Annotated in this window: 50 protein-coding genes (2 of these 50 cut by a window edge); 19 read left to right on the forward strand and 31 right to left on the reverse strand. The window is 70.2% G+C overall.

The window, feature by feature from the left end:
- The 6 genes in view from ABIC29_RS15455 to ABIC29_RS15480 are tightly spaced (at most 2 nt apart) and all read left to right on the forward strand, a layout consistent with a single transcriptional unit that may run on beyond the window.
- On the forward strand, nt 1-277 hold the end of the coding sequence (locus ABIC29_RS15455) for an ECF transporter S component (protein ID WP_354246767.1). It extends 368 nt beyond the left edge of the window; only the last 277 of its 645 coding nucleotides appear in the window; the start codon falls outside the window, past its left edge; the stop codon is at nt 275-277.
- A gap of 2 nt (nt 278-279) precedes the next feature.
- Nucleotides 280-1,770, forward strand: a complete 1,491-nt coding sequence (locus ABIC29_RS15460; protein ID WP_354246770.1) for an ABC transporter ATP-binding protein — start codon at nt 280-282, stop codon at nt 1,768-1,770.
- Nucleotides 1,767-2,537 (forward strand): energy-coupling factor transporter transmembrane component T family protein, encoded by a 771-nt coding sequence (locus ABIC29_RS15465; protein WP_354246773.1) that lies wholly within the window; start codon nt 1,767-1,769, stop codon nt 2,535-2,537. The genes ABIC29_RS15460 and ABIC29_RS15465 overlap by 4 nt, the downstream gene beginning before the upstream one ends.
- On the forward strand, nt 2,524-3,087 hold the full coding sequence (locus tag ABIC29_RS15470) for a nucleoside/nucleotide kinase family protein (RefSeq protein ID WP_354246776.1): 564 nt from the start codon (nt 2,524-2,526) through the stop codon (nt 3,085-3,087). The genes ABIC29_RS15465 and ABIC29_RS15470 overlap by 14 nt, the downstream gene beginning before the upstream one ends.
- Nucleotides 3,084-4,013: an ABC transporter substrate-binding protein gene (locus tag ABIC29_RS15475; protein WP_354246779.1), complete on the forward strand. Its 930-nt coding sequence runs from the start codon at nt 3,084-3,086 to the stop codon at nt 4,011-4,013. The genes ABIC29_RS15470 and ABIC29_RS15475 overlap by 4 nt, the downstream gene beginning before the upstream one ends.
- Nucleotides 4,010-4,900 carry a sulfurtransferase gene (locus ABIC29_RS15480; RefSeq protein ID WP_354246782.1) on the forward strand — a complete coding sequence of 297 codons (891 nt, stop codon included), beginning with the start codon at nt 4,010-4,012 and terminating at the stop codon, nt 4,898-4,900. Before ABIC29_RS15475 ends, ABIC29_RS15480 begins: the two co-directional genes overlap by 4 nt.
- A 22-nt stretch (nt 4,901-4,922) precedes the next feature.
- Here ABIC29_RS15480 and ABIC29_RS15485 read toward each other — a convergent pair whose 3' ends face one another.
- Nucleotides 4,923-5,165, reverse strand: a complete 243-nt coding sequence (locus tag ABIC29_RS15485; protein WP_354246785.1) for a hypothetical protein — start codon at nt 5,163-5,165, stop codon at nt 4,923-4,925.
- A 107-nt stretch (nt 5,166-5,272) separates the two neighbouring features.
- Here ABIC29_RS15485 and ABIC29_RS15490 point away from each other — a divergent pair, with 107 nt between their 5' ends.
- Nucleotides 5,273-5,905 (forward strand): TetR/AcrR family transcriptional regulator C-terminal domain-containing protein, encoded by a 633-nt coding sequence (locus ABIC29_RS15490; RefSeq protein WP_116085298.1) that lies wholly within the window; start codon nt 5,273-5,275, stop codon nt 5,903-5,905.
- Between the two features lie 21 nt (nt 5,906-5,926).
- Here the strand turns inward: ABIC29_RS15490 and ABIC29_RS15495 are convergent, their stop codons facing one another.
- The 4 genes from ABIC29_RS15495 to ABIC29_RS15510 are packed head-to-tail and all read right to left on the reverse strand — an operon-like array spanning nt 5,927 to nt 12,789.
- Nucleotides 5,927-8,659 carry a TIM barrel protein gene (locus ABIC29_RS15495; protein ID WP_354246789.1) on the reverse strand — a complete coding sequence of 911 codons (2,733 nt, stop codon included), beginning with the start codon at nt 8,657-8,659 and terminating at the stop codon, nt 5,927-5,929.
- Nucleotides 8,660-8,690: 31 nt separating this feature from the next.
- Nucleotides 8,691-10,454 carry a thiamine pyrophosphate-binding protein gene (locus tag ABIC29_RS15500; protein ID WP_354246792.1) on the reverse strand — a complete coding sequence of 588 codons (1,764 nt, stop codon included), beginning with the start codon at nt 10,452-10,454 and terminating at the stop codon, nt 8,691-8,693.
- 11 nt (nt 10,455-10,465) lie between these two features.
- The gene (locus ABIC29_RS15505) at nt 10,466-11,341 is read right to left on the reverse strand and encodes a citryl-CoA lyase (RefSeq protein WP_354246795.1); all 876 of its coding nucleotides are present in this window, start codon (nt 11,339-11,341) and stop codon (nt 10,466-10,468) included.
- Nucleotides 11,338-12,789, reverse strand: a complete 1,452-nt coding sequence (locus ABIC29_RS15510; RefSeq protein ID WP_354246798.1) for an aldehyde dehydrogenase family protein — start codon at nt 12,787-12,789, stop codon at nt 11,338-11,340. Before ABIC29_RS15510 ends, ABIC29_RS15505 begins: the two co-directional genes overlap by 4 nt.
- A gap of 307 nt (nt 12,790-13,096) precedes the next feature.
- Between ABIC29_RS15510 and ABIC29_RS15515 the strand changes: the two genes are divergently transcribed.
- The 4 genes from ABIC29_RS15515 (at nt 13,097) to ABIC29_RS15530 (ending at nt 18,499) form a co-directional block, all read left to right on the forward strand.
- Nucleotides 13,097-15,814 carry an outer membrane protein assembly factor BamB family protein gene (locus tag ABIC29_RS15515; RefSeq protein WP_354246801.1) on the forward strand — a complete coding sequence of 906 codons (2,718 nt, stop codon included), beginning with the start codon at nt 13,097-13,099 and terminating at the stop codon, nt 15,812-15,814.
- A 208-nt stretch (nt 15,815-16,022) separates the two neighbouring features.
- Nucleotides 16,023-16,679 (forward strand): TRAP transporter small permease, encoded by a 657-nt coding sequence (locus tag ABIC29_RS15520; protein ID WP_354246804.1) that lies wholly within the window; start codon nt 16,023-16,025, stop codon nt 16,677-16,679.
- 3 nt (nt 16,680-16,682) lie between these two features.
- Nucleotides 16,683-17,963 carry a TRAP transporter large permease gene (locus ABIC29_RS15525; protein WP_354246807.1) on the forward strand — a complete coding sequence of 427 codons (1,281 nt, stop codon included), beginning with the start codon at nt 16,683-16,685 and terminating at the stop codon, nt 17,961-17,963.
- 92 nt (nt 17,964-18,055) lie between these two features.
- The gene (locus tag ABIC29_RS15530) at nt 18,056-18,499 is read left to right on the forward strand and encodes a type II 3-dehydroquinate dehydratase (protein ID WP_354246810.1); all 444 of its coding nucleotides are present in this window, start codon (nt 18,056-18,058) and stop codon (nt 18,497-18,499) included.
- Nucleotides 18,500-18,510: 11 nt separating this feature from the next.
- Here the strand turns inward: ABIC29_RS15530 and ABIC29_RS15535 are convergent, their stop codons facing one another.
- Together ABIC29_RS15535 and ABIC29_RS15540 are read right to left on the reverse strand one after the other, a co-directional pair.
- Complete coding sequence (locus ABIC29_RS15535) at nt 18,511-19,872, reverse strand: FAD-dependent oxidoreductase (protein ID WP_354246813.1); 1,362 nt, start codon at nt 19,870-19,872, stop codon at nt 18,511-18,513.
- On the reverse strand, nt 19,869-20,957 hold the full coding sequence (locus tag ABIC29_RS15540) for a Gfo/Idh/MocA family protein (protein ID WP_354246816.1): 1,089 nt from the start codon (nt 20,955-20,957) through the stop codon (nt 19,869-19,871). Before ABIC29_RS15540 ends, ABIC29_RS15535 begins: the two co-directional genes overlap by 4 nt.
- 321 nt (nt 20,958-21,278) lie before the next feature.
- Between ABIC29_RS15540 and dctP the strand changes: the two genes are divergently transcribed.
- Nucleotides 21,279-22,337, forward strand: a complete 1,059-nt coding sequence (dctP, locus tag ABIC29_RS15545) for a TRAP transporter substrate-binding protein DctP (protein ID WP_354246819.1) — start codon at nt 21,279-21,281, stop codon at nt 22,335-22,337.
- A gap of 81 nt (nt 22,338-22,418) precedes the next feature.
- Here dctP and ABIC29_RS15550 read toward each other — a convergent pair whose 3' ends face one another.
- Together ABIC29_RS15550 and ABIC29_RS15555 are read right to left on the reverse strand one after the other, a co-directional pair.
- Nucleotides 22,419-23,183 carry an IclR family transcriptional regulator gene (locus ABIC29_RS15550; protein ID WP_354246822.1) on the reverse strand — a complete coding sequence of 255 codons (765 nt, stop codon included), beginning with the start codon at nt 23,181-23,183 and terminating at the stop codon, nt 22,419-22,421.
- Nucleotides 23,184-23,186: 3 nt separating this feature from the next.
- Complete coding sequence (locus ABIC29_RS15555) at nt 23,187-23,945, reverse strand: IclR family transcriptional regulator (RefSeq protein ID WP_354246825.1); 759 nt, start codon at nt 23,943-23,945, stop codon at nt 23,187-23,189.
- Nucleotides 23,946-24,076: 131 nt separating this feature from the next.
- Between ABIC29_RS15555 and ABIC29_RS15560 the strand changes: the two genes are divergently transcribed.
- Genes ABIC29_RS15560 through ABIC29_RS15575 form a run of 4 tightly spaced genes read left to right on the forward strand, consistent with a single transcriptional unit; the run spans nt 24,077 to nt 27,820 of the window.
- Nucleotides 24,077-25,924: a bifunctional sugar phosphate isomerase/epimerase/4-hydroxyphenylpyruvate dioxygenase family protein gene (locus ABIC29_RS15560; RefSeq protein ID WP_354246828.1), complete on the forward strand. Its 1,848-nt coding sequence runs from the start codon at nt 24,077-24,079 to the stop codon at nt 25,922-25,924.
- Nucleotides 25,921-26,223, forward strand: a complete 303-nt coding sequence (locus ABIC29_RS15565) for a Dabb family protein (RefSeq protein ID WP_354246831.1) — start codon at nt 25,921-25,923, stop codon at nt 26,221-26,223. Before ABIC29_RS15560 ends, ABIC29_RS15565 begins: the two co-directional genes overlap by 4 nt.
- A complete protein-coding gene (locus ABIC29_RS15570) occupies nt 26,220-27,149 on the forward strand; it encodes a shikimate dehydrogenase (protein ID WP_354246834.1) in 930 nt (309 codons plus the stop codon). Before ABIC29_RS15565 ends, ABIC29_RS15570 begins: the two co-directional genes overlap by 4 nt.
- Nucleotides 27,146-27,820, forward strand: a complete 675-nt coding sequence (locus ABIC29_RS15575) for a TetR family transcriptional regulator (protein WP_354246837.1) — start codon at nt 27,146-27,148, stop codon at nt 27,818-27,820. Before ABIC29_RS15570 ends, ABIC29_RS15575 begins: the two co-directional genes overlap by 4 nt.
- Before the next feature lie 4 nt (nt 27,821-27,824).
- On the opposite strand, the gene ABIC29_RS15580 is transcribed toward ABIC29_RS15575, so the two are convergent.
- The 3 genes from ABIC29_RS15580 to ABIC29_RS15590 all read right to left on the reverse strand — a co-directional run bounded on the left by ABIC29_RS15580 (nt 27,825) and on the right by ABIC29_RS15590 (nt 30,484).
- Nucleotides 27,825-28,583, reverse strand: coding sequence for an IclR family transcriptional regulator (locus tag ABIC29_RS15580; protein WP_354246840.1), 759 nt, complete (start codon nt 28,581-28,583; stop codon nt 27,825-27,827).
- A 2-nt stretch (nt 28,584-28,585) separates the two neighbouring features.
- The gene (locus ABIC29_RS15585; RefSeq protein WP_354246843.1) at nt 28,586-29,326 is read right to left on the reverse strand and encodes an IclR family transcriptional regulator; all 741 of its coding nucleotides are present in this window, start codon (nt 29,324-29,326) and stop codon (nt 28,586-28,588) included.
- A gap of 177 nt (nt 29,327-29,503) precedes the next feature.
- Nucleotides 29,504-30,484 carry a ThuA domain-containing protein gene (locus ABIC29_RS15590; RefSeq protein WP_354246846.1) on the reverse strand — a complete coding sequence of 327 codons (981 nt, stop codon included), beginning with the start codon at nt 30,482-30,484 and terminating at the stop codon, nt 29,504-29,506.
- Nucleotides 30,485-30,664: 180 nt separating this feature from the next.
- On the opposite strand from ABIC29_RS15590, the gene ABIC29_RS15595 reads away from it, so the two are divergent.
- The gene (locus ABIC29_RS15595; RefSeq protein ID WP_354246849.1) at nt 30,665-31,615 is read left to right on the forward strand and encodes a YncE family protein; all 951 of its coding nucleotides are present in this window, start codon (nt 30,665-30,667) and stop codon (nt 31,613-31,615) included.
- Here ABIC29_RS15595 and ABIC29_RS15600 read toward each other — a convergent pair.
- The 5 genes from ABIC29_RS15600 to ABIC29_RS15620 form a co-directional block, all read right to left on the reverse strand.
- A complete protein-coding gene (locus ABIC29_RS15600; RefSeq protein WP_354246852.1) occupies nt 31,523-32,752 on the reverse strand; it encodes a family 43 glycosylhydrolase in 1,230 nt (409 codons plus the stop codon). The genes ABIC29_RS15595 and ABIC29_RS15600 overlap by 93 nt on opposite strands.
- Entirely contained in the window at nt 32,749-34,005 is a 1,257-nt protein-coding gene (locus tag ABIC29_RS15605) for a glycoside hydrolase family 1 protein (RefSeq protein ID WP_354246855.1), read from the reverse strand. The genes ABIC29_RS15600 and ABIC29_RS15605 overlap by 4 nt, the downstream gene beginning before the upstream one ends.
- Complete coding sequence (locus tag ABIC29_RS15610; protein WP_354246858.1) at nt 33,996-36,077, reverse strand: hypothetical protein; 2,082 nt, start codon at nt 36,075-36,077, stop codon at nt 33,996-33,998. The genes ABIC29_RS15605 and ABIC29_RS15610 overlap by 10 nt, the downstream gene beginning before the upstream one ends.
- Nucleotides 36,078-36,153: 76 nt before the next feature.
- Nucleotides 36,154-37,497 carry an MFS transporter gene (locus ABIC29_RS15615; RefSeq protein ID WP_354246861.1) on the reverse strand — a complete coding sequence of 448 codons (1,344 nt, stop codon included), beginning with the start codon at nt 37,495-37,497 and terminating at the stop codon, nt 36,154-36,156.
- A gap of 55 nt (nt 37,498-37,552) precedes the next feature.
- Entirely contained in the window at nt 37,553-39,988 is a 2,436-nt protein-coding gene (locus tag ABIC29_RS15620) for a glycoside hydrolase family 2 TIM barrel-domain containing protein (protein ID WP_354246864.1), read from the reverse strand.
- Between the two features lie 136 nt (nt 39,989-40,124).
- On the opposite strand from ABIC29_RS15620, the gene ABIC29_RS15625 reads away from it, so the two are divergent.
- Together ABIC29_RS15625 and ABIC29_RS15630 are read left to right on the forward strand one after the other, a co-directional pair.
- On the forward strand, nt 40,125-41,066 hold the full coding sequence (locus ABIC29_RS15625; RefSeq protein WP_158551863.1) for a LacI family DNA-binding transcriptional regulator: 942 nt from the start codon (nt 40,125-40,127) through the stop codon (nt 41,064-41,066).
- Between the two features lie 124 nt (nt 41,067-41,190).
- A complete protein-coding gene (locus tag ABIC29_RS15630; protein ID WP_354246867.1) occupies nt 41,191-42,213 on the forward strand; it encodes a diacylglycerol/lipid kinase family protein in 1,023 nt (340 codons plus the stop codon).
- 65 nt (nt 42,214-42,278) lie between these two features.
- Here ABIC29_RS15630 and ABIC29_RS15635 read toward each other — a convergent pair whose 3' ends face one another.
- The 14 genes from ABIC29_RS15635 to ABIC29_RS15700 form a co-directional block, all read right to left on the reverse strand.
- Nucleotides 42,279-42,650 carry an AtzH-like domain-containing protein gene (locus ABIC29_RS15635; RefSeq protein WP_354246870.1) on the reverse strand — a complete coding sequence of 124 codons (372 nt, stop codon included), beginning with the start codon at nt 42,648-42,650 and terminating at the stop codon, nt 42,279-42,281.
- Between the two features lie 50 nt (nt 42,651-42,700).
- Nucleotides 42,701-43,819, reverse strand: coding sequence for an acetamidase/formamidase family protein (locus tag ABIC29_RS15640; RefSeq protein ID WP_116085312.1), 1,119 nt, complete (start codon nt 43,817-43,819; stop codon nt 42,701-42,703).
- Nucleotides 43,812-44,516, reverse strand: coding sequence for a YoaK family protein (locus ABIC29_RS15645; protein ID WP_354246873.1), 705 nt, complete (start codon nt 44,514-44,516; stop codon nt 43,812-43,814). The genes ABIC29_RS15640 and ABIC29_RS15645 overlap by 8 nt, the downstream gene beginning before the upstream one ends.
- Before the next feature lie 16 nt (nt 44,517-44,532).
- A complete protein-coding gene (locus ABIC29_RS15650) occupies nt 44,533-45,951 on the reverse strand; it encodes an amidohydrolase family protein (protein WP_354246876.1) in 1,419 nt (472 codons plus the stop codon).
- Complete coding sequence (locus ABIC29_RS15655; protein ID WP_354246879.1) at nt 45,948-47,237, reverse strand: amidase; 1,290 nt, start codon at nt 47,235-47,237, stop codon at nt 45,948-45,950. The genes ABIC29_RS15650 and ABIC29_RS15655 overlap by 4 nt, the downstream gene beginning before the upstream one ends.
- A complete protein-coding gene (locus tag ABIC29_RS15660) occupies nt 47,234-48,502 on the reverse strand; it encodes a M24 family metallopeptidase (RefSeq protein WP_116085316.1) in 1,269 nt (422 codons plus the stop codon). Before ABIC29_RS15660 ends, ABIC29_RS15655 begins: the two co-directional genes overlap by 4 nt.
- Nucleotides 48,499-49,593, reverse strand: coding sequence for a sugar phosphate isomerase/epimerase family protein (locus tag ABIC29_RS15665; RefSeq protein ID WP_354246881.1), 1,095 nt, complete (start codon nt 49,591-49,593; stop codon nt 48,499-48,501). Before ABIC29_RS15665 ends, ABIC29_RS15660 begins: the two co-directional genes overlap by 4 nt.
- Nucleotides 49,590-51,047: an FAD-binding oxidoreductase gene (locus ABIC29_RS15670; RefSeq protein WP_354246884.1), complete on the reverse strand. Its 1,458-nt coding sequence runs from the start codon at nt 51,045-51,047 to the stop codon at nt 49,590-49,592. The genes ABIC29_RS15665 and ABIC29_RS15670 overlap by 4 nt, the downstream gene beginning before the upstream one ends.
- On the reverse strand, nt 51,044-52,126 hold the full coding sequence (locus ABIC29_RS15675) for a sugar phosphate isomerase/epimerase family protein (RefSeq protein ID WP_354246887.1): 1,083 nt from the start codon (nt 52,124-52,126) through the stop codon (nt 51,044-51,046). The genes ABIC29_RS15670 and ABIC29_RS15675 overlap by 4 nt, the downstream gene beginning before the upstream one ends.
- The gene (locus ABIC29_RS15680; protein ID WP_354246890.1) at nt 52,123-52,956 is read right to left on the reverse strand and encodes an ATP-binding cassette domain-containing protein; all 834 of its coding nucleotides are present in this window, start codon (nt 52,954-52,956) and stop codon (nt 52,123-52,125) included. The genes ABIC29_RS15675 and ABIC29_RS15680 overlap by 4 nt, the downstream gene beginning before the upstream one ends.
- Nucleotides 52,953-53,843, reverse strand: coding sequence for an ABC transporter ATP-binding protein (locus ABIC29_RS15685; protein ID WP_354246893.1), 891 nt, complete (start codon nt 53,841-53,843; stop codon nt 52,953-52,955). The genes ABIC29_RS15680 and ABIC29_RS15685 overlap by 4 nt, the downstream gene beginning before the upstream one ends.
- Nucleotides 53,843-54,808: an ABC transporter permease gene (locus ABIC29_RS15690; RefSeq protein ID WP_354246896.1), complete on the reverse strand. Its 966-nt coding sequence runs from the start codon at nt 54,806-54,808 to the stop codon at nt 53,843-53,845. The genes ABIC29_RS15685 and ABIC29_RS15690 overlap by 1 nt, the downstream gene beginning before the upstream one ends.
- Nucleotides 54,805-55,827, reverse strand: a complete 1,023-nt coding sequence (locus ABIC29_RS15695) for an ABC transporter permease (protein ID WP_116085326.1) — start codon at nt 55,825-55,827, stop codon at nt 54,805-54,807. Before ABIC29_RS15695 ends, ABIC29_RS15690 begins: the two co-directional genes overlap by 4 nt.
- A 67-nt stretch (nt 55,828-55,894) precedes the next feature.
- Nucleotides 55,895-56,717: the 3' portion of an ABC transporter substrate-binding protein gene (locus tag ABIC29_RS15700; RefSeq protein ID WP_147309221.1), read on the reverse strand. It continues 743 nt past the right edge of the window; the window shows 823 of its 1,566 coding nt (coding positions 744-1,566); its start codon lies off the right edge, out of view — the gene reads right to left on this strand; its stop codon occupies nt 55,895-55,897.

Genomic DNA, 56,717 nt, shown 5'->3' on the forward strand with positions numbered 1-56,717 from the left:
CGAGCTCGTGTTCGCGGCATTCCTCTACCGCCGCTGGAACCTCCCGGTCGCCCTGCTCGCGGGTGCCGTGAGCGGGCTCGCACTGGCGATCAACGACCTCATCCTCTGGTACCCCGGCTCCGGATCCGCCTTCTCGACCATCTACGTCGTGGCCGCGATCGTGTCCGGTGCCGTGCTGGCCGGCCTCCTCTCCTGGCTCGCGGTGCGCGGTCTCGCCCGCACGGGCGCGCTCAGTCGCTTCGCCTCCGGTCGCGAGGCTCGCACCCGCGAGGCGTGACCATGACGGAATCCGCTCCACAGCTCGGCGGCGCCGCGGTGCGCGCCGAGGGATGGTCCTGGCGCCACGCCGGACGCCGCGACTGGGCGCTCAGCGGCCTCGACCTCGCCATCGAGCCGGGCGAGCGCGTGCTGCTGCTCGGCCCGTCGGGCGCGGGCAAGTCGACCCTGCTGCACGGACTCGGCGGCGTGCTCGGCGGGGCCGACGACGGCGACGAGCGCGGCCGGCTCCTGGTCGACGGCGCCCGGCCCGCCCGGCGTCGCGACCGCATCGGCATGGTCCTGCAGGATCCGGATTCCCAGGTGATCCTGTCGCGAGTGGGCGACGACGTCGCCTTCGGCATGGAGAACCTCCGCGTGCCGCGCGCGGACATCTGGGGCCGCGTGTCCCGGGCGCTCGACCTCGTCGGCCTCCGCACGCCGCTCGGTCACGACACGTCGGCACTCTCGGGGGGCCAGAAGCAGCGCCTCGCGCTCGCCGGCGTCATCGCCATGAACCCGGGCCTCATCCTCCTCGACGAGCCGACCGCGAACCTCGACCCCGTCGGCGTGCGCGAGGTGCGCGACGCGATCGCCGAGGTCGCGGCCCGCACGGGCGCCACGCTCATCGTGATCGAGCATCGCACCGAGGTGTGGCTGCCCGTGGTCGATCGGGTGATCGTCATGGACGCCGCTGGACGGATCATCGGCGACGGCGACCCCGATCGCGTGATCGAACGACAGCGCCCCGAACTGCTCGCCGCGGGCGTCTGGGTGCCCGGCGCGCCGACACCCGTCCTCGAGCGCACCCGGAGCGGCGACCCGTCGCTCCTGCTCACGGCGCGCGACCTGAGCGTCGGGCGGGCCGCGACGCGCCTCACCTCCAGCATCGACGTCGAGATCCGGAGCGGCCGCACCACCGCCGTCGTCGGCCCGAACGGCGCCGGCAAGTCCACGCTCGCCCTCACGCTCGGCGGGCTGTTGGCCCCCGGCAGCGGACGGCTCGAGGCGGCATCCGGATTCGCACCGGCCCGCCGCCCGGTCGAGCCCATCGCCTGGCGATCGAGGGAGCTCCTGTCGCGCATCGGCAGCGTGTTCCAGGATCCGGAGCACCAGTTCCTCGCCGCGACGGTGCGCGACGAACTCGCCGTCGGCCCGCGCGCCTTGAAGCAGGATGCCGCGACGATCGCCCGCACCACCGACGACCTGCTCGCGCGACTCTGCCTCGAGCACCTCGCCGACGCCAACCCGTACACGCTGTCGGGCGGCGAGAAGCGGCGCCTCTCGGTCGCGACGGCACTCGCGGCGAAGCCCGCGCTGATCATCCTCGACGAGCCGACGTTCGGCCAGGACCGACGCACCTGGGAGGAGCTCGTGAAGCTCATCGCCGAGATCGTCGACGCCGGCACGGCCGTCGTCGCGGTGACGCATGACGAGCCCTTCGTCTCGCTGCTCGCCGACGACGTGCTCGAGCTGCCGGCCTGGGACTCGCAGTTGGCCGAGGTGGCATCGTGAGCGCCGCGCGCCTCGACGTGAACCGGGCCAATCCGGTCACCCGCCTGCTCACCGCCCTGCTCATCGCGGTCGCCCTCGTGTTCAGCGTCGACTGGGTCTCGGGCCTCACCGCGCTCACCCTCGAGGTGCTCGTGCTCGCGACCACCGGCATCCCGTTCCGGCGGTTCCTCAAGCGCAGCATGCCGATCGTGATCGCGGCCGTGTTCACGGCGCTGACGATCCTGCTGTACGGCGCCCCGAGCGGGCGGATCCACGCCGAGTTCCTGCTCGTCGTCGTCAGCGACGGGTCGATCGAGCTCGCGATCGCGACGTTCCTCCGGGTGCTCGCGATCGCGCTGCCGTCGATCATGCTCTTCACGGATGTCGACCCGACCGAGCTCGCCGACGGCCTCTCGCAGGTGCTTCGACTGCCGGCGAGGTTCGTGCTCGGCGCCCTCGCCGGGTTCCGCCTCATCGGCCTGCTGCACCAGGACTGGACCTACCTCGGCTACGCGCGACGAGCTCGTGGCGTGGCCGACCACGGCCGCCTTCGCCGGTGGGCCGGCCAGGCGTTCGCGCTCCTCGTCTTCGCCGTGCGCCGGGGCGCCAAGCTCGCCACGGCGATGGAGGCCCGCGGCTTCGGCGCCCACCCCGTGCGCACCTGGGCCCGCGAGTCGACCGTCGGGGCACCGGATGCCGCGCTCCTCGCGATCGGGGTCATCATCAGTGCCGCGGCGATCACCGTGGCCGTCGCGACCGGAAGCTGGAACTTCATTGGAGCTCGCTGACCTCGCCGCGGGCCTGCGCGCGACGGGCGCGCGCTGCCTGCTCATCGACGGCCGGTCGGGCTCCGGCAAGTCCACGATCGCCTCCGCGCTCGCAGCGGTGTGGCCCGAGGCCGCCGTCATCCGCCTGGACTCGATCTATCCCGGCTGGGGCGGACTCGCCTGGGCGTCCGAGCACCTCCGCACGAGCGTGCTCGAGCCCAGGGCGCTCGGCCGCGAGGCGTCCTGGCGCGAATGGGACTGGACGTCGGGGAGCGCCGGCGCGTGGCATCCAGTGGACCCCGACCGCCCGCTCATCGTCGAGGGCGTCGGCAGCCTCACCGTCGCCAACCGCGCGCTGGCCGACGTCGCCCTCTGGGTCGAGCACGCCACCGCCGAGCGCAAGGCCCGCGCCCTCGCCCGCGACGGCGAGACGTACGTGCCGCACTGGGATGCCTGGGCCGCCCAGGAGGACGTCTTCATCGCGCAGAACCACCCCGAAGCCCTCGCCGACCTCATCGCCGTCCCGACCGACGGCGGCTTCGACCTCATGCAGACTGGAAGGACCCCATGACCACCCCCATCACGCTCGTGCTCGAGTACTTCCACCCCTGGCCGAACTCGGCCGGGTTCTACGTCGCCCGCGAGGCCGGGTGGTACGCGGATCAGGGCATCGACCTCGAGATCCGCACCGTCGACCCCGGCATCGGCGACGGCCTCGAGCACGTGAACCGCGGCCTCGCCGACCTCGCGGTCTTCCCCACGAACCGCCTGCTCGTGCGGGCCGAGCGGGGCGAGCAGCTGCACGCGCTCAGCGCGATCAACCAACGCGGACTCGAGACCGTGCGCACGCTCGAGCAGAGCGGCATCCGCACCCTCGCCGACCTCGAGGGCCGGCGCCTCGCCCTGAACCCCACCCCGCGCGGGCTCGCGATCGTTCGCGACCTCGTCGAGCGTGCCGGCGGCGACTTCGACCGCGTCGAGCTCGTGGACGCCGGCGTCCGCGAGCTCAGCGCCGCCGACCTCCTCAACGGCGAAGCGGATGCCACGTTCGGCTCGTACTGGGCGTGGGACATCCTGTTGACCGAGCAGCCCGACCTGCCGGAACGGCACTGGCGCGTCGACGACGAGCTCGGCATCCGGTACCACAGCTACCTGCTCGGCGGCGGACCGGTGGCCGCGCAGCTGCCGGCGCACGTCATCGACGGCTTCCTGGCCGCGACGGCCCGCGGGTTCGCGCACGCGGCCGCGAATCCGGCATCGACCGTCGACCTGTTCTCGACCGTCACGCCCTACTTCACCGAGGATGTCATCGCCCGGTCGCTCGAGGCGATCGCCCCCACGTGGTTCCACGACGGCCGCTGGGGCGGCATCCGCTCGGAGGCCATGGACCGGTATGCGGAGTGGATGGCCGCGAGCGGACTGATCGCGGATGCCGCGGGCTGGCGTCGCACGCTCGCCCCCGGCGCCATCACCGACCTCGAGGCGTCGGCCGCATGAGCGCGCCCGCCTTCCTCGACGCGCTCGACCTGCACGCGCAGCTGCGCTCCGCCGATGCACCGGTCGTCCTCGACGCGACCCTCGTCCTCCACCGCCCGCGGTTCGACGGGGACTTCCGCGCGGAGAGCGGCCGCGACCGCTGGCGCGAGGCGCACCTCCCCGGATCGCGGCATGTCGCCATCGACACGGAGTTCTCGGTGCCGCACGCCACGCACGACCACCACGCGCAACCGCAGGGCATCGCCGATCGGCTGGCGGCCCTCGGCGTCGGCGAGGGCACCCGCGTCGTGGTCTACGACAGCGTCGGGACGATCTGGGCCGCGCGCCTCTGGTACCTGCTCGACTGGATCGGCGTGCCGGTCAGCGTGCTCGACGGCGGTCTCGCCGCCTGGCGATCCGCCGGTCTCCCGATCGAGTCGGGCGACGACGCGACGGACTCGCCCGGTTCGGCGCGCCCGGCCCACGGCTGGGAGGCACACGCCGTCCGAGAGGCCTGGGTCGAACGCGACGAGATCGCGCTCGCCCGGAGCGGCGCGCTCGTCTGCGGGCTTCCCGCGTCGGCGTTCGCGGGTGCCGAGCCGACCCGCTACTCGAGGCGCGGCCACATCCCGGGCAGCATCAACGTGCCCGCACGCGCGCTCTTCGACCGTGACGGCCGCATCCTGCCGGTCGACGACATCCGCACTCGGTATCGGGATGCCGGGGCCGACCTCGACGGCGAACTGCTGCTGTACTGCGGCGGCGGCATCTCGGCCACGGCGAACGCGCTCGCACTGGCCCACGCGGGGCTCCGCAAGGTGCGGGTCTACGACGGTTCGCTCGAGGAGTGGAGCGCCGATCCGAGCCTCCCGCTCGAGACGGAGGAGGCGTTCGCCGCGAGTCGGTGATGCTGCCCGGCGCGGGGCCTCCTCAGCCCTGCTGTCCGAAGAACGCGGCGATCCGCCGCTGCCAGGACACCAGCACCCGAGGAGGTCGCGCCGGAGTGTGGTTCCGCGTGCGACCGGACCCGCGGAGCGCGGTGTTCGCCGTGTGCGCCGTGCGGTTGCGGGCGTCGCCATGGTGCCCTGCCGGGCGGCTCACGTGTGCCGGAACGCCGGGAACGCGGTGGGTCGCTTCGTGCAGGGCGTCGAGGAGCGGGCGCGTGTCGGTCATCGTGGTCTCTTCCGTCTCAGGCTTCTCTCGCAGTGATAGACCGGGACTCTATCACCGATAGAGCGACTCCTCAATCGCTGATAGATTTGCCTCCGGAGGTGGGGCCGGTGGCGCTGGACAGGCGGCAGATCGTCACCGAGGCCGTCGCGCTGCTCGACGCGGACGGCCTCGACGGGGTCACGTTGCGCAAGCTCGCGGCCAGGCTCGGCGTGCAGCAGCCCACGCTCTACTGGCACCTGCCGAACAAGGCGGCCCTGATCACGGCGATCGCCGACGCCATCCTCGAGCAGCAGTTCCCCGAGCTGGTGCCGCCGAATCCAGACGAGCCCTGGCAGGAGTGGCTGGTCGGCCTGGCCGAGCGGCTGCGCCGAGCCCTGCTGGCCCATCCCGACGGCGCTCGGATCATCTCGACCTCGCAGACCTCCCTGCGGATGGCCGGGATCTCCGAACTCGCGATCAGCACCCTCGTGGCCCGCGAGGTTCCCCTTCGCCGGGCCCGGCTCATCGTGCTGACCGTCGAGCACTTCACGGTCGGCCATGTCCTCGAGGAGCAGACGGGGCCTCCCGCCACGGGTTCCGCCCCGGACTTCGACCTGGAGGCGTTCACCACGGCCCACCCGACGGTCGTCGCCGGCATCGCCGAGTACTTCCAGGACGGGCGCACTCCCGACGACCTGTTCCGCGATTGCCTGGGCGTGATCATCCGGGGCGCAGCCGCGACGGCCGGACCGACGCGCTGACGAACCCGCACGCCGACGCCGTCACACGCCGACGCGCGCATCCTTCGCGCCGGCCGCGTCGAGATGTCGGCGGGCGGCACCGATCGCGAGGCGAGCGTGCTCCTTCGCCCCCACCTGCGCGACGAGCATCGCCCGCGGGATCTCGAGCGCGTAGGGAATTCCTGCCGGCAGGGCGGCGAGGATGCCGAGCATGTCGAGCTCGCCCTCGCCAGGGAAGAGGCGCTCGAAGCGGGCCGTGTGGATGAGCCCCGCCGTCGTCGTCGGAATCTCCGCGGGGGCGTCGCAGACGTGGGCGTAGTGGAACCAATCGCGCGGAAGCATCCGCAACTCGTCGACGCTGGATCCCGACCTCGCGAAGTGGAGGAGGTCGATGAGCAGCCCGGCGTTGGGCTGGTCGGCTGCCCGCAGGACGCGGGTCGCCTCCGCCAGGTTCGGCGTCTCCGTCCATGACGGGAACTCGAGGTCGATGGTCAGGCCCAACGGCGCGGCGAGCTGGCACAGCTCGGCGAAGCGATCCGTCTTGCGCGCGAAGTCGGCATCCGGCAGTTGCGTGATGACGTGTCGCGCTCCGAGCTCGGCGCCGGCCTCCAGGAAGCGCAGGTAATCACGCGGACTGTCGCCGGACGTGAAGCGCGCGAGCTCGACATCGAGGACCTCGATGCCGGTGGCCGCGAGGTGCGTCTTGGTGGCCCGCATCAATGCCGGGTCGTACGTCAGCGGGTAGTGGGGCTCCTGCGCGGTGACCTTCGTCATGCGGAGGCCGACGTAGCGGTATCCGGAGGCGGCTGCGGCATCGACGAGTTCGGGCGGCGACAGGCTCAAGGCGGTCAGGTGGGCGAGCGAGTAGTCGTGCCGGTGATCGATCGACGGCTCCGTCGGTGCGGTCGCCAGCATCCGCAACCGCTGGCGGCGATGCGCGGCCATGCGCAACGGGACGCTGTGGGGGTCGCCGAAGCCGTCGTAGCCGTCGATGCGCTGGACCACCTCGAAGAAGACGCGCGACCCCAGCATCTCCGTGAAGAAGTGCAGGAACTCGCCCCGCCCGTCGCGGTCGTAGAGGACGGAGTTCTCGCGCAGGCCGTCGAGCATGCCGTCCGGCAGGGGAATGCGCGCGTCGAGGTCGTCGTAGTAGTTACCGGGAATCTCGAGGATCGGGGCCCCGCGCTCGCGCAGCGCCTTCGCGCACGCGATCGCGTCGTCGGTGGCGAAGGCGAGGAGCTGGGGACTCGACACGCCCGGCGCCCAGTCGCCGCGCCGGAGCGGTGTCGTGCTCAACCCGATGCGCACACGCCCGCCCGGGTCTCGCGCCGACCAGTTCCGGATGACGCCGAACGGGGCCGTGATCTCGGTCGACTCCCCCGGCACGAGGCCGAGGACGGTGCGGAAGAACAACGCCGTCTGATCGAAGTCGTCGATCGACTCCGTGATCGAGACGTGGTCGATCTCCCGGAGGATCGGAGGCTGCACGGCCTGCGACCCGGTCGGCGTGAAGTCCTCGAGCCATCGACTGCGGCCGGCCGAGTCGCAGAAGAAGAGGGCCGTGCCGTCGGGCGCGGCCACCGAGCCCAGGTCGGTCTCGTCCGGGCCGCGACGTCGTGCGAGCTTCGGTGCCAACAGGCGCTCCGCCCGCCGCATCGACCCCGGCGGGTCGGCGCTCTCCACGGCGAGCGCGCTGATCGATGCGGTGGCGGGATCGATGGATCGCTCCGGGGCGAGGTTGAGCAGGACCCGGGCGCTCCCCTGCTCCCACAACTGCACCGGCTTCGATCGGTGCTGCCCGGAATGGGTGAACCCGAGGGCGCCGAGAGCGCGAGAGACGAGCGGGGCCGAGACCTCGTCGACGGCGAGCTCGGCGAACGCGAACCCGCCGAGTCGTGGCGCCGGGGGCAGGACGTCGGTACGTCGTTCGGCGAGGCTCCCCCGCCCGCGGGCCGCCACCGCCTCGGCGAGCGCACGCATCGCGCGCATCGCGTCGGTGGCGGCGTGCCGGGGATCCTCCTGTTGGTAGACGTCGTTGAACACCTCGAGGGCGATGGGACCCGTGTAGCCCTTGGACAGGACCCGGCCGAGGAAGCCGGCGACGTCGAGCGAGCCCTGCCCCGGGAAGAGGCGGGAGTGCAGGCTCCACTCCCGGACGTCCATGTTCAGGCGCGGCGCATCGGCCAGCTGGACGTGGAACACCTTGTCGCCGTCGATGCCGTCGATCGCAGCGGGATCGTTCCGCATCGAGAGCACGTGGAAGCTGTCGAGGCAGAGTCCCAGTGCGGGATGGTCGACGTCTCGGACGAGGCGCCACGCATCCTCGTGGCTGCGGACCCGACCCCAGGGCACGGCCTCGTACGCGAGCCGCACTCCACGCAGCGCGGCACGTTCGGCCAGGTCGTGGAGCTGTTCGGCGGCGAGCCCGTCGTCGTCGACTCCCCTCGCGGTGCGCGCCGAGCAGCACACGAGGATGCGCGCGCCCAACTCGGCCAGCAGGTCGAACTTGCGCTCGGCGTGACGCAGGCTCGCGCCGAACAGCTCGCGTGGGAGCGTCTCGACGTGGAGCGGCTGGTAGACGTCCAGCGACAGGCCGAGGCCCGCCGCCTCCTCGGCCACCCGGCCAGGCGACCAGGACGACATGACGAGGTCGTACTCGAGCAGTTCCACCCCGGCGAAGCCCGCGGCGGCGGCGGCGCGCAGCTTGTCCTCGAGCGTGCCGGCCAGGCAGACGGTCGAGATGGAGACATCCTCCGCGCTCGGCACGACGGTCATGTGCGGACCTCCTGAACGATCGATGGCCTGATCAGTCCGTCGCGACGTGTTCGACCGTCTCGCCGGGCGAGTAGATGTCGAGGATGTTCCAGTGCCCTGTGGTCGGCGTCGGCACGTTGACCATCGCGACGTCGATCACGACGGGACCGCCGGTGCCGATCGCACGCTCGAGGGCCGGCTTGAACCCGGCGGCGGACTCGACGCGGATGCCGACGACGCCATAGGCCTGCGCGATGGCGGCGAAGTCCGTGTACATGGGATCCTCGGCGGTGCCGAAGACGGTCCCGTAGGTCGTGTCGAACGCCGCCTTCTCGAGCCCCGCGATGGTGCCGAACGCGTTGTTGTTCATCACGACCCAGACGACGGACACGTTCTCCTCGCGCGCCGTGGCGAGGACCGCGGGGTTCTGCCCGAAGCCCCCGTCGCCGACGAGCGAGACGACGACGCGATCCGGACGGGCGATCTTGGCCCCCACGGCGGCCGGAGCGCCGAACCCCATGGTCGCGAACCCTCCGGGCGTGAGGAACGTGCCCGGCGTGAGGATGTCGAACTGCTGACCGACGCCGTTCTTGTTCCACCCGACATCCGTGGTGATGATCGCGTCGGGCGGGAGCACCTCCCGGGTCTCGGCGAGGATCCGTTCGGGCCGCATCGGCCACGCGTCCGAGACCTGCGCGTCCGCGTTCCGGAGCTTCACGTCGGCGCGGGTCTCGGCGATCCGCGCGAGGAGGTCGTCGCGCCGGACACCGGTCGGGGCGAGTCGACGCGCGACGCGGACGAGCACGCTCAGCGCGGCCTTGAGGTCTGCGAGCGCACCGATCTCGAGCGGGTAGTTGCGCCCCAGCTCGGCGGGATCGATGTCGATCTGCATGAGATTCGTGGCCGGGATGTCGAAGGTGTAGTCGGGATACCACGAGCTCGAGTCCGCCTCCGCGAACCGGGTGCCGAGCGCCAGGATCCAGTCGGCGGTCCGCGTCGTCTCGTTGGTGAAGGCCGTCCCCCAGAAGCCCGTCATGCCGAGGACCAGGGCGCTGTCGTCCGGCATCGCGCCCTTGCCCATGAGGCTGTGCGCGACCGGCAGCGACAGCAGCCCCGCGAACTCGGCGAGCTCGGATGCCGCGTCCGCCGCGACGATGCCGCCGCCGACGTACAGGACAGGCCGCTCGGCGTCGAGCAGGTTCTGCACGATCAGCTCCGCGGTCGCCTCGTCGAGACTCGGCTTCACGAGCGATCGGGTGTTGCCGACCACCTTGTCGAACAGCGCGACCTCGACCTCCGCCGAGAAGACGTCCATGGGCACGTCGACGAGGACGGGGCCGGGGCGACCGCTCTCCGCGAGGGTGAACGCCCTGTCGAGCACCTCGGCGATGAGGTGGGGCTGGTCGACGCGCCACGCGCGCTTGACGAAGGGTCGATAGATCTCGTACTGAGCGGCGTCGGCGTGGAGGTTGATCTCCTGATGCGGGTGCTTGCCGAAGTAGTGCGTCGGCACGTCGCCGGCGATGACCACCATCGGAATCGAGTCGAGTGCGGCGTTCGCGACCCCGGTCGTGGCGTTCGTCAGGCCCGGCCCGAGGTGGGTCAGCACGACGCCCGCCCGCTTGGTCACCCGTGCATAGCCGTCTGCCGCGTGGGCGGCGATCTGCTCGTGACGCACGTTCACGAACGAGATGCGCTCGCTCTGCTCGAGCGCGGCCAGCAGCGCGATGTTCGTGTGCCCGCAGAGCCCGAAGACGTGCTCGACCTCACGCGCTTCGAGGTATCGGACGATCTGGTTGGACACCAGGTCCTTCATCGGGTTCTCCTTCATTGTTCGCGTTCGAGCGGGACGGGTCGGTGAGCCGGACCCGTGTACGTGTAGCCGATGGACTTCGGCACCGGGCCCTTGATGCGGCCGCCCTGCCTCATCTGCTCGATGGTGTGGGCGAGGATGCCGACCGAGCGCGCGAGGATGAAGACCCCGCGCCCGAGCTCGGGGGTGAACCCGAGCTCGCAGTAGATGACGGCCGTCACGCCGTCGACGTTCATGGGGATGGGCTTGGCCTTCCCCTCGTTGATGGCGTCTTCGACGGCCTGCCCGATCGCGGCGAAGCGGCCGTCGACCACCCCGTTCGCCGCGGCCTCGTCCACGAGCGAGAGCAGGGGTTCCTTGCGCGGATCGAGCGGATGGAATCGATGGCCGAATCCCGGGAAGTATCGGACGCCGGCGTCACGATGGCGCTGCAGCACGGTCCGGGCCGCCTCGTCGAGGTCGCCGCCGCGCGCCAGTTCGGCCTCCACCTCGAGGTACAGCTCCATGCACTGCTGGCCGGGGCCGCCGTGGATGTCGTCGAGCACGTTGATCCCCGACGCCATCGCGCTGTTGACCGGCGACCCGCACGTCGTCGCCATCCGTGCGATCGCGATCGACGGGGCCTGGGGTCCGTGGTCGACGGACGCCACGAGCGCGGCTTCGAACAGCGCCGCCTGGGCGCGCGTCGGCAGTTCGCCCCGCACCATGAGCCAGATCGTGTCGACGAAGCCCACGTTGCCGATGAGCTCCTGGATCGGATAGCCGCGCAGCGCGATCTCACCCGGGCTGATGTCGATGATGTCCGTCTGCCACCATTGCCGGGCCTCGTCGACGAGCGCCTCGGGCGACTCCCCCGGCGCCGTCTCGCGCCCCTCGCGTCGCTCGTTCACCGTGCGGCCACCGGCGGCATGACGGATGTCTCGAGCTCGGCGTCGTAGAAGTCGCCGAACAGGTCCTCATCCGATGGGCGGTCCTCGGCGATCGTGCGGGCGACCCACGTCGTGTTCAGGTAGTGGCGGAGCGAGACGTTCTCGGAGGTGATGTTGCCGCCCCAGGTGCCGCATCCCATGGAGGAGGTCATCGGCATCCCGTTCGTGAACGAGCCCGCGTTGGCCTTCGAGTTCGGCTGCCGAACCATGATCCGCGAGACCGGCATGTGCCTGGCGAAGTAGTCGATGTGCGCGTCGTCCGTCGACGCGATGCCGCAGGAGTGGCCCTTGCCGCCGATGTCGTAGAGCCGCTTGGCGAGTTCGACGCCGTCCTCGAAACCGCCCTCGTAGGCGTGGACCGCCATCAGCGTCGTGAGCTTCTCCTTGCAGAACTGCCGATCCTCGTCGATGCCGTCGCCCTCGACCACGATGAACCTGCTGTCCGCGGGGATGTCGAACCCTGCCGCCGCCGCGAGCACCTGTGGTGAGACGGCGACGGTGTCGGGAAGGCGGTGGCCCTCGTCATCCCACATCACGCCCTGAAGCGCCGCGCGCTCCTCCGCCGTCGCGAGGTATCCGCCCTCGGCCTGGAGCGCGTCGAGCATGTCGCGGTAGCGGGTCGCAGGCACCAGCACGTTCCCGTCGGCCGAGCAGCCCGAGCCGAAGTCCGACGTCTTCGACAGCATGCAGTTGCGCGCCGTCTCGGCCAGGTCGGCCGTCTCGTCGACGAACTCGGTCGCGTTGCCCGCGCCCACCCCGTAGGCGGGCGTCCCCGAACTGTAGGCCGCGCGAACCAGCCCTTGGCCACCCGTGGCGATCACGAGGTCTGCGCGGCGCATGATCTCCTGCGATGCCGCGAGGCTCGGCAGCGTGATGCACTGCAGGATGTCGGCCGGGGCACCCTCCGCCTCGAGGGCCTCGCGCATGAGGCGGACGGTCTCGAGCGTCGTGTCCTTCGAGCGCGGGTGGGGTGAGAACACCACCACGTCGCGCGCCTTGATGGCGTAGATCGCGTTGCCGGCGGGCGTCAGGTCGGGGTTCGTGGTCGGTACGACGCATCCGATGACGCCGACCGGCTTGCCGTACTTGACGAGCCCCTTCTCGACATCCTCCTCGATGATGCCGACGGACGGACTGCGAAGGGCATCGCGGAGCACGCCGCGGATCTTCATCCGCTTGTTCATGCGGCTGTCGAAGTCGCCGAGGCCGGACTCGTCGATGCCCATGCCGACCAGCCGATGGAACGCGGACCGGTTCGCGACGGCCCACGCGACGGCTCGGATCAAGCGGTCGACGCGGGCCTGATCGTACGTCTCGATGATCGCGAGCGCCGCCTGCGCGCGGGCGAACACCTCGTCGAGTTCCTGCTCCTGTTCGGGCGACAGGGATTTGGGTGCTGAAGCAGCCATGACAACTCCGTCCATGGGCATTGATGCCGACTGCCGCATGGTAGGCACACGGTGCGGGCGCCGCCAAAGGCTGTCCCACTGGGCAGAAAAGCCCCTGAGTCGCCCCTGGGTCGCCCCGCCGCAGCCAGCACCGGTTGTACCACTCGATGAGCCGCGCGGTTGCCCGCCGATGCCCTCAGGGTTAGCGTCCGAGCGCTGGCAGGTGCCGCCGGATCCCGGATCACGCGGTCCGGCCGGCGCCTTGGAGCAACGGCGGTCGGGCGCGAGTCCGAACGCCGCCGATCAACGACGATCAAGGAGTCAACGGATGCGAACACGGCTGATCACGAGATTGGGCATCGCGGGAATCGGGGCACTGGTCGTGCTCGCGGGAACCGCCCTCCCCGCCAACGGGCTGGCGGACTCGACCGAGCCCGTCCCACCCGTCGGCCTGACGGGCCTCGAGCCGACCGGTGCCGACATGCCCACCGTGGGCGGCAACCTCGGCAACCAGCACTATTCGGGGCTGACGGAGATCACGAAGCGGAACCTGAAGCACCTCGCCCCGGCCTGGCGCACCCACGTCTCCGCCGCCGCGCCCGCATCCGATGACACCGGCCAGCAGACGACGCCCATCGTCGTCGACGGCGTGATCTACCTCGACACGCCGAGCGGCGGCGTGGTCGCGGTCGACGGCGCCTCGGGCGATCCCGTCTGGAAATGGGAGAACGGCGTCTACGGGCTCTCGGGCACCCGGCGCGGCGTCTCCGCCGGCGACGGCCGGATCTTCACCCTGGCCGGAGACAACCACGTCGTCGCGCTCGACGCGGCGACGGGGGCGGAGGTCTGGGCGGTGCAGCCGACCGGACCCGCCGGCGAGGACCTCGGACGCGTCGGCAAGGTCGCGACCGTGTACGCCGACGGCATCGTCTACGCCCACGCGGCGGACGGCGATCGCGGCGCCGTCGTCGCGCTGGACGCGTCGGACGGCTCGTACCTCTGGCACTTCTTCGGCGGACCGAAGCGGGGCGAGCAGTTCACCGGGATCGACGGGGTGACCTTCGACGCCTCGGAGACATGGGGTCCGGTGCTGCCGGACGGCACGGACTGCGCCGAGGAGGGCGGAGCCACCTCGTGGATGCACGGCGCGGTGGACCCCGAGCTCGGCATGTACATCATGACCTTCGGCAACGCCCGCAGCTGCACGTCATCGCAGGACGGCTCGCTCCGACCCGGCGACAACCTCTTCTCGAGCACGATGGTGGCCGTCGATGCCACCACCGGTGCGTACAAGTGGCATTACCAGTCGATCCGCCACGACGTCTGGGACATGGACAACGTCCACCCGCCGACGCTGGCGGACATCCGGGTGGGCGGCGAGGAACGGAAGGTCGTCTTCTACGGCAGCAAGTCGGGCCACCACTTCGTGCTCGACCGCACGAACGGAGAACCGGTGCTGCCCGTGATCGACAAGCCCATGATCACCGACTCGCGCCAGAACCACGCCGCGACCCAGCCGTTCCCGGCGAGCCGGCTGCTGCCCGAATGCCTCGTCTGGGAGAAGCTCGACCCCGAGAACATCCCCGGCGACCCCTGGCGCGGCGTCCCGAACTACAACGGGTACCAGCCCGACGCCGACGGCAACCTCGTCTTCAACCCCGACAGCTACGTCGCGGCCGACGAGCCCTTCCTCACCTACCCCGACGGCCACCCGTCGGGGCACCGCGAGGGCTGCATGTACGACCCGCAGTGGGACCTGCCGATCCTGTCGACCACCAGCCAGAACGGCGGCGGCGACTGGTCGAACCACGCGTACAGCCACAGCACGAACCTCGTCTACTTCCCGTACGGCACGAACCCGGTGGCGCACTACAACGGGGCGTCCGCGAACGGCCTGCGGGCCATCGGCCAGTACCAGACCGGCGGGATCCTCGCCTACGACGCCTCGACCGGTGAGGTGGCGTGGAAGAACCACCTCGGCACGGACATGTCGCATGGCCAGGGGCCGCTGGCGACGGCATCCGACCTGCTCTTCGTCGGGCAGATCGACGGTGAGCTGCTCGCGATGGATGCCGCGGACGGCGAGGTGCTCTGGAACTTCCAGACGGGCTCGGGCATCGCGTCCGCGCCGGTCACCTACGAGGTCGACGGCGAGCAGTACGTCGCCGTGTTCGCCGCCGGGTCGACCAACCCGTACGGCGGATCGGTCACCCAGGGCGACTCGCTCTGGTCGTTCAAGCTCGGCGGGGAGTACACGACCGAGTCGGGGAGCCCGGAAGGCCCGGACACGGCACCGCTGACGATCCGTCGCCCCGTGGGCGGCGCGGCCGCCGCGGGCGAGGCCGTCGGCAACACGGTGCTCCTCGCCCGAGCCAACCGCACCGACGACACCGCCGCGGCGCGCGACAGCGTGTCGCAGAACGGCATGCAGCCCACGCACCTGCGGGTGCCGGTCGGCACGACGGTCACCTTCCGCAATCCGGGGGCCGAGACGTTCCCGAACTTCCCGAACGTGAAGGCGCATTGCGCGACGCAGTTCTTCGAGGGCGAGTTCGACGTCGAACTGGCGCCGGGCGAGACGTACGAGCACACGTTCGAGCGCGCGGGCGAGTACTTCTTCAACGACTGCACCGACCCTCGTCCGACGGGCAAGATCGAGGTGGTCCTCGAGCCGACGGACCAGCCGGGCGCGCTGAGATTCGTGCCGGGCAAGCTGCAGCTCGGCGACAGTGGCGGGTGGCTCAGCCGGCTGAACCAGAAGGTGACGGCGACGTTCGACCTTCCGGCCGGCTACGAGTACGAGGGCGGAGCACAGCTGCTCACCCCGTTGTCGACGAACCCGGTGGAGGCCTCCGCCGTCCGGAGCACCGGCACATGGTTGACGAAGGCGACGAAGCGCACGTGGCTGATCCTCCAGTTCGACAAGGCGGACCTCGACCACAACGTGCCGGAGGGCGCGACATCGCTCACGTTCGAGGCGAACTTCCTGCATGACGGCGTGCAGGAGCGCCTCACCTCCACGGCGACCGTGACCGTCGTCAAGTAGCCCGATCCCGACGCGACACCGATCCGCCTCCGGCTTCCACGTCGGAGGCGGATCGTTGTGTGCGGGAGGTGTCCCATTCGGCGAGACTCGACTTTGCACGCACCTGATCGCAGACCAGAGTCGCAGGGGCAGCGATGTGCGCGAGCACCCCCGGCCCCGCATCAACAGAGAGGTTGACCATGCATCCCGACACCGTGGCGGTGACGCCATGACCGATGAGGAACGCGACCCGGAGCCCGAGCCGGGTCGGCCCGACGAGTCCGAAGACGCCCCGCGCAAGGGGACGGAGGCCGTGCTCGGAGACTCGATCTATCCGCACACCAGCACCTTCTACGCGGGCCCCGAACTCAACACGGGCGTCCCCGCGGATCCCGTGTTCATCCGCGTGCTCTCGAAGGTCGAGATCACGATCGGCGTCGCGCTCTTCGCGCTCATCGTCTTCGGCACCATGTACCAGGTGCTCGGCCGCTACTTCCCGTCGATCGGCTGGGTCGGCGCAGGCGAGGTCGCGCTCATGTCGATGATCGCCATGACCTTCATCACGACCGGCTACCTCGTCGGCAAGAACGGCCACATCGTGCTCGAGATCTTCGACGAGATGCTCGCCGGCACCCGGCTCTTCATCGCGTTACGGGTCGTCTCCGCGGTCATCATGGTCGCGACGAGCCTCGCGCTCGCGTACGAGGCGTTCGTGAAGATCGAGGCCGAGTGGGGCCGGCTCAGCGCGGCGCTGCACATGCCGGTGGGCGTGCTGTACCTCTTCGCCCTCGTCGGCTTCCTGTCGGCCGCGATCCACTCCGGCTTCAAGATCCCGTACGCGAACCGCCCGGAGCGCAAGCTCGACATCGGCGAGATGGAAGGCTGATCCTTGGACCTCTGGCTCTACATCCTGCTGTTCGTCGTCTTCCTCCTGCTGCGTGTGCCCGTCGCCTTCGCGATGATCGCATCGAGCATGCTGTACTTCTACAGCCACGGTCTCTCGGCCGGCTACGCGATCTCCTCGGTGGTGAACGGGATCAACAGCTTCCCGCTGCTCGCCGTGCCGCTCTTCATCTTCGTCGGCACGGTCGCGAACCAGCTCGGCATCGCCACGCGACTCTACGACCTCGCCCGGGCGGCCCTGCCACGACTCCGGGGAAACCTCGCCTACGTCAATCTCGGCACGGCGATCGGGTTCTCCTGGATCAGCGGCTCAGCCCTCGCGGATGCGGCGTCGACCAGCAAGGTGCAGATCCCCCAGATGCTCAAGGCGGGATACCCGTACGGGTTCTCGGCCGGCCTCACGGCATCCGGATCGCTCATGAGCACCGTCATGCCGCCGAGCATCCCCGCCGTGCTCTTCGCCGCGACCGCCTCGATCTCGACCGGCGCCCTGTTCGCCGGCTCGATCATCCCGGCGATGCTCATGGCGCTGGGGCTCGCCGCCTACGTCTTCTTCTGGGTGCGTCGCCACCCCGACGTCGCGAAGACCCAGCCGTTCGTCGGGTCGATGCTCGCCAAGGCCGCCGTTCGGGTGATCGGGCCGGCGCTGCTGCCGGTGATCATCCTGGGCGGCATCTTCAGCGGACTGTTCACGCCGACCGAGAGCGCGGGCATCGCGGCGGTCTACATGCTCATCCTCGGCGCGATCTACCGCACCCTGACCTGGCGCGTCTTCTGGAATGCGGCCAAGGAGACGGTCATCATCTCCGCCGGGATCCTCCTGATCCTCGGTGCGTCGAACCTCATGGGCCAGGTGCTCGCGCGCGAGCAGGTCTCCCGCGCACTGGGCGAATGGCTCACCGGGTTCACCGACAACCCGATCGTCTTCCTGCTGATGCTGAACCTCCTCCTGATCCTGCTCGGCATTCCCCTCGAGGCCCCACCGGTGATCCTGGTGCTCGTGCCCATCCTCATGCCGATCATCGGGCAGTTCGGCATCGACCCGGTGCAGCTCGGCGTCATCATGATCCTGAACCTCATGATCGGGTCGCTCACGCCACCGGTCGGAGCCGTGCTCTTCGTCGTTGGGTCCATCACGCGAAGGCCGATGGGCGAGCTGTTCCGGGGAATCCTGCCCTTCCTGATCCCGCTCGGCGTCGTCCTGCTGCTCCTGACCCTGTTCCCGGTGATCGTCACGAGCCTGCCGACCTGGCTCGGCTTGATGTAGCGCGAGGGTGCCCCGGGAATCCGCTTCGCGGGCACCTCACGCAGGCCACCGGATGCCGCGGGAGACCGCAGGACGCGAGAAGGGGAACGAACATGGCCAGAGGGCTCTTCGTGCTGAACGGCTCGAACCTCAACATGCTGGGCCGGCGCCAACCCGAGGTGTACGGCCGCGCGACGCTCGACGACGTGCGAGGCGACTGCGAGCGGGTCGCCGACGAGCTCGGGTTCGAGCTCTTCTTCGCCCAGTCGAACGCCGAACACGAGCTCGTCGAGTGGGTGCACGACGCCTTCCGCCAGGAGGCGGCCGTCGTGATCAATCCCGCCGGATTCAGCTTCGGGTCCGTGCCGCTGCTCGATGCGCTCCGGATGCTCGTCACGCCCGTCGTCGAGGTGCACATCACGAACATCCACGCCCGCGAGGCCGTCTACCACCACTCCCTCATCTCACCGGTCGCTCGCGTCGTCATCGCTGGCGCGGGCGTGTACGGCTACGAACTGGCGATCCGTGCCGCCGACCGTTCGGCGCCCGCGGGCTGATCTGCGGCGACTCAGCCGAGCGCGATGGTGTCGGCCGCCCTGAACCCGAACACGAGCGCCTTGGTGAGGGCCGTCCCGGTCATGTAGGACGCGCCGTGGAAGCCCCCGGCCACCTCCCCCGCGGCGAACAGCCCTTCGATCCGCGACCCGTCGACGCGCTGCACCGAGCCGTCCGGTGCGACGCTGAGTCCTCCGTAGGTCGAGGTCATCGCCGTCACCGCGGCGTAGGCGTAGAACGGTCCGGTCGCGACGGGCATCACTGCGCCCACGCCGTTCACGAGCCCCACGCGCCCGAACGGATCCTCCCGTCGGCCGGCCACGCACTCGTTGTAGTCGGCGACCGTGCGCTCGAGCCGATCCCCGGGGATTCCGAGCTCGCGACCGAGCTCTGAGATCGTCGGCGCGCTCACGAGATGCCCGAGCTCCTCGAGGCGCTCCATGTCCGAGAGCGGAACACCTGGTCGGGACCGGGCACGCACGGCCGAATCGAAGACCTGGAAGGCCATGCGCCCCGGCTGGCCGAGCACCGCCGATCCGAGCAGCTTGTACGACGCGGACTCATCGGTGAAACGCTCGCCGCGGGCGTTCACGAGGATCGCGCCGAGGTAGTTGGCGGTCAGCAGCTCGTGTTCGTCGTCCGTCGTCTCGGCGTGCTGGCCGTACGTTCCGGAGACATGCCCGATATCGGCGAGGCCCGCGCCGAGCATCCACGCCATGCGAAGCCCGTCGCCCGTGTTGCCGGCACCGCCGTACGGCATGGCCGCCGCCTGATCGGGCACGAAGAGATCGAGCAGTTCGCGTGAGCGCGAGAATCCGCCGCTCGCGAGGACGACCCCGGACGTCCCGATGAGCGTGCCGCCGTCGGATTCGATGCCGACCACCCTCGGCCCGTCCGTGACGAGTCGGCGTGCGGCGTGTCCCGTGAGGATCATCGCGCCCGCGGCGACGGCCGCATCCTCGAGGTGTGCGAGCAGCCCTCGGATGCGGACCAGATGCGCGCGGGCGACGCTCATCCCGGCACTGACCTTGAGTTCGTCGGTCCAGGCCGCGGCACGCTCGATGGCGGCGACGGCGTCGCCCTGCCCGGCGACGAGCGCTCGCAGCAGCGCCTCGTCCGCGTAGCCTCCGCCGGTCTCCACCATGTCTGCGAGAAAGAGCCCGTCGGAGTCCTCGACGCCGGCTCGTCGCTGGAGCGCGGTTCCGGACAGGGCGAACCATCCGCCGCTCATGGCGGAGCTGCCGCCCAGCCGGTCGCGCTTCTCCACGAGCGCGGCACGCAACCCGTGCTCGCCCAGTCGTTGGGCCGCCGCAAGTCCGGCGAGTCCCACTCCGACGATGACCACGTCGGCCTGCTGCCCGTGCCTGGGACTCATGCGGGCTCCGACGCGTCGATCTCGGCACGGAATCGCTCGACGTCGACCGCCGCGCGTGTGGCGGCCGCCAGCGCTGCCGCTTCGACCAGTGCGAGCGTGCGAGCACCGTCCTCGGCTGAGACGAGCGGCTCCGCCCGCCCGCGCGCGACGTCGACGAAGTGGTCGAACTGCGCCTGGAACGAGCCGCGCGGCGCGACGGACAGGTAGGTGCGCGACAGCGGCGAGCGCCAGTCGGCGGACACCGACGGGTCGTACGCGTACTTCGCCAGGTTCGGCACCGACAGCGCGCCGCGCGTGCCGACGATCCGGTAGGCGACTCCGTCGGGAACGTACGGGAAGGCGAGCGTCTCCTCCGTGGCCTGATCCCAGCCCCACGGCGAGACCCCGGCATCGGAGGCGAGGAGGCTTCCCAAGGCGCCGGCCTCGAACCTCAGGCTCAACGAGACCGTGTCCTCGACCTCGAGCCCGCGCGCGTGCGAGCTGCTCATCGCCTGGATCTCGGCGACCTCACCGCACAGGTGCCTGAGGAGGTCGAGGTCGTGGACGAGGTTGATGAGCATGACGCCGGCGCCCGGGAGTCGGTGCCACGGGGTGTCCGCGAAGTAGGCATCCTCCTTGCGTGCCGACCAGAGTCCGCTGATGGCCACGACCTCTCCGAGCTCACCGGCGAGGATGGCGGCGCGGGCACGTGCGACGGCAGGATGGTGCCTGCGATGGTGGCCGACCAGGAGTCGTCCGTGCACGCGGTCGACGGAAGCGACGAGCCGGCGGGCCTCCGCGTAGTCGATGGCGACGGGCTTCTCGAGGAGCACCGCGACGCCGGCCTCGAGGCATGCGACGGCCGTCTCGACATGCATCCGATTCGGACCGGCGATGACGACCGCATCGAGCCGCTCTGCGGCCAGCATCGCCGTGGCATCCGCGTAGACCGGAAGATCCTGGGCGACATCGTCGGGTGGCACCGGATCGGCGATCGCGATCAGGTCGGCGCCGGACGCGGCGCGGATGACCTCGATGTGCTGTCGCCCCATGAATCCCGCTCCGACGACGCCGATGCGAAGCGGCACGGGTTCGGATGCGGTCACGGCCTCCCCCTCGTCGGAGCGCGGGTGCGAACCGAGCGTATGACAGGATTGGGCGGCGCACGGGAGTCGTTCCACTCAGCGGCGAGCGGCTCCCATCGGCTGCGATCGGCACCCGGCACTGCATGTTCCATTCGACGGGACATCGCTTTGCGATCGGTTCGAAGTCGGTCAGAGTCGGCACTGCCACCGGGCCGCAACTTGACAGCGTGGTCGACGACGATCTCGCCCCCGTGCGAAACGTGTCGACCGGACGTCGCGCTTCGGCCATCGAATCTCACGTCAGAGCTTGCACGAAGACGTGCACAACAAGAGGAGAGTCCCATGGGCACAGCCCGATCGACGCGCCGAGGCCTGTTCGCCGCGTCGGTGCTCGCAGCAACCACCCTCGTCTTCACCGGCTGCGCCGGAGGCGGCGCCAGTCCGGAGGAGTCCGGCGACGCGGCCGGATCGGAGAACGAACCCGTCACGCTCACCGTGGCGACGAGCCAGAACGAGCAGACGCCGAACTACTACTGCGGCGTGGAACTGCTCAAGGAGCGGCTGGAGGAGGCCGACATCGGGCTCACGGTCGACCTGTATCCGGCGAGTCAGCTCGGCCCGGACGCCGACCGGTTCCCGCAGGTGCAGTCCGGCGACATCGACATCGACCTGCAGGGCGCGTCCGCGCTCAGCGCCACGTACGAGCCGATCGGCGTCGTCGACGCCGCCTACGCGTTCAACGACGTCGACCACGCGTTCAAGTGGATCGACGAGAGCTCGGAGGACCTCTTCACGGGCTTCCACGAGGCCACCGGGGTGAACGTCGTCGACGGCTGGTTCTTCGGAAACCGCACCTTCACCACGAAGGACGTCGAGGTGCACGGCCCCGAGGACCTGGCCGGCGTGCCGATCCGGTTCCCGAACTCCCCGATCTTCCTCGCGAACGCTGAGGCCCTGGGAGTGACCAACCCGGTCTCGGTCGCGGTGGAAGAGGTCTACACCGCGCTCCAGCAGGGAATCGCCGTCGGTCAGGAGAACCCCATCGTCGCGACGCGCTCGTCGAGCTACGACGAGGTGCTCAACACGGCGATCCTCAACGACCACAATGTCGGCATCCACTGGATCATCGTCAGCGACAAGACGTACGAGAAGCTGAGCGAGGAGCAGACGGCACTGCTCGAGGAGACCATCCACGAGATCCGGCCCGAGAACCGCGACTGCGTCGAAGAGGAGACCGAGAAGATCCTCGACGAGTACCGTGCGAACGACGCCTTCACCGTGATCGAGCAGGACGACATCGACATGGATGCCTTCATCAGCCAGGCGGAGGAGTACTTCGAGGGCTTCTTCACCGGGGAGAACCTCGCCGCCTACCAGGCGATCCGCGAGACCGCGGACTGACGTCCGCGCGACGGACGACGGGGTGGGTGCGCATGCGCACCCACCCCGTTCCGGTGCGCCCGGTCCGATCGGATGTCGGGGTCAGCGTGCGCGCGCTGCGTCGAACCGACGGCTCAGCGTCGTCGCGGCCGCTCGCACGGCGGGAGCGATGCGTTCGGGAGCCAGGGTCGACACGGAGCCCGTCACGGAGATCGCCGCGATCGGCGCACCGCCCGGGCCGAGGATCGGGCTGGCCACGCAGACACGGTCGTTGGCGCACTCCTCCTTCTCGGTGGCCACGCCGAGGCTGTGGACGTCCATCAGTTCGCGCTGGAGCACCGACGGCTCGGAGATGGTGTGCGCCGTGCGCGCCGCCAAGCCCCCTTCGATGATGCGCTCGACGACGGCATGGGGCGAGAACGCGAGGATCGACTTCCCGAGCGCGGTCGCGTGCGCGGGAAGGCGTCCGCCGACCCGCACCAACGGCTTTCCGGGGTGCTCGCCCCGCACGACCACGATGAAGACGACGTCGACGCCCTCGAGCACCGCGAGGTTCACCGTCTGGCCGGTGACGTCGCGCAACTCGGTCATCACCGGGAGCGCGACATGGCGCAGCCGTCGCGGTTCCTCGACCGTCATGGCCAGTTCGAAGAGCCGAACGCCCAGGTAGAGCTTGTCGCCTTCGCGATCGAGGAATCGCTGGCAGACGAGGTCGGCGGCGATCCTCGAGACGGTGGACTTCGGGAGGTTCGCACGCCGGGCGAGTTCCGAGATCCCGAGCCCCTCGTCGTGTTCGCCGAACGCATCGAAGACCGCGCTCACGCGGTCGAGCACGCTGACCGAATCGGTCCAGCCGGCGGTGCGCAAGGCCTATGCCGCCGTGAGTCGGCGGCCGACGGTCGTGCCGGCCGCACGAACCAGTGGCGCGACGCGATCGGGGTCCATCGCGCCGCTGGGTCCGGCGATGGAGATCGCGCCGAGGACGACGCGTCCGCTGGAGAGAACCGGGCTCGCGACGGCGAGGATGCCGGGGTAGGAGACCTCGATGTCCATCGCGACGACCGAGGCGCGCACATGGGTGAGTTCATCGCGGAAGTGCGCGGCGTCGTCGTCGATCAGCGGCGCGCTCACGCGGTCGACGATGCCCTGATCGGCGCAGAAGGCCAGGTAGGCCTTGCCGCTGGCGGTCGTCAGCGCGGGCGAGCGCATGCCGGCGCGCGTCGGGAGCATCGGGAGTCGACCCGTGACGGCGGCGATCGACACCATGTCCGTGCCCTGCTGGACCCAGAGTCCGACGCGTTCTCCCGTGGCATCACGCAGGTTCCGGATGACGGGCGCCGCGGCGGCGAGGAGCCGTCGTGGCAGGCTCGCGCGGGCACCGAGCTCGAACAGGCGGAGCCCGAGCGCGACGCCGTCGTCGGTGCGCTCGAGGTAGCGCTGGCCGGACAGTTCCGCGACGAGGCGCGACACGGTGGACTTCGGAAGACCGGTGCGCATCGCGAGGTCGGTGATCGAGATCGAGCTGCCGGACTCCTTCACCGCGTCGAGGATCGAGATGATGCGATCGAGCACCGACACCGGCGCGGGCGACGGAGCCGGATTCCTGTTCCATTCGGCGAGACTCGTCATCGAACATCCCCTCCCAGCGGATTGAATCGTCGTCGATCATCCTTAACACGAACGTACTAGTTAGTACACAACCATGCAATGCTGTTTCGAGAATCATGCGGATGCCATCGCCGGTCCCGCAGAAAGGCCCCATGCGCACGTCGATCGCCACGGTCTGCCTGAGCGGCACGCTCGATCAGAAGCTCCTCGCCGCGCGGGAGGCCGGGTTCGATGGCGTCGAGATCTTCGAACCCGACCTGGTGGCGGCTCCGCAGTCGCCCGAGGCCATCCGCGCGCGTGCCGAGCAGCTGGGGCTTTCCCTCGACCTCTACCAGCCGTTCCGCGACTTCGAGGGCGTCGGGCCCGAACTCCTCGAGCAGAACCTTCGTCGCGCGGAGGCGAAGTTCACCCTGATGAATCGCCTCGGCATCCGGACGATGCTGCTGTGCAGCAACGTCGCGACCGCGCGCAGCGGTGATGAGCACCTCGCCGCAGCCCAGTTGCGACAGCTCGGGGATGCCGCGGAGCGCTTCGACGTCCGCATCGCGTACGAGGCGCTCGCCTGGGGCAGATTCGTCGACGGCTACGAGGCGGCCGCCCGCATCGTGCGCCTCAGCGATCATCAGAACGTCGGCCTCTGCCTCGACAGCTTCCACATCCTCTCGAAGGGGCACGATCCCGAGGCGATCGAGACCATCCCGGCCGAGAAGATCTTCTTCGTCCAGATGGCGGACGCCCCGCTGCTCTCGATGGACGTGCTCTCGTGGAGCCGGCACCATCGCCTCTTCCCCGGCGAGGGCGGGTTCGACCTCGGCACGTTCATGGGGCACCTCGCCCGCACCGGGTACGACGGTCCCGTCTCGCTCGAGATCTTCAACGACACGTTCCGCCAGTCGGATCCCTTCGCCACCGCGATCCACGCCCGTCGCTCGCTGCGGTGGCTCGAGCATCGGACCGCCGCGACCCTGGGCTCGGCTGGGGGCGGACGCGCCGCTCGGATGTCCACGCAGCTGCTCCCCGCCGTCGACCCGCCCGCGGACGTGAACTACCTCGAACTGCGCACCCCCGAACTCGCGGAGCTCAGGCGCCTGCTGCGCGAGCTCGGCTTCCGTCCGCACGGCGGACACCGCACCAAGGCGGTCGAGCTGTGGTCGCAGGGCGACGCGCGAATCGTGCTCGGTGCGCCGGACTCCACGCGTCCGCAGCCCACCGTGGCGGGCCTCGGGCTCTCCGTGAGCGATCCCGCCACCGCGCTGCGGCGCGCGACGGAGCTCTTCGCTCCGGACGTTCCGCGAGACGAGGGGGCGGGTGAGGAGCCGCTCGTCGGGGTTCGCGCCCCCGATGGGTCGGAGGTGTTCTTCGGTTCCGCGGGGAGCACCGAACCGAAGTGGGTGGGCGAGTTCGGCACCGCGGCACCCGACGAGACCCCGATGATCGACCGCGTCGACCATGTCAACCTCGCTCAGCCCTGGCAGTACTTCGATGCGGCGGTGCTGTTCTTCCGCTCGGTCCTGGACCTGCGGGCGGAGGCGTCCATCGACGTGGCCGCCCCCGTGGGCCTCGTCCGCAGTCAGGTGCTCCGCAGCGACGACGGAGTGCTCCGGAACGCACTCAACCTCGTGCCCTCCGGCGCAAGCGATGATGCGATCCTCCCCCAGCACGTCGCGTTCGCGACATCCGACGTCCTCTCGTTCGCCCGCGCGTCGCGCGCGCGCGGCTTCGAGCCCCTCGACATCCCCGGGAACTACTACGACGACCTCGAGGCGCGCTTCGGGCTCGAGCCCGCCCTGATGAACGAGCTCAGGGAGCTGAACGTCATGTACGACCGCGACGGGACCGGCGAGTTCCTGCATTTCTACACGCACCCGGTCGGCACCGTGTTCCTCGAGGTGGTCGAGCGACGTGGCGCGTACGCGGGCTACGGCGCGCTCGATGCGCCCGTCAGGCTCGCGTCCCAGTACCGGCATCGTCATTCCGCGATCGAGGGGGAACCCGCGTGATCCGACACGTCGCCGTCTTTCGATTCGCCCCGGAATTCGCGCCAGCGGAGCGGGAGCGATGGATGTCGCTCCTGCGGGCGCTGCCGGAGCGGATCCCCGAGCTTCGGAGCATGAGCGTCGGCACGGACGTGCTCGGGGGCCCGGCCTCGCATGAGCTCGCGATCGTCGCCGACTTCGACGACCTCGCCGGGTTGGAGGCCTACACGCGGCATCCGGCCCACGCGGAGGTGCTGCGGATCTCGGCACCCGTGAAGGTGTCGCTCGCCACGGTCGACTTCGAGATCCAGGACGCATCGTGACCGAGCGGACCCGCGACCTCGGTCCTGCCCCGGACCGGGGCGGTCGGTACCTCGTCGGCCTCATCGGCGAGGGCATCACCGCATCGCTGACACCGGCGATGCACGAGGTGGAGGCCCGCCGGATGGGTCTCGACTACGAGTACCGCATCCTGGACCTGATCGAGCTCGGCAGGCCGGCGACGGATCTCGACGCCATCCTCGCCGAAGCCCGGTCGGAGGGCTTCCGCGCCGTGAACATCACCCACCCGTGCAAGCAGCTCGTCGTCGACCTGGTCGACGACCTGGACGCGGATGCCGCACACCTCGGCGCGGCGAACCTCGTGGTCCTGACCGATGACGGCCTCGTCGGGTACAACACGGACTGGATGGGGTACCTGGACGGCCTGACCACGGGCCTGCCGGAGGCGTCCTTCGATCGCGTCCTGCAGATCGGATGCGGCGGCGCCGGCGCCGCGACCGCCTACGCACTCCTCGCGAAGGGCACCGAGCAGCTCGAGCTGACGGACGTGGACGAGGCGCGCGCGGAGGAGCTCGCCGCTCGGATGCGAACGCACTTCCCGACGCGGACGATCGTGACCCTGCCACATGGCGAGCTCGCCCGAGCCATCCCCCGAGCGAGCGGCGTCGTCCACGCGACGCCGCTCGGAATGCAGCACCACCCGGGAATCGCCTTCGACGTCGAACTGCTGCAGGAGCGAGCATGGGTCTCGGACGTCGTCTACCGTCCGCTCGAGACCGAGCTCATCCGGCGGGCTGCCGGACGAGGGCATCCTGTGCTCGACGGCGGACGCATGGCCGTGGGGCAGGCATGCGCTAGTCTCCGAATCATCACGGGCATGACGCCCGATCGGGACCGGATGGAACGCCACTTCCGTGCGCTCGTCCGCGCAGAGGAGCAGTCCGTCGCTGGAGGGAGCGCGCAATGACCGATCGGCTGAGCGACGTGCACGAGAACGGGATGACCGAGCGAGCCGTCCGCACGCAGGGAGACATCCTCGAAGTCGCCACCGCCGAGTTCGCCGCGAACGGCTATGCGGGGGCGCGGGTCGACGAGATCGCCGCGCGCACGCGCACCACCAAGCGCATGATCTACTACTACTTCGGCTCGAAGGAGGGACTCTACCTCGCGGTCCTGGAGCGCGTGTACGCGCAGATCCGACGGGTCGAGCGCGGCATCCGCATCGACGAGCTGTCGCCCGACGAGGCGCTGCGAACGCTCGCGGAGGCGACGTACGTCCACCACACGACGCATGAGGCGTTCATCCAGCTCGTCAGCATCGAGAACATCCACCGCGCGGAGCACCTGCGTCAGTCCGAGACGATCCTCCGCGAGAACGTCACGGCCATCACGCTGCTCGAGGAGGTCATCGCGCGCGGCGTGCGAGACGGCATCTTCCGCGACGACGTCGACGCGGTGGACGTGCACATGATCATCAGCGCCTACGCCTGCTTCCACGTCGCGAACCGGCACACGTTCGCCGCGATCTTCGACCGGGACATGCTCGCCCCCGCGCTTCAGGACTCGCATCGCCGACTCATCGGCGACATGGTCGTCGCGACGATGACGGATGGACTCGGCGACCGCGTCGGATCGTGATGCCTCACGGCGACGGGCGGAGGCGCCGGGAGAGGGCCAGCGCCGCAGCCCGGATCGCCGGCTCGAACCGGTGCGTGTCGAACGCACCGGAGTCTCCCGACACCGAGACCGCCCCAACGAGCTCCCCCGAGGGCGAGAGCACCGCGATCGCCGCACAGGACAGACCCGCGGCGAACTCCCCGACCTCGGCGGCGAGGCCGCCCCGGCTGACGTCCTCGAGCTGACGCCGCAGCACGGCCGGATCGACGATCGTCCGGTCCGTCCAACGCTCGAGTCCGGCGGCGACGACGTCGTCGACATCCCGGGGCGACGCGTGCGCGAGCACGGCCTTCCCGAGGGCGGTCGCATGGATCGGGAGGCGCCCGCCGGTGCGCACGAACGGCCGCTCCGCGGATCGGCCCCGCATGACGGCGATGCACACCACCTCGCGCCGGTCGCGGATCGCGACGTGCACGTTCTCCCCGGTCGAGTGGCGCAACTCGGCCATCACCGGCAGCGCGGCCGCCCTGAGTTCCCGCGGCAGCTCCGCGAGCTGCCCGAGCTCGAACAGGCGCAGGCCCAGGTGGATCCGCGACCCGTCGCGTTCGAGGTAGCTCTGGCGCACGAGCGTCGCCACCAGGCGTGAGACCGTCGACTTGGGGATCCCCGCGCGCACGGCGAGTTCGGAGATGCCCAGCCCTCGGTCGTCCGCGTCGAACGCCTCGAGGATGCTGGTCATGCGGTCGAGGACGCCGATCGCGTCGTTCGAGGAGGAGCCGGGCATCGTCAGGCCACCTGCAGTGCCAGCCGGCGCGTGAGCGCGAGCGCGGCATGGCGCACGAGCGGCATCATCCGGTTCGCATCCATGTCGGTCGCCGGACCGGCGATGGAGATCGCGGCAACCGGGAACCGGTCCGCCGACAGGACCGGGCTCGCGACCCCGACGACTCCGGGGAACGTGTCGCAGCGATCGATGGCGACCGCATCCAGGCGGATCATCGCGAGCTCGCGTTCGAGCTGTTCGCGTCGGTGCGGATCGAGGCCGGTCATCACGCTGCTGCGCACGGACTCGTCATCGGTGAACGCCAGGACGGCCTTGCCGAGGGCGGTCGTCACGGAGGGCACCCGAACCCCCGCCCTGGACGGGGCGGGCCGCAGGCGACCGCGCACCGAGATCACCGAGATCATGTCCTGCCCCTGCCTGACCGCGACGTTCAGGTGCTCTCCGGTCGCGTTGAACAGCTCCGCCAGCACGGGCATGGCTGCGATGCCGAGCCGCCGGGGGGTGCTGGCACGCGCCCCGAGCTCGAAGAGCCTCAGGCCGATCACGACACCATGATCGGCTCGAGCGAGGTAGCGCTGACGGATGAGCTCGCCCACGAGTCGCGAGACCGTGGACTTCGGGATGCCGGTGGCCGAGGCCACCTGGGTGATGGTCGTCGTGCCATGCGACTCGCGCACGGTTTCGAGGATGGCGAGGATCCGGTCGAGCACGCACACCGGCTCACCTTCGAGGGCGGATCGCATGAGTGCAGTATCCGTCCCCCCCGAGTGGGTGGCAAGCACGTCGGGTCTCACGGCGGTGATGATTCCACTCAGTGGGACGGGGGCGGCCGCGACTCGGCGTCGTGACGCCGGTGAGGGCCCGGACCGCGCGCGGTCCGGGCCCTCACGGTGTGCCGGTGTTCGGTGAATGATGCGACGTCAGGTCGTGCAGAACGGCTTGACGCCCATCGCGCTCTCCAGGCCCTCCATCACGTGCTGCTCGAAGAACTCGTCGCCGGCCAGCGGCGCGTCGGTCCAGGCCGCCACGTCATGGCCGAGCGTCGTCAACCACGACCGACCGCCGTCGTAGTACTGGCACCAGCTGACCGGGTGGGATTCGCCGTGGCCCGCGGGGGTCGCCTCGCTCGTCGCCTGGTCGACCTCGAGCAGGACATTGACGTAGCTGGGGTAGGGCGCGAGATTGTACCACTCGTCCTTGAAGGCCCAGGTCTCGGGCATGAACGCGGTGGAGACGTCGTTCGGGTTGATCCGCTCGACCGTGCCGTCGCGGTTCGGGCCGTGGTTGTAGAAGTTCGCTCCTCCCAGGAGTCCCTCGTAGTACGGCCAGTGGTACTCGGCGCCGAACGCGTTGTGGATGCCGACGAAGCCGCCGCCACCGCGGATGTACTGCATCAGCGTGGTCTGCGCGGTGTCGTCGAGCGTGTCGCGGTTCGAGCCGAGGAACACGACCGCCTGGTAGTTGTTCAGGCGGCTGAAGCTCGCGAGGTCCTCGGTGTAGTCGACGGCGATGCCGCGTTCCTCGGCCCACGCCTTGAGGGCGATCTGGGCGACGTTGTCGGGGTTCAGCGGAGGGTTCAGACCGGGTGCCAGCGGGGTCCCGAGGTGGGCGTGTCGCGGGCCCGCGGTCCGACTCCAGACGAAGATGCGCTTCTGCTCGCCCTCGGCCCAGCCGTTGCCCCACTCGTGGTAGCACTCGGGGTCGGTGCCTCGGCACACGCCGTAGTCCTTGATGTCGTCGAGGTAGATCTCCTCGGCCGTGACCTTCTGGCCGCCGTTGCCGTGCCCGTTCCCATTGCCGTTGCCGTTGCCGCGGTCGAGGGCCACTCCGCCGAGCGCCATGCCGGCCCCGAGCGCCGCCGCGGCGACGAGCGCGGCTCCGGAGCGTATGAGGGATTTCATGTGATCTCCTTTGATCGTTCGTGCTGACCCCGGGTGCGCCGAGCAAGATCGGCCCGAAGTTGGTGCGAATCTAGGCTTCTCCGGAGCCGCGCGGCAAAGCTCGTCCCACCCAGTAAGCCGGTTGGACGCCGGGCGTGGACAACGCCGTCGTCGTGCCGTTCACTTGAGCGGGGAGGCGCCATGGACGAGGGACGACTGCTCGTCGTCTGCAAGGCCGACTGCACGCTCCAGGTGCTCGACCTCGAGTCGGGGACCTCAGCCGGGACGGTCCTCGCCTCGGGCATCGCACCGCACGAGGTCGTCGCGACCGACGACGGCCGGCTCGCCTACCTGCCCGTGTACAGCGACGCACCCGTCGGCGCTCCCGGCAGCGACGGGCGGCGCATCGACATCGTCGATCTGATGACCCTCGAGCGCAGCGGCGGCTTTCCCCTGGACTTCCCGAGCCGCCCGCACCAGCCCGGCCTGCTGGGCGACCACCTGATCGTCTCCACCGAGCTTGACGAATCGGTCACGGTGATCGATCGGCGAACGCTCCGGGTCATCGGCCGGTGGCCGACGGGCGGAGCCGAATCGCACACGTTCGCCATCAGTGTCGACCGGTCGCTGGTCGTGACCGCGAACGTCCGCCCGGGCAGCGTCAGCATCATCGACGTCCCTACGGGCAGGCTCCGCGGTGTCGTGCCGATCGCCGAGAAGGTCAATCGCGTCTGCCTCGACCCCAGCGGCCGGCTCGCCTACACCGCCGACCAGGGTTCGCCCCGCATCGCGGTCGTGGACACGGAGGAAGTCGAGCGCATGGCCTGGATCGCACTGCCGGCGATCGGGTTCGGCACGGCGGTGACGGCGGATGGCTCCCACCTCGTCGTCGCCCTCCGGACGACCTCCGAGATCGCGGTCGTCGACCTCGAGTCCGGCGAGGTCGTGCACCGGATCGCGACGCCGGATCACCCGCAGGCGATCGTGCTCCACCCCGACGGCGTTCGCGCGTACTCCGCCTGCGAGGTCGAGGACTGCGTCGTGGAGGTCGACATCCGGTCAGGGCGGCTTCTGCGCCGGATGGAAACGGGCCGTCGACCCGATGGCATCGCCTGGAGCCCCCGTCCCGCCCCGGATGACCGGCCCGCCTGAGCCCTCGTCATCGGAGTCGCTCCGCCACAGGAGAGGGGATGGTTCGTCGAACTCCTCGATGCGCCACTCGTCGTGCCAGTCGATACGTGGCACGCCCGCATCGAAACGGATGGGGAGCCAGACGTAGTCCGCGATCGCGGTGTTCTCGCCACGCCCGGCCGCCGTCACGGCAGCCATGCTCGCGGTCTGCTCGGGCGTCATCTCCGGGCGAGCGGCACCCTGCGCCATGGCCGCGACACTGTCGTAGACGCTCGGCATGTCGTCGGGCAGCTGCGGCAGCCACCGGTCCGCGAGCGCGATGTAGAGGTCGCGCTTGTGCGGGTGCTTGAACACGCTGCTGATCTGCGAGCGGTACGAAGTGCGGCTCGGGTCATCCGGATGCGCGTCGCCCAGCACCGTCCACGGCCCGTGGTAGTCGGGCGCACTCGCGAACTCTGAGAAGTTCGGGAAGTACCCCGTCGAGCCGGAGGTGACCAGGTAGTGGGTGCCGTTCCGCTCGAAGTGGGCGGGCGCCTCGCGCGTGAACGGCGGGCTCGGGTGCGGGAAATGCGTCGAGTACTCCCCCGACACATCGGTGAAGTCGTCGGTGAGCTCGGCGCAGATGAGGTCGGTGTGCACCTTCTCGAAGAAGGAGTAGGCCTTCCTGGTCTCGGGATCGACGACCAGGTCGAAGTCCCCCGCGCTCATCCCCAGCGGTGTCAGGCCGGCACGCACGATCTCGTAAGGGCCGAGGAGCGAGTCCGAGGTGAGCACGGTCGAGGCCTGGGTGTCGTGGGCACCATCCCCCATGACCTTGAGCCAGCACACGTACGTGCCGGTGCGTTCGTTGAAGATGATGTGCGGGCGGTCCATCTTCTGCGCGGGATGCAGGGGCGAGCTCGGGTCATCCAGCACCGGAGGGATGATGAGGCCGACGTCGTCCCAGTTGTACAGGTCGGTGGAGGTGTAGGCGCGAACGCCCCAGTGCCAGTTGCCGCTGCCCGGTGTCGTGCGTTCCTTGTTCTCGCCGTACCAGGTGAAGACGCCGTCCTCGAAGAACAGGGATCCGCCGTGGGCCTGGATCCGCTCGCCGTTCGTGTCGAGCCACGGCTGACCGGGGCGGATCGCGTCGGTGGTCGCGACAGCGTCGGTGGTCATGAGAGGTCGGCTCCATTCGTCGCGGCGACCCCGCCGAGCCATCTCGCACTGTCCTTGGGCGTTCGTTCGAAGGTGGTGCGGTCCACGGCGACGAGACCGAAGGTGATGGCGTAGCCGTGCACCCACTCGAAGTTGTCGATGAAGGTCCAGTGCAGGTATCCGCGCACATCGAGTCCGTCTGCCAGGGTCCGCGCCACGCCGTTGAGGGCGCCGGTGGTGTAGTCGATGCGCCGTTGGTCGTCACTCGTGGCGATGCCGTTCTCCGTCACGATCATCGGTGTGCCTCCGGTGACCTCCCACGCGCGGCGCAGGGCGATCTCGAGGGCGTCAGGCCGGTAGGCCCACGCAGTCTGGGTGAGTTCGGCACCCGCGGGTGCGCCTTCCAGGCCATCCGGTCCGACGAGTTGGCTCGTGTAGGACTGCACGCCCACCCAGTCGTCATCGCGCGACGCCTCGAGGTAGGTGTCCTCCCAGATCCGCTGGTAGTGGTCGAGACGGTCTTCGTACCCCTCGCGCGCCACGAGGCTTTGAATCGCGATGGTCCATCCGACCTTGGCCGACGTTCTCGCCCGCAGGATGTCGCGGGCACGGGCGTGCGCGCGGAGCATGGTCTGCGCGGCTTCGTCCTTCGGTTCGGGCATGGAGAAGGCGTTGAGGCCGGCTTCGCCATCGACCGCCGACCGCGCCGCGCCCATGCGGGCGAGCACTGCCGCGGGGTCCGGGTACTGCAGCGGAATCGACATCTGGTACATGACGGCGAACATGTTCGGCTCGTTGATCGTCACCACCCAGGTGACACCGTCGAGGATCGGGCAGACCGCGTCCACGTAGTCGCCGAAGCGGTCGACCGCCTCAGCCGATCCCCACCCTCCCGCTTGGACGAACCACAACGGGCTCGAGAAATGGTGGAGGGTCACGACGGGCTCGACGCCCTGCTCGAGGCAGTAGTCGATGATCCGCCGGTAGTGGGCGAGCTCGGCAGCCGAGAACTCGCCTCGGACCGGCTCCACACGCGCCCACTCGATCCCGAAGCGGAAGGCGTTCAGGCCGAGTGATTTCAGCAGGTCGATGTCCTCTTTCCACCGGTGGTAGAAGTCGACGGAATCGCCGCTCCGCTCGGCGAACGACGAGCCGGGCAGGTTCTCCAGGGCCCACATGTCGCTGTTGAGGTTGTTGCCCTCGTTCTGGTGCGGGGCGCACGACGCTCCCCAGAGGAAGCCAGTGGGGAAGGGGCTGTCGGTGCTCACGGCCATGGAACGAACCCTTCGGTTGCGACATCCCAGGTGTCCGGGAAGCCGGTGGTTGCCAGCATCGAGACGGCCGCGAGGAGCGAGCCGTTGCCGGGGAGGTAGATCGGGAGGATGGATCCCATCTGGGCGTTGTGCCCGACCACGGTGAACCGGTTCTTGATCTCGTCGCGCAGCAGGGCATCGATCGCGACGTCGGGACGGCCCAGACGCGATGCGCTCATCGCGATGACGGGGAAGTCCCACCCCCACGCCGTTGACCAGTCCCAGTTCGCGAGCACGTCGAGGAGGGTCGTCGTCATGATCGCGGGATCGATGAGCGGCATGGGCGGCACGACGCCGAGCGCCGCGAGGAGGGCGGGGTGGTCGTCGCGTCGCAGGTACGGCTCGGCGGCGATCGCCGTGTAGTGGCCGTCCTCGACATGGGGTCGGGCGAGCCCGTCCTGCACCGTCGACCACTCGGGTCGCCGCAGCAGCCCGGCGCGCTCCCGCCAGAGTTGGGCGATCTCGAGTCCCCACCACCACGAGGCGAGCTCGTAGGTGGGGTCTTCGGTTGTCGTCACGTCGTAGAACTCCTGCGCCGGCATGATCGGCGGCAACAGGTGGAATGCCCCGTCGCGCTCGGCGGCGAAGGCGGCCATGAACGTCGCCGTCTCCTCCACGAGCTCGGCGAACTCGAGAGCCAGGGCGTGGCGCTTCACGGGGGCGGATGCACGCCAGATCAGTTCGAGCAGGTAGAGCACGTGCGGCTGCTGCCAGACGAGGAACGAGCCGATCGGGTCGGGGCTCTCACGGCCGTCCGGACCGACCTGCTTGGGCCATCGCACTCCCGGGTATCCCTGTCCTGCCGCCGTGGCCCGTGCCTGGGGAAGGATCGAGAGATACCAGCCGAGGCTTCGTTCGAGGAGCTCCGGTCGGCCCCAGGTCGCGAAGTGGGCCGCGTGCCAGAAGTGCATCTCGAGGTGGGCCTTGCCCGACCAGGAGTTCGTGGTCAGGCCCGTCTCGGCGGGCGGCATGACGCCGGCCGAGTTGACGGCGGTGAGGTACTGCGAGATGACGACCCGGCGTTCGAGTTCGTGCGCCCGCTCGTCTGCCGTGCCCTGGAAGTCGATCGCCGCGCCGGAGCGCCAGAATCGCTCCCACGATTCGGCTGCTGCCTGTGCGACGACGTCGAATGACGGGAGCGCTCCCCCATCGTTCTGGGCGAAGCGCACGACGACGTCGAGTGATTCGGCATCCGTGAGCAGTTCGAATTCGTGCGGCGCCGTCTGGGTGATCGATCCAGTGCTGGATTCGACGGCCACGAGGTAGGCCGTCGCATCGAGCTGCCGCGAGATCGTGGAACGTGACCCGACGGTCGCGATGGTCGAGGTGTGATGGTCGGGGTGCTGCCAGTCCGACGTCTGGAAGAAGCCCGGATGCGCGTAGGGGAACCGCAGCGTGATGCGCAGCCGGCCGTCGCCGAGGAGTGGGGATTCGATGCGGAATGCGACCGTCGAGTCATCCGGAGCCGCCACGGTCGTGACCGCGACCTTCTCGTCGTCGTAGCGGAATCGGCTGGTGATCGTGCCCGACCAGAGATCGAGGTGCTGCACGGGGTCGGTCAGGGCGTCGGGTCCGACATCGACCCGCGACCCGTTCGCGTCGTGGAACGAGCATCCGATACGGCCGAGGTCGAGACGTTGCGGGTTCGCATTGAGCCAGGCGCCCGGACGGTTCTCGTCGGAGACCTGGCCGCGCATCGCGCCTTCCATGTCGTGCCGGTCGGGGTACCGCACGACGCCACGTGTGGTGCCGTGCTCCGACATCGCGTCCTCGAGCACGTAGCCTTCCGGGTTCGGCATCTCGTGCCAGCCCCAGCTGCTCATGGTCGCCGTGTTGATCGCGGCACGCCCCTGCATGATCGCGGCGGCCTGGTCGTGGAACGCCGTGAACGTCTGCATGCCCGTGATGTCCGCGGTGTAGGCGAAGTCGCCGTTGCCGACGGTGAGCACGGACTCGGGGTCGGGGGCTGTGAGCGTCAGGTCGTGGCGCCGCACGACGGCTCGGCGGTCGATCGGGCGAGCATCGTGGGGCATGGCGGCCTTTCTCAGGGGTGGTCGCGTCTGAGGGGTGAGTGCGGCCGGGCCATGAACGAGCCCGGCCGCAACATGGTCAGCGGACCGCCTTGACCTTCAGGATCACCAGGCCACCGGCAACGGTGAACACCGCGGCCGCTGCGTAGATGAACGCATAGCGGTCGCCGGTCGTGATGAGCGCCAGTGCTGCCGCCGCGACGAAGGGGGCGATCGCCTGGGCGAGCACGTTCGCGAGCTGGATGATGTTGACGAAGCGGCCGGCCTCGGTGTCGCGCTCGGGGAGCACGTCGAGGAAGAGCGCCTGGTCGACGGCGGAGAAGACGCCGATGCTGATGTTGCACAACAGCGATCCGACGAGGAGCAGGGTGAGGTCGGGGGCGACCACCATCACGAGTGCGCCGATGCCGAACAGGATGCCGGAGCCCAGCACGAAGGGCTTGCGGCGACGGAGCTTGTCGGAGAGGAACCCACCGAGGAACACGCCGGCGATGGTGCCGAGGATTCCGATTCCGCCGACCGTTGCCACGGTCCCGCCGATCTCGTCGACCGGGATGCTGAGCCGTTCCGCGAAGAAGAAGGCCGTGTAGCTGGTGTTGAGGGTGAGTCCGAAGAAGAACAGGAAGCGGCCGAGCCAGTTCCACGCGAAGTCGGGGTAGCGCTTCGGGTTGAAGACGTACTTCGAGATGAGCACCTTGGCGGTCAACGGCGAGTCGAATGTGATGCTGCGGCTGTCGGCGTCCTTGTAGTACGCGACGAAGATCAGCACGACGACCAGGCCGATGGCGCCGGGGATGAGGAAGAGGAGGAAGGGCTGGTTGGCGACGGTGCCGCCGAAGACGGCACCGAAGACCGGGGCGACCATGGTGGCGAAGCCGGTGATGGCTCCGACCTTGCCGCGCTGATTCTCGGGCAGCTTGTCGGCCTGGATGGTGCTGAAGGTGTTCACCGTCGAGTTGAGGCCGATCTGGGCGATGACCCAGCCGATGCCGAGGCCGAGCACCGCCGGCGAGGCGGCCATGACGGCGAGGCCGATGAGGCCGGCGAGGATGCCGCCGACGAGCCACGGTCGGCGGCGACCCCAGCGCGAGCGAGTGCGGTCGGAGAGCTGACCGGCCAGCGGGCTGGTCAGCAGCGCGGCCAGGGAACCGAAGCCGAGCACGACACCCAGGTACTCGGCGTTGTCGGGGGCGAGCGCATTGACCCGGATCGCCAACGAGATCGCGATCGGCGTCACGAAGGCGAGGTAGGTGCCGAACAGGCCGAGCGCGAGAAGGGTGATGAAGGCTGCGCTGACCTTGGGGCGGTCTGCGCCGCCGCCGGCGGCGGCATCGAGCTGTTCGAAGTCCTCGGCCGTGGATGCGCTCCCGAGCGGGAAGGCGCTGTTCGTCGGTACGGGCGGCTGGTCGTCTGTGGTGTTCATCGTGGACTCCTTTGTCAGTGTTGCAGGTTGGTGCGTGCGGGTGGGTGCTTGCGGGTCAGTGTGCGTTCAGGGTGGTGACGGCCGGCGGGCAGCCGTCGGCCATCGCGGTGACGGTGATCTCGCCGGCTCCGGTGGGACGGATGATCGCGAGGGCACGTCCGTCGAAGGTGGTGTGCGTGGCGGACCGGAACGACTCGGTCGTCACCGGATTGCCGCTGCCGAGCGCCTGGAGGATGCCGGGTCCGTCGACGGTGACCGTGACGGCACGGTCGACGCCGTTGCGCACGACGCCGTTCCCGTCGGTGAGCGCGATGGCGAGGTATCCGAGGTCGGTTCCGTCTGCGCGGAGGGCCTGCCGGTCGGGCTCCGCCTCCAGCACGAGCGACGTACCGGCCGTGGTGAGCTCGACGCGGCCGGCCTCGGCACCCTCCACGTAGGCCACCGCCGTCAGCGTGCCCGGGCGGTAGGTCGTCTCGATCGCCGCCCGGAAGCCCTCGACCCGCGCCCGACCGATCGTCGCCCCGTCGAGCAGCAGCTCGATCTCGTCGGCATCGCTGTAGACGTCGACGGTGACGGGCAGGCCGTCCGCGCCCGACCAGGTCCAGCTCGCGATCGCGTCGCCCCACGCCCACGGCGTCGCCACGGCGATCTCGCGGCCGTGGTTCTCCGGCGGGTGGACGGCGATGAACGGGTCGGAGCGCAGGCCGAACACGATCTCGCGGAAGTACGACACGGGTCGGCGGTTGCCGACGATGTCGATATCGCCGCACCATGCCGTCAGCTCGGGGAATCCGCCCGAGAACCCGGACTGGCCGGAATCGGAGTAGCGGGTCGCACCGATGCCGGTCTCGCCCAAGTAGTCCCATCCGGTCCAGGTGAAGTCGCCGATGACGTGGCCGTTGTCCTTGACGAGCTCCCAGTTGCCGACGATCGAGGTCGGCCAGGTCTCCGTGCCCACGATGATGCGGTCGGGGAACAGCTCGCGATCGAGTTCGTAGCGGGCCTCGGCGTAGTTCATGCCCGCCACGTCGAGCACGGCGTACGACTCCTCGGTGCGCTGCGTCGCCGGTGCGGACGTCTGGATGTGGCTCATCATCTGGCCGAACCCGGCCATCATGGTGTTCACGCCGCCCTCGGGTGCGGCCGCCGCGGCATCCCGTCTCGCCTGCATCTGGGGCACGATCGTGTCGATCATCGACACGAAGCCGTTGATGCCGTTGGTCACGTATCGGGTGCTGTCGAGTGAGCGCACCTTCTCGGCGAGGCGCCGGCCCCAGGTCGAGCCGATCGGGCTGCCCGTCTCGGGGATCTCGTTGCCGATCGAGTAGAAGATCACGCTGGGGTGGTTGATGTCCCTGGCGACCATCGCCTCGACGTCGCGCTCCCACCACTCCGGGAAGTCGAACGCGTAGTCGAAGTCGCTCTTGCCCTGGGTCCACATGTCGAAGGTCTCGTCCATGACGAGCATTCCGATCCGGTCGCAGGCCTCGAGCAGGGCGGTGCTCATCGGGTTGTGGGCGCTGCGGATGGCGTTGAAGCCGGCCTCCTTGAGGCGGGCGACCTTGCGCTCCTCGGCGGCGCGCATGGAGACCGCGCCCAGGGGGCCGTTGTCCGAGTGGATGCACGCGCCGCGCAGCTTCGTGCTCACGCCGTTGATGCGCAGTCCCCGCTGCGGGTCGAGCTGGAGCGACCGGATGCCGAACGCCACGGAGTGCTCGTCGGCGATGTCTTCGCCCTCCCGGAGTGCGAGGTGGGCCGTGTAGAGGTTCGGCGCGTCGACGCTCCAGAGGGAGGGTGTGGAGACGTACGCACGCAGGCGGGCGGTGCCTCCCGTGCCGGGAAGGAGCGTGATCGGCGAACGCGCGGTCGCGACGGATGCGCCGTCCGGTCCGGCGATGTCAGCGGTCAGCTCGAGGACCGAGGTCAGGGCGCTCGAGTTCTGGACCTCCACCGCGACCTCCACCACGGCACGGTCGGACTCGATGTCGGGAGTCGTCACGACCACGCCGTCGGTGGCGATGTGCACCGGGTTCTTCACGACGAGGTGCACGTCGCGGTAGACGCCGGCGCCGGCGTACCACCGGCTGTCGAGGTGCGTGCGGCACTCGACCCGGATCTCGTTGTCGGCCCCGAACTGGAGGTAGGGGTCGATCTGCACGAAGAACCGCGAGTACCCGAACGCACGCTGGCCGGCGAGGTTGCCGTTGACGAAGACGGCAGCGTCGCGGTAGACGCCGTCGAATTCGAGCAGGATCCGGCTTCCGCGCAGCTCCGCATCGGCATGGAAGGTCTTCCGGTACTCGAATGCGCCGCCCGGGAAGTAGCCGCTGGTCTCGCCGCGAGGGACATCCGCCCGACGTTCCGCTCCGATGAGCGCATCGTGCGGGAGCGTCACCTCCGCCCATGCCGAGGCCGCCGAGCCGCCGAGCTCCATGAAGGCCGTGACCTTGGGGCGGAAACTCCACCCGGTGTTGAAGATCTCACGAGTCATGCGGCGGGCTCCAGTACGTCGTTGTGAGGATGGTCGGCGATTGGGTATCGCGCGTTACCTGAGTACGTAACCACAATTAGTAACGCGCGTCAACTCACGCCGATATGCTGAAGACGTGATTGCAACGAGCGAGGACGTGGCACGGCGCGCCGGAGTGTCGCGCGCGACGGTCAGCCAGATCCTGAACGGGCGCGGCCAGCGATTCGCCACCGAGACGCGCGAGCGCGTCACCCGTGCCGCAACCGAACTCGGCTACCAGCCGTCTGCGGCCGGACGCACGCTCGCCAAGGGATCCAGCGACATCGTGATCGCCGTCATCCCGTACACCACCTTCGGCGGCAACCTGCAGGACATCTTCCAGGCGGCGACCGAAGAGCTGGCCTCGCGCGGACTGACGCTGCTGCTGCATCTCGCAACCGAATCCACGGCACCGCTCGATCGCGTGGTCACCGGCATGAAGCCGCGCGCGGTGATCTCCCTCACCCCGTTCTCCCAAGCGGAACTCGACCTTCTGAAGAGCCGCGGTGTCATGGCGTTCGACCCGGAATCCTCATCGAAGGGCCGCATCGATCCCAACGTCGAGATCGGTGCGCTGCAAGCCCGCTACCTCGCCGACCGCGGCTACACCCGAGTCGCGTTCGCGCATCTCCAGGACGCCCGACTCGACCCCTTCGGCGAGGGCCGAGAAGAAGGTGTGCGACGGGTGTGCGCAGAACGCGGGTTGCCCGATCCGGTGATCGTGCGCCTGGGCATCGATCCCCACGACGCGCTCGAGGCCATCGACTCCCTCGAACTCCCCGGGGCAGGCATCGTCTGCTACAACGACGACGTCGCCACCGCGCTGCTGTCGGCGGCCACCATCCGCGGCTGGGCTGTGCCCGCCGACGTCGGGCTCGTCGGGATGGACCACACTCCCCTCTCGGCGGTCACGATCCCGCCGCTCTCAACGGTCGGCTACGACCAGCGCGCGGCGGCGTACAACCTCATCACCGCCGCCCTCCAGGGGCTGGGCGAATCGATCGACGATCGCGAGCCCATGGACGTGAAGTTCGCGCTGGTGCCGCGCGGATCGGCCTGATCGGCGACCCCGCCCCAGACGCACAGACGCACAGCCGCACAGCCGCTGCGCCGATTCCACGCCATTCCGCGGCGCGGATCGGGCGGATCGGGCGACGCGTCCCCCGTGCGTCTAGTGTTGCGACATGCGCGCAGCCGTCATCTACAACCCGATCAAGATCGACCTCGATGAGGTGAAGGCGGCATTCGCGTCGGCCGAGGCACGCCACGGTTGGGATGCCTCGCTCTGGCTGGAGACGACGGAGGCCGACCCGGGCGAGGGCCCCGCCACGACGGCGACCTCGGAGAAGGTCGACGTGGTGGTCGCCGCCGGGGGCGATGGAACCGTGCGCGCGGTGGCCGAGGGCCTGCGCGGCTCCGGCATCCCGCTCGCCCTGCTCCCCTCGGGCACCGGGAACCTCCTCGCCCGCAATCTCGGACTCGGTCTCGGCGACCTCGAACGGTCCGTGGACGCCGTGTTCACCGGGGTCGACCGGCCGATCGACGTGGGCCTCATCCGCCTGCGCCGACCGAACGGCGACCTCGAGCGACGCTCGTTCCTCGTCATGGCCGGCCTGGGGATCGACGCCCAGATGATCGAGAACACCGACCCCGCGCTCAAGAAGCGCGCCGGCTGGCTCGCCTACGTGCAGTCGATCGCGACATCGCTGCGCGACGGCAACGAACTCCACGTGCGGTACCGCCTCGCATCGGGCAGCACCCGCCGTGCGACCGTGCACACGTTCATCGTCGGCAACTGCGGCACCCTGCCGGCCAACATGATGCTGCTGCCCGACGCCGTCATCGATGACGGGATGCTCGACATCGTGATGCTCCGCCCCGAGGGGGCGCTCGGCTGGCTGCGCATCTGGGTCCGCGTGGCCTGGGAGAACGGCATCCTCCGGCGCACGAGCACCGGTCGCCGACTGCTCGGCGATGCCAAGCCGATCCGACCGCTCCACTACGAGACGAGCGAGACGATCGACGCGACGTTCGGGCGGCCGGAGAAGATCGAACTCGACGGCGACGCCTTCGGCGAGGCGACGGCGATGCGGGCGAGCGTCGACCCGGGGGGCCTGCTGGTGCGGATGCCGCAGGGCTCGGCCGACGCCGTGGATGCTGCCGTCGTCGGCCAGGACGAGCGATCCGGCGTAACGAACACCAAATAGCGGATACCTGTCGCATGACAGACAGCGTGTCGAATCCTCGCCGCAGTTTCGCGCTTCTCTCCCTGTCAAGAGCTGATCGGCGACTGCGAGACGTGGGCCGCGACGATCCGCCACACGCCCTCGTCGCGTTCCCAGAGCTGACTGACGAGTCCGGTTCCGCCCAGGATGCCGACGGATTCGGAGAGCACCCAGGCGTGGCGGTCGCCGACCGGTCGGACATGCATCGCCGTGACGGTCCGCCTCGCGGCACCGCCGCGCGTTCGGCGATACCGGCTGATGGCCTCGTGCCCCACGAGGACGCCCGTACCGTCAGCGCGCAACGTCCGCTCACCGGGAGCGAAGTACCGATCCATCTGCTCGAGGTCGTCGCGCATCAGGGCCGCCTCGTATCCGTTCACCGCCTCGACGAGTCCGTCGGGCAGCTCGGCTCCGCGCACGCCATGCACCTCCGGGTCGGGTCCGACGTCACCGTGGAGGGCACCGGGACTCACCCCGCCCTCCCCGAGCGGTCCACCGACCGGAAGTCGGCCTTGCGGATCCGCGCATGCGAGCCCTTCACGAGGTCCACGACCTGCGAGATCTCGAAATCGGTCGCCGCGCTGAGGTATGCGTATGCGAGCTGCGCCTCCATCCCGTATCGAGCGCCCAGCAGCGCGATCGCCTGACGGACGCATCGCTGCACCGCGACGTCGAGGTCGGGATCCATGCCCGTCGGGATGAGGTGGTCGGCGGTCTCCCCCAATGGCCCGTCCAACGGCCCGAACTCGGCGAGCGCGACGGATGCCGGGACGACGTCGAACCGGATGGTCGCACGGAGCGACCCCTCGAGCGCGGTGAGCGCGACCTCGCCGGCACCCTGCGCGAAATGCGGATCCCCGATGTACGCGAGCGCACCCGGCACCTGCACGGGGAGGTACAGCGCGGATCCCTCGACGAGCAGGTTGACGTCGATGTTGCCGCCATGGGCGCCAGGCGGCACGGAGTGCGGCCGCTCATCCCGATCGACCGCGACGCCCATGACGCCGAGGAACGGGGCGAGCGGGAATCGCACGACGTGCTCCCCGCCTTCGACCACGGGCAGCATGCCGACCCACTCCCCCGACGCGACGTCGAGCTCGATCGGAGTGAACACGCTGACGTTTCGGTCGCCGGCGGGCATCTCGCCCGGCAGCGCCCCCCGGCCGTGCCGATTCGAGATCACGCCGTACGGGACGCGCGGGGCGAGGTCCACGACCGTCAGCTTCAGCAGGTCGCCGGGCATCGCGCCGCGAACGTGGATCGGCCCCGTCACGACATGCGGCCCGTCGTTCGCGGCGTCCCTCGGATGTCGCGACGCGGCGAGCTCGATCGCGTCCCCGAGCACGTCCGACCTCGGCACCCCGTGCGCGCCGAAGTACGAGACGGGGTCGCGGCCCTGGTCCTCGAGGATGCCCTCGTGACTGACCGTGTCGATCGTCACGGTCGCCCCGGCGTCGATCACGAGGACCGGTGCATCTCCGCGTGCGGGCAGGCGCCCCCAGAACTGCGATCCGGGCTCCGCCGGCAGGTAGGCGACCCCGTCGGGCACCCCCTCGCCGCGCTGCAGGATGCCTCGATACTCACCCATGTTCGCTCCCCGTTCCGGCTCGTTCGCCGGCGTCGCGGGAGTCGTCGATCGACGCCGGTCCGGTCGCCGAGCGGCGCCGACCGACCTCGCCCGTGACCGCGACGGCCACCGTGATCGCCGCGGCCAGGGCGATACCGGCCCAGAGCCCGACCTGCAGCAGGAGCGCGCCGGCCGACGCCCCGAGGCAGATGAGGACGATCGCGCCGATGCGCCGCCGCCACGGATGGGCGTCGACGCGACCGCCGAGCAGGGAATCCGCGGCGAGACCCGTGAGCGTGGACGTGACGACGACCGTCGTGACATCCTTCACGGCCAGGTGCCGCGCCGCGCCGGCCTGCATGCCCATCGCGAGACCCAGTGCGGTCGTCACGGCGAGCTGGGTCGCCTCCCCCGGGCGCCCGCCGAGCGCCACGGCGATCGCCGCGGCGAAGAGCACGGCCGCGACGCCGGCGAAGACCACGGTGGTGCGCGGATGCCACCCGGCGACGTGGTCGCGCAGGGCCCGCCCCGCCACGGCGGCCCCGAGCCCGAATCCGCCGAGCGCGAGCACCGGTCCGAGGATCGGCAGTCCGTCGGCGCCGGTCAGGGCCATGCCGAGGATCACGATGTTGCCCGTCATGTTGCCCGTGAAGACACGGTCCAGTCCGAGGTATCCGACCGCGTCGATGACCCCGGTGGAGAAGGTCAGGGCGAGCATCAGGACGAGGTGCGTGTCAGTGGTTGCGCGCGACCTGGCGATGATCCTGCTCCTTCCATCGGGTGAGGTCGACGTCCCCGACGATCGGATCGGGCGGGACCGCCCGGCCGTGGTCGGAGAAGGCCGCGGCGGCGCCGTGCCAGACGCGATCGCGCCGCTCCTGGTAGACCGGCTTCCCGGCGCTGAGCACGAGGTGGCGGGCGGGCTGCGTGATGACCGGCGACTCCTCGCCGACGTCGTCGAGCACCACCAGGTCTGCGCGGGCGCCGACCCGCACGGCGTGCACCTCGTCGGGGAACATCACTGAGGCGGCATCCGTCGTGACGGCGCCGAGGAGCCTCGCGAAGTCGCCATCGCCCACGTGGTGGCCGATGCGGGCCTGCAGGAGGGCGATGTCCAGCGGATCGGCGAGCCCGGTCGGCGTGAAGGCGTTCCTGACGTTGTTCGACGACAGCGCGACCCGGACGTCGGCCTCCCAGAGCGCCTTGAGCGGGGCGACCCCCCGGCGCACCACGCGCGGATCGGACCTGCCGTTGAGGAACAGGTCGGTCGCCGGGAGCGGCACCACCGCGACATCCGCCTCGGCGAGCGCAGCCAGCGTTCGACGGAGCCGCGGCTCCGTGAGCGACGTCAGCGTGGTCGCGTGCCCGATCGCGACGCGTCCATGGAGTCCCCGGTCGGCGGCTCCACGGGCGACGTACTCCGCGAGCCCGAAGCGGGCGTCGCGGTCGTCGTCGGCGAGGTCGAGGTGGAGGTCGGCCTGCAGGCCGCGATCGCGGGCGAGGTCGAGCACCAGGTCGATGTGGCGACGTGCGTCCTCGACGTCGGCCTCGGCGTACGGGCATCCGCCGACGACGGCACCGGATGTCGCATCGAGGGCCTGCTCCATGAGCTCGAGCGTGCCCGGCCTGGACATGAGTCCCTCCTGCGGGAAGACGGCGACCTGCAGCCGCAGCCACGACGCGTGCTCCTCGCCGAGTTCGCGGAGCACGTCGACGGACAGCGTCCCGACTCCGGGATCGACCTCGGTCTGGGCCCGGATCATGGTCGTGCCCGACGCGAGCGCGAGCGCGAGCACGCGTTCGGCACGCCGGCGGACATCGCCCGCGGTGAAGCCCGCCTTCGCCGCGCTCGTGCGTCGGATCGCCTCGGTCAGCCCACCGCCGGCCGAGGATCCGAGCAGCGCCTTGTCGAGGTGCAGGTGAGGCTCGGCGAAGCTCGGCACGACGGCCCGGCCCCCGCTGTCGATGACCGTTCGGGCCTCGCCACGGTCGAGCGCACCCGCCGGCGCGATCGCCGCGATGCGGCCGCGCTCGAGGAAGAGGTCGACCGGCTGCCCGCCGTACGACTCCTCCGCCGCACTGCTCCGCCCGAACGACGCGATTCTCGGAAGGCGGGCGTTCGCGAGCACGGACTCGAACCGCGGTGCGTTCACGTGTCGGCCGACCAGCGGATGTCGACGGCGCGGGCGATCGCGAGGAGCAGCTCATCGTCTCCGGGACGGCCGACGATGCACAGTCCGACCGGGAGTCCGTCGACCTCGGCGAGCGGCAGCGACACGGCGGGCAGGCCGCCGAGGCCGGCGATGCAGGTCATCGCGATGGTGCGCCCGCGGAGCGCGCCCTTCGAGGCCGCGTCCAGGTCGACGCGCGGCGCCGGGCCCGAGGCAGAGGCGAACGCGAGCACCGAACCCGCGGACAGCGCGCGATCCAGCGCTGCGAGCACCTCCGCGCGCGCCTCGTCGGCCGCGGCACCCAGCGCGGGGTTCGCGCCCGAGGCATCCGCCATCCTCGTCGTGACGCCGGGCCCGAACGACGGTCTGGTCGAGGTGACCCACTCACCGTGCGTCGCCCAGATGTCCGGCATCTGCCGAGCCATGAAGGCCGCCCGCCAGTCGGCGAGGCGATCGGGCGCGAGCTCGGTCGTCGAGAAGTCCAGCGAGAGCGCGGAGGCGAGCTGCCGGGCGGCATCGGCCACTGCTGCTGCGACCTCGGGATCCGCGAGCGCCAGGACGTCCTCGGCGAGCACGAGCCCGCGGGGCGCGGGAGCGGGCGCCTGGGCATCCGAGCCGGCGAGCAGCGGAAGCGTGGCGCGTTCGAGCGTCGCGCCGTCGCGCGCCAGCACGCCGACCGCGTCGAACCGCGGTGCGAGCGCCACGGCACCCTCGAGCGGCACACGACCGAGGGTCGTGCGGATGCCGAAGATGCCGCAGTACGACGCCGGCACGCGCGTCGATCCGCCGGTGTCGGTGGCGAGCGCGTAGTCGACGAGGCCGCCCGCGACCGCGGACGCGCTGCCGCTCGACGACCCGCCGGGGATCCGGTCGGCTGCCCGGGGATTCGCCGGCGTCCCGTAGTGCACGTTCGTGCCCGAGAGGCTGAAGGCCAGCTCGTCGCTGTGCGAGACGCCGACGACCGTGGCCCCCGCGTCCACCCAGCGCTGCACCGCCCACGCATGCCGCTCGGGCACCGGATGCGTCGCAAGCCAATCGGGATTGCCGGCCGCGATCGGCACGCCGGCGACGTCGAAGAGGTCCTTGACGACCGTCGCCGTCCCGGCCAGCGGCCCGGTCGCGGCGCCCGTCGCGAGCACCGCCGGTCCGACGCGGAGCGCCCCGAGCTCCGCCGCGAGCGCGGGATCGGGCCGCGCGACCTCGGGCCGAGCGACCTCGGGCCGAGCGCCGGGCGGCGGCGCCGCGAGTTCGGTGGACGTGCCGTTCATGCGTCGACCACCACCAGGCGGTTCGCGATCGTGTTCAGCTCTTCGATGCCGCGGTCCGTGAGCATCACGGTGCCGCCGATGCAGACGCGACGCCCGTCGCGCAGCGCGTTCGGCTCGAACGCGAAGGCGACGCCCTCGGTGATCTCGAAGTCGCCGTCGAGGCCGACGCCGGACGGCAGGGCGGGCAGGTGCGCCAGTGCGGGGTCGACGCCGGGGTTGATCCGGGTCGCGCTGTTGAAGATCACCGGGGCGACGGTCTGCACCATCGGGCCCGTGTTCCAGGTTCCCGATCGCTTGAGCGGCTCGTCCATGATCTCGGCCAGTTCGGAGAAGCGGATGCCGGGCCGCAGCGCGGCCATGCCCGCCTGGTACGACTCGAGGCAGACCTCCTCGAGCTCCCGCAGGAGGCGATCGGGTTCGCCGATGACGACGTCGATCTGCTGCTGCGACTCGAAGCCGCCGTAGTAGGCGAAGAGCTCGGACGCGATGCTGTCGCCGCGCTCGAGCGTGTGGGGCTTGCCGCCCATGCCGAACCACTCGGGCTGGCCCCAGCCGAACCGGTGCTTGCCCGCACGCTCGAGGATGAACGGGGCCCGCATCCACCCGCCGCCCCCGATGATCGCGTTCACGGCGGCCGCCGTGACCTCGCTCTCCAGAGCCCCGATCCGGGTCGCGGCCACGTACGCGGCCGAAGCGGCCTCGCCGAGCGAGGCCGCCTTGCGCACCATCTCCTGCTCCTCCGCGCTCTTGACGAGCGTGAGCGTCTCGAAGGCGTCCGCGACATCCACCCACGTCACCTGCGGGAGCTCGGCCAGCACCCGGTTCCAGGTGCTGAACGGCACGACCCCGGCCCACTGGCCGACCGCGCGGCTCGACAGGCCGACGACGCCGAGGTTCGCGCCGGCGAGACCGCGGCTGCGGATCTCCTCGGCGAGCGACCCGATCGGGTTGCCGTGCTTCCAGTTCTCGACCCAGCGCTCGTACCGCGCGCCGGCGCCGTCGTAGCGGTTGATCGGCACGTCGCCGAGGAACATCATCGGGTCCTCGGCGCCGGTCATCAGGACGATCGCGTGCGACTCCTCGTTCGTGAAGTACGAGTCGTTGGCGTTGCGGCCCCAGCCGAAGACGACGAGGCCGTCGAGACCCTGCTGCGAGGTGAAGTCGCGCACGAGGCGCCAGCGGCGATCGCGCTCCGCGAGGCTCAGGGTCGGGAACACGTCGCTGTCGATCGCGTACGAGTTGGGGATGATGCTCAGCGTGGTCATCGGATGCTCATTTCTGTCGGTTGCGTGGTCGTGTCCGTGGTCGTGGCGGTGGCGAGCTGGTCGAGCACGAGCCGCAGCTCGCGCGCGCTCCGCTCGATGAAGTCGAGGGCGCCGGCGTCGTCGATCGGGGCTCGCAGGGCGGCGAGATCCGGTCGATCGCCGCGACGCGCGCGCTCCTCGTAGCGACGCGTCAGTTCGAGCACACGCTCGAACTCCTCCTCCGCGAGGTCGGCGTGCGAGGCCCGCCACTCGGGTTCGTCGACGAAGAGGGTCATCTCGGCGCTCATGCCGATGACGCCCTCGATCGAGAGGCTGATGTCGCGCCCGGTCGCATCGAGCGTTCCGAGGAGCGCGTGCCAGTCGATGACCCCACTGCCCACCGGGGCGAGGAAGCGCCCGATGCCGTGCTCGGTGGCGTGCATCGCGGCATCCCGCACATGGGTCATGCGGGTGTACGGCGCGACCCGCCGGGCGGCCGCGACCGGATCCTCCGAGCGGACGAGCACGTTCGCGGTGTCGAACGTGATGCCGAACGCGTCGGGCCCGGCCTCCTCGACGAGGCGGACCACCTCGAACGAGGTGATCTCCTCGTGCGTCTCGAGGTTCAGGTGCGCACCGACGTCCCGCAGCAGCGGGGCCAGTCGGTCGAGCACCTTCGAGGTCGCCCGCAGCTGGTCGACCCAGTCCACGTCGGTGCGGAACCGGTCGCAGGCGCGCAGCCCGGGGATGCGGAACTGATAGTTCGCCGTCGCCGTCCAGAGCTCGGTGATCCCGACCGCAGTCACGGCGCGGATGATCCGCTCCATGCCGAGCAGGTAGTCGCCATCGCCGAGGGCCCGGATGCCGGGCGCCTCCGGCGTCGCGAACGGGTTCACCTTCGCGACGCCCACCTCGAGGTACAGCCCAAGGTCGAATGCCGCGGCCGCGACGTCCGCGAGCTCGGCCGGGTCCAGCGTCGGGCTCAGCTCGAAGGCCGTGCGGAAGAAGACCCCCTCGAGGCCGATGTCGGAGGCGGCGCGCAGCATGCCGATCGCGCCGAGGTCGGAGGCCCCGGGGAACTTGCTCGAGTCCGTGCCGATGCGGAGCGTCATTCGGGCACCGCCGCTCCGTCGGTGAGATCCACGAGGCCGCGGGCGAAGACGTTGCGCGGGTCGTAGTCCCGCTTCACGGAGACGAGGCGCTCGTACTTGTCGCCGTAGATCGCGCGGGCGACGTCGTTGCTCCCCTCCTCCGAGGCGAAGTTCACGTACGAGCCGCGCCGGTACGGCTCGAGCGCCCGGTCGAAGCCCTTCGCCCAGGCCACGAGCGACGGCTTCTCGCCCGGGTACTCCCAGTCGGCGCCGATGTTCGCCGCGAAGGCGGCGCCCACGCCCGCCGTCGAGTCCCGGGAGGAATCCCGCGGCGTGCGCGATCCGGCGATGATCTCGAACGGGCACATCAGCTGGTGCGCGATGTGGGCGCTCGAGTTCAGCGCGCGCCCCGGGTAGGCGTCGGACTGCTCGATGATCGTCTCGATCGTGGCATCCGACAGGTCGTTGAGGAACGTGTGCTTCCAGTAGTGCCCGATGCCGTAGCGGAACTCGTCGTCGGTGGCGTGCTGGAGCGTGACGTGCGGCATCGTCCGCAGGCTGTCGTAGATGGGCGTGGCGCGGTCGAACATGCCGGCCGTCGCCTCGGGTTCGTCCGCGGGGTCGCCGTAGTGCACGGTCGCGACCGAGATGATGGGCTGCCCGCGGTGCGCTGCGGGGATCTGCGACCAGTACTCGGGCGCGCGGAGGAGGCGCACGTAGGTGCCCACGTTCTGCGGCGCGTCGAGACCCCACTCGGCGAAGTGGCGCAGGAGGTCCCTGCGGTCCTCGGCCGCGTAGAGCGCCTGCCGAACGGTGGCCACGCCGGGCAGGTCGACGTAGCGGAACACGAACCGCGTGGCGACGCCGAAGTTGTGGCCCGCGCCCTTCAGCGCCCAGAAGAGGTCGGGCTGCTCGTCGGCGCTCGCGGTGAGGATACGACCGTCGGCGACGACGACCTGGATCTCGACGATGTGGTCGACCGTCGCCCCGAACATGCGGGCGAGGTAGCCGAATCCACCGCCGAGCGAGAGACCGGCGACCCCGGTGTGCGAGACGACGCCGGCGGGCACGGCGACGTCGTACTCGGCCGCCGGGCGATCGACGTCGCCCCAGCGGCATCCGGCACCGACGGTCACGGTGCGAGCCTCGAAGTCGAAGCTCACCTCGTTCAGGAGCGCGGTGTCGATGAGCACGGCCCCGTCGGCGACGGACGTGCCGGCGAGGTTGTGTCCCCCGCCCCGCACGGTGACCGGCACATCTCGGTCGACGCACCAGCGCAGGGCGGCCGAGACGTCCTCGGCGGTGCGGCAGCGCACGATCGCGGCGGGGTGCCGGTCGATGTCGGCGTTCCAGACGCGTCGCAGCAGGTCGTAGTCGGCGTGCGCGGGCGTGACCACCTCGCAGTCGAGCGCGGCCGCCAGGTCGATGGCGATCTCCTCGAGTGACGGGAGCAGGGCGGTGGTGGTGGCGGTCATGCGAATTCCTTCGTCGAGGTGGTCGGGTCGAGTTCGATGGGTCGGCGCGCGAGGACTTCGCGCAGATGCCCGGCACAGGCGAGGAGGAACTCGTCGAGGTCCGGATGCAACGGCCGGTGTCGTCGGAGCTCCTCGAGGTCGTCGGCGTGGCCGAGCGCGGCGCGGCGCTCGTAGTCGGCCGCGAGGCCCTCGAGCGTCGAGAGCGCTTCGGGCGTGAGGTCGGGATGGCCGGCCCGCCAGGTCGGGTCCGAGGTGTGCAGCCGCATCTCTGCGCGCACCACGCCGATGGGCTCGACCGTGAGGTGGACGTCGGGATTCGCCGTCAGCAGGACGTCGATCGCGGCATCCCAGTCGATGACGCCCGAACCGCACGGCGCGATGAACCGCGACAGCCCCTCCTCCGTGCGCCACAGCGCCGCGTCGCGCAACTGCGTGGTGCGCACGTACGGCGCGATCCTGGCGATCCCCTCGAGCGGCACCTCGGCACGGACGGCCAGGTTTGCGGGGTCGAGGCACACGCCGAGCACGTCGTCGCCGACGGACTCGATGAGCCGGATCAGCTCGAACGTCGTGATCTCCTCGTGCGTCTCGAGCGCGAGGCGCACCCCGTTCGCACGCAGCGCCGGGGCGAGTCGGTGCAGGAACCGCTCGGTCGCCGCCAGCTGGTCGTCCCAATCGGTGTCCGTGCGGAACCGGTCGGTGAAGTAGATGCCGGGGTATGGCTTGAAGCCGCCGACGGCGGTCCACGCGTTGCTCCAGCCGAACTCCGCGCAGGTCTCGATCAGGCGTTCCATGCCGGCGAGGTAGCTGCCCGCCCCGAGCTCGCGCACCCGGGGCAGCTCCGCGGTCATGTACGGGTTCACCTTGCCGACGCCCATCTCGACGTAGAGCCCCAGCGCCGCCGCGTGAGCGGCGAAGTCCGAGAGCTCGCCGTGGTCCAGGGTCGGCGACAGCTCGTCGAGGGTGCGGACGTTCACGCCCTCGAGGCCCATGCCGGCCAGCGCGTCGAGCGTCTCGTGCGGGTCGCCCCAGGCGGTGCGTCCCGCCTGGATCTTGATGTCTGTTCCGACGCGGTTCATGCGGCAGGTTCCTTTCGAGCGGTGGCGGTTCGTCGGGCCGCGCGTCGTGCGCGCTCGCCCTCGGGGTCGGCTCGCGGCACGGCCTCGAGCAGGGCCCTGGTGTACGGATGCTGCGGATCGCCGTAGAGCTCGTCTCGAGTGCCCGACTCGACGGCGCGCCCGTGCTGCATGATGAGCACGCGATCGGAGAGGTACCGCACGACTGAGAGATCGTGGGCGATGAAGAGCACGGCGAGCGACATCTGCTCCTGAAGGTCGCGCAGGAGGTTCAGCACCTGCGCCTGCACCGAGACGTCGAGCGCGGAGACGGGTTCGTCGCAGACGAGCACCCTGGGCCGGCTGACGAGCGCCCTGGCGATCGCGATCCGCTGGCGCTGGCCCCCCGAGAACGACCGGGGGTATCGGTCGAGGTGCTCGGCCGAGAGGCCGACGAGCTCGAGCATCTCGACGACGCGGTCGTGGCGCTCGCGGCGCGGCATCCGGAGTCCTCGCAGCGGTTCGCCGACGATCGCGCCGACGCGCATGCGGGGGTCGAGGCTCGAATACGGGTCCTGGAAGACCATCTGCACCTCGCTGCGGAAGCGGCGCTCCTGCGCGAAGGTCATGCGGCGGAGGTCGATGCCGTCGTACTCCAGTCGGCCGCTGTCGGGGCGTTCCAGTCCCATGAGGCATCGCACCGTCGTCGATTTGCCCGAACCGGACTCGCCGACGATGCCGAGCACCTCACCGGCGCCGACCGAGAACGAGACCGCGTCGACCGCGGTCGTCGCCCGGTCGCCGATGCCGTACCGCTTCGTGAGTCCCTCCACGCTGAGCAGGGTCTGCGTCATGCTCGAACCTCCGATTCCATTGGTTCCGGTTGCTCCGGTGCCGCCTCGATGAGGTCCTCGACGGTCCGCAGCCGGATCGACGGGTCGGCGTCGATCCGCGGGATGGATCCGAGCAGCGCTGCGGTGTACGGATGCCGCGGCGCGGCGAACAGCTCGTCGACCGGGCGGTCTTCGACGATGACGCCGCGGCGCATCACGGCGACCCGGTCCGCGAGACCCGCGACGATCGCGAGGTCGTGCGTGATGAGCAGGACCGCCAGCCCGAGCTCGCGCGACTGCTCCTCGATGAGGTCGAGCACCTGCTCCTGCACCCGGACGTCGAGCGCGGTCGTGGGCTCGTCGGCGATGAGGAGCGCGGGGCGGCCGATGAGCGCCGCGGCCATCACGACGCGCTGCCGCATGCCGCCCGAGAACTCATGCGGGTACGCCGAGAGACGCTCAGCGGCCCGAGGCACCCCGAGCCGATCGAGCATCTCGGCGGCCCTGGCACGGGCCTGCCGTCGTCGCATGCCTCGGATCACGAGGGGCTCGGCGACCTGGTCGCCGATGGTCAGCACCGGGTTCAGCGCGGTCATCGGGTCCTGGAAGACCATCGACACGGCCGAACCGCGAAGCCGGCGCATCGTGCGGTCGGATGCCCCGACGACTTCGGTCCCGGCGACGCGGATCGAGCCCGACGACTCGACCGTGCGGTCGAGCTGCATGATCGCCTTCGCCGTCATCGACTTGCCCGACCCGGATTCGCCGACGAGGGCGACCCGCTCCCCTGCGGCGATGTCGAGGTCCACCGAGTGCACGAGGCGAAGATCGCCGGCGCCCCCGTCCAGTCGTCGCCGGCCGGGAACGGTCACGTCCAGTCCCCTGATCCGGAGAATCTGTCCAGTCATCAGCGCCCCCTCAGTGACGGGTCGAGGCGCACGCGGATCGCGTCGCCGAGCAGGCCGAACGCGACCGCGGCGAGCGTGATCGCGAGTCCGGGAAACGTGGTGACCCACCATGCGGTGGTGATGTACTCGCGACCCTGCGCGACCATCGAGCCCCAGTCGGCACTGGGCGGCGGCGCGCCGACGCCGAGGTAGGCGAGCCCGGCCATCATCACGATGGTCCCGGAGATCTCCATGCTGGCCTGCACGTAGACGGCATCGAGCGAGTTGGGGAGCACGTGTCGGAACATGGTGCCGAGCGGGCGTCCGCCGGTCACCCTCGCCGACTCGACGTAGGCGCTGGACATCGTCTCCCGGAGCACGCCGCGCACGAGACGGGTCGTGCCGGGCCACATCGCGATCACCATGGCGACCACGACGGACGCGAGCGACGGGCTGAGCGCGGCCGCGATGCCGAGGGCCAGCACCATGGCCGGCAGGGCCATGAAGATGTCGCAGATCCGCATGATGACCTGGTCGACGGCGCGGGGCGCGATCGCCGCGAACGCCGCCACGCCGACGCCGATGACGGTCGTCGCCAGGACCACGAGGATCGCCGCGACGAGGGTCGGGCCCGCGCCGACGAGGAGGCGCGAGAGCACGTCGCGACCGGCGTCATCGGTGCCCATCCAGTGCACCGCGCTCGGCGGGAGCAACGCGTCGGCGGGCACGGCAAGGTACGGATCATAGGGGGCGATGACCGGTCCGATCAGGGCGACGAGGACGAGCAGCCCGGTGGCGCCGATCGCGAATCGGTCGATGAGCACCGACGGGCCGCCGAACAGGCCGCGAATCGTGCTCGCCACGCCGGTGCCGAGGGCGCCGGGGGTCATCCATCCGGTGATGCGGGTCGTGCGGGCCGCGCGGCGAGTGGCGGCGTCCTGCTCCTCCGCGAGGACGTCCACGGCAGGTTCGAGCGAGGTGGTCATGATGCCCCCGTGAGGTGAGATGCACGGACCCTCGGATCGAGGGTCATCTGGATGAGATCGACGACGAGGCCGGCGACCGTGAACACGACGCCGATCACGAGCACGCAGCCGAGCACGGCGAACGTGTCCTGGTTGCCGACGGCGGTGGTCAGGTAGACGCCGAGGCCGGGCAGCGCGAAGACGGACTCGACGAGGAGCGCGGCGCCCATCATCCAGCCGAGCTGCATGCCGATGATCGTGAGCGTCGAGCCGAAGGTCGCGCGCATGGCGTGGTGGGACAGCACCCGGCCCGGCGACGCCCCCTTCGCGACCGCGAACCCGATGTAGTCGGTCTCCATGGCGCCGATGAGGTTCGAGCGCACGTTCCGGGCGACGGTCGACATGAACGGCGCACTCAGCGCGAGCGCGGGGAGGAGGAGGTGCGCGAGCGAGTCGGCGAACGCGGCAGGGTCTCCGGCGATGATCGAGTCGACGAGGTTCGCGCCGGTCACGGTCGGCGGGGCCATCCCGAACGAGTTCGACCCCGAGACGGGGAAGAGCCCGAGGTTCGCGGCGAGCATCCACTGGAGGAGGATCGCGAGCCAGAACACCGGAACGCCCCCGCCGAGCACGAAGATCGTCCGAGCGGCGATGTCCGCCGATCGGCCGCGGTTCGAGGCCGCCACCATGCCGAGCGGCACGGCGATCGCCACGGTGATGAGCATCGTGACGATGACGAGCTGCAGGGTCACCGGCAGCGTGTTCGCGAGGTCGCCCGCGACCGACTGGTGGGTGGAGGCCGAGTCGCCGAGGTCGCCAGTGAGCGCCTTCCCCAGGAAGCGGACGTACTGCTCGGCGACCGGCAGGTCGAGGCCCAGCCGCTCACGTGCCTGTGCGACCTGCTCCGCGGTCGCGGTGCGCCCTGCGGCGATCCGGGCGGCGTCCCCGGGGATCAGCTTCGTCATGAAGAAGACCACGGTCAGGATGCCCCAGATGCTCAGCACTGCGAGCCCCAGGCGCTTCACGATGTACGCGGACATCGGACCTCCTCGATCGAAGTTGGGTGGGTGGGGTGGCCTGCCGAATCGACGGCAGGCCACCTGTGGGTCATTCGCCGACGGTGAGCATCGACGGGTTGAACAGCTGGGCGGTGGGGTCGTAGGTGATGCCGCCGATCCCGTCGCGGAGCACGAGCGTCTGGATCGGGTTCGAGATGTTCACGCTGACCCGGTCGTCGAGGATCAGCTCCTGCGCCTGCGTGAACAGCTCGCACGCGGCATCCGGATCGGGATCGGAGATGCCGGCCTCGAGCAGCGCGTCGACCTCGGGGTTCGAGTACGCGGCGTAGTTCGTCTGGCCGATGAACGCGGAGTCGTAGACGCGGGAGAGCATCGGCCCGATCTCGGGGTAATACGGGAAGTCCCACAGGAGCCCGAGGTCGGGCGTCGTCTCCGGCGAGGCGATCATCGAGACGTATTCGGGGTAGCTGACCGCCTGGAGCTCCAGGTTCAGGCCGATCTCCTTGAGGTTGGACTGCAGGAGGGTCGCGGCCTTCTGATGCTCGGGGATCTGGGCCTGGTACGCGAGCGTGATCGTCTGCCCGTCGGCTCCTGCCTCGGAGATGAGCGCCTTCGCCGCCGCGACGTCCTGCGTGCTCGGACCGCGGTCGACGCGGCATCCGACGATCGGAGCGGCCAGCCCTGTGGCGACCGTTCCCTTGCCCGAGAGGATCGAGGCGACGTGGCCCTCGTAGTCGTAGGCGAGCTGGATGGCCTCGCGGACCTTGGGGTCGGCGGTGAGGCCGCCCTGCATCTTCATCATGACGAAGAGCTGCAGGGCACCGGGGAGCTCCTGCTGCGTGAACTCGTCGCTGCCCGCGACGGCGTCGAGGTCGGTGGCGGTCAAGCCCACGGCCACGTCGACGCCGCCC

Source organism: Agromyces sp. PvR057 (assembly GCF_040547485.1).
Lineage (GTDB): Bacteria > Actinomycetota > Actinomycetes > Actinomycetales > Microbacteriaceae > Agromyces.

What these genes read in the sequence shown, in the direction of transcription:
- ABIC29_RS15460 (WP_354246770.1), top strand. Translation starts at nt 280, where the DNA reads ATGACGGAATCCGCTCCACAGCTCGGCGGCGCCGCGGTGCGCGCCGAG.
- ABIC29_RS15475 (WP_354246779.1), top strand. Translation starts at nt 3,084, where the DNA reads ATGACCACCCCCATCACGCTCGTGCTCGAGTACTTCCACCCCTGGCCG.
- ABIC29_RS15480 (WP_354246782.1), top strand. Translation starts at nt 4,010, where the DNA reads ATGAGCGCGCCCGCCTTCCTCGACGCGCTCGACCTGCACGCGCAGCTG.
- ABIC29_RS15485 (WP_354246785.1), bottom strand. Translation starts at nt 5,165, where the DNA reads ATGACCGACACGCGCCCGCTCCTCGACGCCCTGCACGAAGCGACCCAC.
- ABIC29_RS15495 (WP_354246789.1), bottom strand. Translation starts at nt 8,659, where the DNA reads ATGACCGTCGTGCCGAGCGCGGAGGATGTCTCCATCTCGACCGTCTGC.
- ABIC29_RS15500 (WP_354246792.1), bottom strand. Translation starts at nt 10,454, where the DNA reads ATGAAGGACCTGGTGTCCAACCAGATCGTCCGATACCTCGAAGCGCGT.
- ABIC29_RS15510 (WP_354246798.1), bottom strand. Translation starts at nt 12,789, where the DNA reads ATGGCTGCTTCAGCACCCAAATCCCTGTCGCCCGAACAGGAGCAGGAA.
- ABIC29_RS15515 (WP_354246801.1), top strand. Translation starts at nt 13,097, where the DNA reads ATGCGAACACGGCTGATCACGAGATTGGGCATCGCGGGAATCGGGGCA.
- ABIC29_RS15520 (WP_354246804.1), top strand. Translation starts at nt 16,023, where the DNA reads ATGACCGATGAGGAACGCGACCCGGAGCCCGAGCCGGGTCGGCCCGAC.
- ABIC29_RS15530 (WP_354246810.1), top strand. Translation starts at nt 18,056, where the DNA reads ATGGCCAGAGGGCTCTTCGTGCTGAACGGCTCGAACCTCAACATGCTG.
- ABIC29_RS15535 (WP_354246813.1), bottom strand. Translation starts at nt 19,872, where the DNA reads ATGAGTCCCAGGCACGGGCAGCAGGCCGACGTGGTCATCGTCGGAGTG.
- dctP (WP_354246819.1), top strand. Translation starts at nt 21,279, where the DNA reads ATGGGCACAGCCCGATCGACGCGCCGAGGCCTGTTCGCCGCGTCGGTG.
- ABIC29_RS15555 (WP_354246825.1), bottom strand. Translation starts at nt 23,945, where the DNA reads ATGACGAGTCTCGCCGAATGGAACAGGAATCCGGCTCCGTCGCCCGCG.
- ABIC29_RS15560 (WP_354246828.1), top strand. Translation starts at nt 24,077, where the DNA reads ATGCGCACGTCGATCGCCACGGTCTGCCTGAGCGGCACGCTCGATCAG.
- ABIC29_RS15575 (WP_354246837.1), top strand. Translation starts at nt 27,146, where the DNA reads ATGACCGATCGGCTGAGCGACGTGCACGAGAACGGGATGACCGAGCGA.
- ABIC29_RS15580 (WP_354246840.1), bottom strand. Translation starts at nt 28,583, where the DNA reads ATGCCCGGCTCCTCCTCGAACGACGCGATCGGCGTCCTCGACCGCATG.
- ABIC29_RS15585 (WP_354246843.1), bottom strand. Translation starts at nt 29,326, where the DNA reads ATGCGATCCGCCCTCGAAGGTGAGCCGGTGTGCGTGCTCGACCGGATC.
- ABIC29_RS15590 (WP_354246846.1), bottom strand. Translation starts at nt 30,484, where the DNA reads ATGAAATCCCTCATACGCTCCGGAGCCGCGCTCGTCGCCGCGGCGGCG.
- ABIC29_RS15595 (WP_354246849.1), top strand. Translation starts at nt 30,665, where the DNA reads ATGGACGAGGGACGACTGCTCGTCGTCTGCAAGGCCGACTGCACGCTC.
- ABIC29_RS15600 (WP_354246852.1), bottom strand. Translation starts at nt 32,752, where the DNA reads ATGACCACCGACGCTGTCGCGACCACCGACGCGATCCGCCCCGGTCAG.
- ABIC29_RS15605 (WP_354246855.1), bottom strand. Translation starts at nt 34,005, where the DNA reads ATGGCCGTGAGCACCGACAGCCCCTTCCCCACTGGCTTCCTCTGGGGA.
- ABIC29_RS15610 (WP_354246858.1), bottom strand. Translation starts at nt 36,077, where the DNA reads ATGCCCCACGATGCTCGCCCGATCGACCGCCGAGCCGTCGTGCGGCGC.
- ABIC29_RS15615 (WP_354246861.1), bottom strand. Translation starts at nt 37,497, where the DNA reads ATGAACACCACAGACGACCAGCCGCCCGTACCGACGAACAGCGCCTTC.
- ABIC29_RS15620 (WP_354246864.1), bottom strand. Translation starts at nt 39,988, where the DNA reads ATGACTCGTGAGATCTTCAACACCGGGTGGAGTTTCCGCCCCAAGGTC.
- ABIC29_RS15630 (WP_354246867.1), top strand. Translation starts at nt 41,191, where the DNA reads ATGCGCGCAGCCGTCATCTACAACCCGATCAAGATCGACCTCGATGAG.
- ABIC29_RS15640 (WP_116085312.1), bottom strand. Translation starts at nt 43,819, where the DNA reads ATGGGTGAGTATCGAGGCATCCTGCAGCGCGGCGAGGGGGTGCCCGAC.
- ABIC29_RS15645 (WP_354246873.1), bottom strand. Translation starts at nt 44,516, where the DNA reads ATGCTCGCCCTGACCTTCTCCACCGGGGTCATCGACGCGGTCGGATAC.
- ABIC29_RS15655 (WP_354246879.1), bottom strand. Translation starts at nt 47,237, where the DNA reads ATGAACGGCACGTCCACCGAACTCGCGGCGCCGCCGCCCGGCGCTCGG.
- ABIC29_RS15660 (WP_116085316.1), bottom strand. Translation starts at nt 48,502, where the DNA reads ATGACCACGCTGAGCATCATCCCCAACTCGTACGCGATCGACAGCGAC.
- ABIC29_RS15665 (WP_354246881.1), bottom strand. Translation starts at nt 49,593, where the DNA reads ATGACGCTCCGCATCGGCACGGACTCGAGCAAGTTCCCCGGGGCCTCC.
- ABIC29_RS15670 (WP_354246884.1), bottom strand. Translation starts at nt 51,047, where the DNA reads ATGACCGCCACCACCACCGCCCTGCTCCCGTCACTCGAGGAGATCGCC.
- ABIC29_RS15675 (WP_354246887.1), bottom strand. Translation starts at nt 52,126, where the DNA reads ATGAACCGCGTCGGAACAGACATCAAGATCCAGGCGGGACGCACCGCC.
- ABIC29_RS15680 (WP_354246890.1), bottom strand. Translation starts at nt 52,956, where the DNA reads ATGACGCAGACCCTGCTCAGCGTGGAGGGACTCACGAAGCGGTACGGC.
- ABIC29_RS15685 (WP_354246893.1), bottom strand. Translation starts at nt 53,843, where the DNA reads ATGACTGGACAGATTCTCCGGATCAGGGGACTGGACGTGACCGTTCCC.
- ABIC29_RS15690 (WP_354246896.1), bottom strand. Translation starts at nt 54,808, where the DNA reads ATGACCACCTCGCTCGAACCTGCCGTGGACGTCCTCGCGGAGGAGCAG.
- ABIC29_RS15695 (WP_116085326.1), bottom strand. Translation starts at nt 55,827, where the DNA reads ATGTCCGCGTACATCGTGAAGCGCCTGGGGCTCGCAGTGCTGAGCATC.